General features: G+C 71.3%; 53 protein-coding genes, 1 tRNA gene and 1 pseudogene (1 of these 55 cut by a window edge). 19 read left to right on the forward strand and 36 right to left on the reverse strand.

Annotation, left to right across the window (positions count from 1 at the left end; genetic code table 11):
- Positions 1-869, forward strand: partial view of a penicillin acylase family protein gene (locus tag ACERZO_RS24515; RefSeq protein WP_372667074.1) — the final stretch only. 1,495 nt of this gene lie to the left of the window's left edge; 869 of the gene's 2,364 nt are visible here — the last part of the coding sequence; its start codon lies off the left edge, out of view; it ends in the stop codon at positions 867-869.
- Positions 870-938: 69 nt separating this feature from the next.
- Here ACERZO_RS24515 and ACERZO_RS24520 read toward each other — a convergent pair whose 3' ends face one another.
- Genes ACERZO_RS24520 through ACERZO_RS24530 form a run of 3 tightly spaced genes read right to left on the reverse strand, consistent with a single transcriptional unit; the run spans position 939 to position 3,067 of the window.
- The gene (locus ACERZO_RS24520) at positions 939-1,877 is read right to left on the reverse strand and encodes a hypothetical protein (protein ID WP_372667075.1); all 939 of its coding nucleotides are present in this window, start codon (positions 1,875-1,877) and stop codon (positions 939-941) included.
- Between the two features lie 31 nt (positions 1,878-1,908).
- Positions 1,909-2,430, reverse strand: a complete 522-nt coding sequence (locus ACERZO_RS24525; RefSeq protein ID WP_372667077.1) for a hypothetical protein — start codon at positions 2,428-2,430, stop codon at positions 1,909-1,911.
- Between the two features lie 34 nt (positions 2,431-2,464).
- Entirely contained in the window at positions 2,465-3,067 is a 603-nt protein-coding gene (locus ACERZO_RS24530) for an ANTAR domain-containing response regulator (RefSeq protein WP_372667078.1), read from the reverse strand.
- 173 nt (positions 3,068-3,240) lie between these two features.
- Between ACERZO_RS24530 and ACERZO_RS24535 the strand changes: the two genes are divergently transcribed.
- A tRNA-Leu gene (locus ACERZO_RS24535) sits at positions 3,241-3,314 on the forward strand.
- A gap of 128 nt (positions 3,315-3,442) precedes the next feature.
- Here the strand turns inward: ACERZO_RS24535 and ACERZO_RS24540 are convergent.
- The 5 genes from ACERZO_RS24540 to ACERZO_RS24560 all read right to left on the reverse strand — a co-directional run bounded on the left by ACERZO_RS24540 (position 3,443) and on the right by ACERZO_RS24560 (position 8,271).
- Complete coding sequence (locus ACERZO_RS24540; RefSeq protein WP_372667079.1) at positions 3,443-4,156, reverse strand: ABC transporter ATP-binding protein; 714 nt, start codon at positions 4,154-4,156, stop codon at positions 3,443-3,445.
- Positions 4,146-4,919, reverse strand: coding sequence for an ABC transporter ATP-binding protein (locus tag ACERZO_RS24545; protein WP_372667080.1), 774 nt, complete (start codon positions 4,917-4,919; stop codon positions 4,146-4,148). The genes ACERZO_RS24540 and ACERZO_RS24545 overlap by 11 nt, the downstream gene beginning before the upstream one ends.
- Positions 4,916-6,043: a branched-chain amino acid ABC transporter permease gene (locus ACERZO_RS24550; RefSeq protein ID WP_372667081.1), complete on the reverse strand. Its 1,128-nt coding sequence runs from the start codon at positions 6,041-6,043 to the stop codon at positions 4,916-4,918. The genes ACERZO_RS24545 and ACERZO_RS24550 overlap by 4 nt, the downstream gene beginning before the upstream one ends.
- Complete coding sequence (locus ACERZO_RS24555; RefSeq protein WP_372667082.1) at positions 6,040-7,002, reverse strand: branched-chain amino acid ABC transporter permease; 963 nt, start codon at positions 7,000-7,002, stop codon at positions 6,040-6,042. The genes ACERZO_RS24550 and ACERZO_RS24555 overlap by 4 nt, the downstream gene beginning before the upstream one ends.
- Positions 7,003-7,113: 111 nt before the next feature.
- Positions 7,114-8,271 (reverse strand): branched-chain amino acid ABC transporter substrate-binding protein, encoded by a 1,158-nt coding sequence (locus ACERZO_RS24560; protein WP_372667083.1) that lies wholly within the window; start codon positions 8,269-8,271, stop codon positions 7,114-7,116.
- 529 nt (positions 8,272-8,800) lie between these two features.
- Between ACERZO_RS24560 and ACERZO_RS24565 the strand changes: the two genes are divergently transcribed.
- Positions 8,801-9,571, forward strand: a complete 771-nt coding sequence (locus tag ACERZO_RS24565; protein WP_372667084.1) for an alpha/beta hydrolase family protein — start codon at positions 8,801-8,803, stop codon at positions 9,569-9,571.
- On the opposite strand, the gene ACERZO_RS24570 is transcribed toward ACERZO_RS24565, so the two are convergent.
- Together ACERZO_RS24570 and ACERZO_RS24575 are read right to left on the reverse strand one after the other, a co-directional pair.
- A complete protein-coding gene (locus ACERZO_RS24570) occupies positions 9,537-10,508 on the reverse strand; it encodes a LysR family transcriptional regulator (RefSeq protein WP_372667085.1) in 972 nt (323 codons plus the stop codon). The two genes, ACERZO_RS24565 and ACERZO_RS24570, sit on opposite strands and share 35 nt — an antisense overlap.
- Positions 10,509-10,512: 4 nt before the next feature.
- On the reverse strand, positions 10,513-10,953 hold the full coding sequence (locus ACERZO_RS24575) for a PaaI family thioesterase (RefSeq protein WP_013227928.1): 441 nt from the start codon (positions 10,951-10,953) through the stop codon (positions 10,513-10,515).
- A 62-nt stretch (positions 10,954-11,015) separates the two neighbouring features.
- Between ACERZO_RS24575 and polA the strand changes: the two genes are divergently transcribed.
- The 3 genes from polA (at position 11,016) to ACERZO_RS24590 (ending at position 16,158) form a co-directional block, all read left to right on the forward strand.
- Complete coding sequence (gene polA / locus ACERZO_RS24580; RefSeq protein WP_372667086.1) at positions 11,016-13,757, forward strand: DNA polymerase I; 2,742 nt, start codon at positions 11,016-11,018, stop codon at positions 13,755-13,757.
- Between the two features lie 97 nt (positions 13,758-13,854).
- On the forward strand, positions 13,855-14,388 hold the full coding sequence (locus ACERZO_RS24585) for an EF-hand domain-containing protein (protein WP_372667088.1): 534 nt from the start codon (positions 13,855-13,857) through the stop codon (positions 14,386-14,388).
- A gap of 159 nt (positions 14,389-14,547) precedes the next feature.
- Positions 14,548-16,158, forward strand: a complete 1,611-nt coding sequence (locus ACERZO_RS24590) for a trypsin-like peptidase domain-containing protein (protein WP_372667089.1) — start codon at positions 14,548-14,550, stop codon at positions 16,156-16,158.
- Between the two features lie 382 nt (positions 16,159-16,540).
- Here ACERZO_RS24590 and ACERZO_RS24595 read toward each other — a convergent pair whose 3' ends face one another.
- From ACERZO_RS24595 to ACERZO_RS24620, 6 genes are all read right to left on the reverse strand, one after another.
- Positions 16,541-17,113, reverse strand: a complete 573-nt coding sequence (locus ACERZO_RS24595; RefSeq protein WP_372667091.1) for a TetR/AcrR family transcriptional regulator — start codon at positions 17,111-17,113, stop codon at positions 16,541-16,543.
- Positions 17,110-19,005 carry a YhgE/Pip family protein gene (locus tag ACERZO_RS24600; protein ID WP_372667092.1) on the reverse strand — a complete coding sequence of 632 codons (1,896 nt, stop codon included), beginning with the start codon at positions 19,003-19,005 and terminating at the stop codon, positions 17,110-17,112. Before ACERZO_RS24600 ends, ACERZO_RS24595 begins: the two co-directional genes overlap by 4 nt.
- Entirely contained in the window at positions 19,002-19,691 is a 690-nt protein-coding gene (locus ACERZO_RS24605) for an ABC transporter ATP-binding protein (protein ID WP_372667093.1), read from the reverse strand. Before ACERZO_RS24605 ends, ACERZO_RS24600 begins: the two co-directional genes overlap by 4 nt.
- 262 nt (positions 19,692-19,953) lie before the next feature.
- The gene (locus ACERZO_RS24610) at positions 19,954-20,874 is read right to left on the reverse strand and encodes a GNAT family N-acetyltransferase (RefSeq protein WP_372667094.1); all 921 of its coding nucleotides are present in this window, start codon (positions 20,872-20,874) and stop codon (positions 19,954-19,956) included.
- A 20-nt stretch (positions 20,875-20,894) separates the two neighbouring features.
- Complete coding sequence (locus ACERZO_RS24615) at positions 20,895-21,806, reverse strand: GNAT family N-acetyltransferase (RefSeq protein ID WP_372667095.1); 912 nt, start codon at positions 21,804-21,806, stop codon at positions 20,895-20,897.
- Positions 21,803-22,654: a class I SAM-dependent methyltransferase gene (locus tag ACERZO_RS24620; RefSeq protein WP_372667096.1), complete on the reverse strand. Its 852-nt coding sequence runs from the start codon at positions 22,652-22,654 to the stop codon at positions 21,803-21,805. Before ACERZO_RS24620 ends, ACERZO_RS24615 begins: the two co-directional genes overlap by 4 nt.
- A 290-nt stretch (positions 22,655-22,944) precedes the next feature.
- On the opposite strand from ACERZO_RS24620, the gene rpsA reads away from it, so the two are divergent.
- Positions 22,945-24,444, forward strand: coding sequence for a 30S ribosomal protein S1 (gene rpsA, locus ACERZO_RS24625; protein WP_364451091.1), 1,500 nt, complete (start codon positions 22,945-22,947; stop codon positions 24,442-24,444).
- Positions 24,445-24,562: 118 nt separating this feature from the next.
- Here rpsA and ACERZO_RS24630 read toward each other — a convergent pair whose 3' ends face one another.
- Positions 24,563-25,177 carry a TetR/AcrR family transcriptional regulator gene (locus ACERZO_RS24630; protein WP_372667225.1) on the reverse strand — a complete coding sequence of 205 codons (615 nt, stop codon included), beginning with the start codon at positions 25,175-25,177 and terminating at the stop codon, positions 24,563-24,565.
- A gap of 181 nt (positions 25,178-25,358) precedes the next feature.
- On the opposite strand from ACERZO_RS24630, the gene ACERZO_RS24635 reads away from it, so the two are divergent.
- Both ACERZO_RS24635 and ACERZO_RS24640 read left to right on the forward strand, forming a co-directional pair.
- Positions 25,359-25,979 (forward strand): HD domain-containing protein, encoded by a 621-nt coding sequence (locus tag ACERZO_RS24635; protein WP_372667097.1) that lies wholly within the window; start codon positions 25,359-25,361, stop codon positions 25,977-25,979.
- A 4-nt stretch (positions 25,980-25,983) separates the two neighbouring features.
- Positions 25,984-26,430 (forward strand): OsmC family protein, encoded by a 447-nt coding sequence (locus ACERZO_RS24640; protein WP_372667098.1) that lies wholly within the window; start codon positions 25,984-25,986, stop codon positions 26,428-26,430.
- A 43-nt stretch (positions 26,431-26,473) separates the two neighbouring features.
- On the opposite strand, the gene ACERZO_RS24645 is transcribed toward ACERZO_RS24640, so the two are convergent.
- Positions 26,474-26,722, reverse strand: coding sequence for a hypothetical protein (locus ACERZO_RS24645; RefSeq protein ID WP_372667099.1), 249 nt, complete (start codon positions 26,720-26,722; stop codon positions 26,474-26,476).
- Positions 26,723-26,859: 137 nt separating this feature from the next.
- On the reverse strand, positions 26,860-27,096 hold the full coding sequence (locus ACERZO_RS24650; RefSeq protein ID WP_372667100.1) for a hypothetical protein: 237 nt from the start codon (positions 27,094-27,096) through the stop codon (positions 26,860-26,862).
- A 142-nt stretch (positions 27,097-27,238) separates the two neighbouring features.
- On the opposite strand from ACERZO_RS24650, the gene coaE reads away from it, so the two are divergent.
- Positions 27,239-28,423 carry a dephospho-CoA kinase gene (gene coaE, locus ACERZO_RS24655; RefSeq protein WP_372667101.1) on the forward strand — a complete coding sequence of 395 codons (1,185 nt, stop codon included), beginning with the start codon at positions 27,239-27,241 and terminating at the stop codon, positions 28,421-28,423.
- Here the strand turns inward: coaE and ACERZO_RS24660 are convergent.
- The 7 genes from ACERZO_RS24660 to ACERZO_RS24690 form a co-directional block, all read right to left on the reverse strand.
- On the reverse strand, positions 28,420-29,043 hold the full coding sequence (locus ACERZO_RS24660; RefSeq protein WP_372667102.1) for a response regulator: 624 nt from the start codon (positions 29,041-29,043) through the stop codon (positions 28,420-28,422). The two genes, coaE and ACERZO_RS24660, sit on opposite strands and share 4 nt — an antisense overlap.
- Positions 29,040-30,311 carry a sensor histidine kinase gene (locus tag ACERZO_RS24665; RefSeq protein WP_372667103.1) on the reverse strand — a complete coding sequence of 424 codons (1,272 nt, stop codon included), beginning with the start codon at positions 30,309-30,311 and terminating at the stop codon, positions 29,040-29,042. The genes ACERZO_RS24660 and ACERZO_RS24665 overlap by 4 nt, the downstream gene beginning before the upstream one ends.
- Positions 30,308-31,816: an ArnT family glycosyltransferase gene (locus ACERZO_RS24670; protein WP_372667104.1), complete on the reverse strand. Its 1,509-nt coding sequence runs from the start codon at positions 31,814-31,816 to the stop codon at positions 30,308-30,310. Before ACERZO_RS24670 ends, ACERZO_RS24665 begins: the two co-directional genes overlap by 4 nt.
- A gap of 87 nt (positions 31,817-31,903) precedes the next feature.
- Positions 31,904-33,400: a glycosyltransferase family 39 protein gene (locus ACERZO_RS24675; protein ID WP_372667105.1), complete on the reverse strand. Its 1,497-nt coding sequence runs from the start codon at positions 33,398-33,400 to the stop codon at positions 31,904-31,906.
- On the reverse strand, positions 33,391-34,134 hold the full coding sequence (locus ACERZO_RS24680) for an ABC transporter permease (protein ID WP_372667106.1): 744 nt from the start codon (positions 34,132-34,134) through the stop codon (positions 33,391-33,393). Before ACERZO_RS24680 ends, ACERZO_RS24675 begins: the two co-directional genes overlap by 10 nt.
- Before the next feature lie 11 nt (positions 34,135-34,145).
- Positions 34,146-35,051 carry an ABC transporter ATP-binding protein gene (locus ACERZO_RS24685; RefSeq protein ID WP_372667107.1) on the reverse strand — a complete coding sequence of 302 codons (906 nt, stop codon included), beginning with the start codon at positions 35,049-35,051 and terminating at the stop codon, positions 34,146-34,148.
- Positions 35,052-35,168: 117 nt separating this feature from the next.
- Positions 35,169-35,687 (reverse strand): DUF402 domain-containing protein, encoded by a 519-nt coding sequence (locus ACERZO_RS24690; protein ID WP_372667108.1) that lies wholly within the window; start codon positions 35,685-35,687, stop codon positions 35,169-35,171.
- 100 nt (positions 35,688-35,787) lie between these two features.
- Between ACERZO_RS24690 and ACERZO_RS24695 the strand changes: the two genes are divergently transcribed.
- The 4 genes from ACERZO_RS24695 (at position 35,788) to ACERZO_RS24710 (ending at position 40,697) form a co-directional block, all read left to right on the forward strand.
- Entirely contained in the window at positions 35,788-37,272 is a 1,485-nt protein-coding gene (locus ACERZO_RS24695) for a DUF5685 family protein (protein ID WP_372667109.1), read from the forward strand.
- Between the two features lie 12 nt (positions 37,273-37,284).
- Entirely contained in the window at positions 37,285-37,890 is a 606-nt protein-coding gene (locus ACERZO_RS24700; RefSeq protein ID WP_372667110.1) for a carboxymuconolactone decarboxylase family protein, read from the forward strand.
- Between the two features lie 46 nt (positions 37,891-37,936).
- A complete protein-coding gene (uvrB, locus tag ACERZO_RS24705; protein ID WP_372667111.1) occupies positions 37,937-40,093 on the forward strand; it encodes an excinuclease ABC subunit UvrB in 2,157 nt (718 codons plus the stop codon).
- A 256-nt stretch (positions 40,094-40,349) separates the two neighbouring features.
- Entirely contained in the window at positions 40,350-40,697 is a 348-nt protein-coding gene (locus ACERZO_RS24710; RefSeq protein WP_372667112.1) for an MmcQ/YjbR family DNA-binding protein, read from the forward strand.
- On the opposite strand, the gene ACERZO_RS24715 is transcribed toward ACERZO_RS24710, so the two are convergent.
- The gene (locus tag ACERZO_RS24715) at positions 40,694-41,080 is read right to left on the reverse strand and encodes a VOC family protein (protein ID WP_372667113.1); all 387 of its coding nucleotides are present in this window, start codon (positions 41,078-41,080) and stop codon (positions 40,694-40,696) included. The genes ACERZO_RS24710 and ACERZO_RS24715 overlap by 4 nt on opposite strands.
- 61 nt (positions 41,081-41,141) lie before the next feature.
- On the reverse strand, positions 41,142-42,533 hold the full coding sequence (locus ACERZO_RS24720) for a S28 family serine protease (protein ID WP_372667115.1): 1,392 nt from the start codon (positions 42,531-42,533) through the stop codon (positions 41,142-41,144).
- 222 nt (positions 42,534-42,755) lie between these two features.
- Here ACERZO_RS24720 and ACERZO_RS24725 point away from each other — a divergent pair, with 222 nt between their 5' ends.
- Positions 42,756-43,259, forward strand: coding sequence for an SRPBCC family protein (locus ACERZO_RS24725; protein WP_372667116.1), 504 nt, complete (start codon positions 42,756-42,758; stop codon positions 43,257-43,259).
- On the opposite strand, the gene ACERZO_RS24730 is transcribed toward ACERZO_RS24725, so the two are convergent.
- From ACERZO_RS24730 to ACERZO_RS24740, 3 genes are read right to left on the reverse strand one after another with little or no spacing between them, the layout of a single operon-like run.
- The gene (locus tag ACERZO_RS24730) at positions 43,256-43,990 is read right to left on the reverse strand and encodes an enoyl-CoA hydratase/isomerase family protein (RefSeq protein WP_372667117.1); all 735 of its coding nucleotides are present in this window, start codon (positions 43,988-43,990) and stop codon (positions 43,256-43,258) included. The genes ACERZO_RS24725 and ACERZO_RS24730 overlap by 4 nt on opposite strands.
- Positions 43,991-44,009: 19 nt before the next feature.
- Positions 44,010-44,933, reverse strand: coding sequence for an ABC transporter permease (locus ACERZO_RS24735; RefSeq protein WP_372667118.1), 924 nt, complete (start codon positions 44,931-44,933; stop codon positions 44,010-44,012).
- On the reverse strand, positions 44,930-47,797 hold the full coding sequence (locus ACERZO_RS24740) for an alpha/beta fold hydrolase (RefSeq protein WP_372667119.1): 2,868 nt from the start codon (positions 47,795-47,797) through the stop codon (positions 44,930-44,932). The genes ACERZO_RS24735 and ACERZO_RS24740 overlap by 4 nt, the downstream gene beginning before the upstream one ends.
- Before the next feature lie 304 nt (positions 47,798-48,101).
- On the opposite strand from ACERZO_RS24740, the gene ACERZO_RS24745 reads away from it, so the two are divergent.
- From ACERZO_RS24745 to ACERZO_RS24755, 3 genes are read left to right on the forward strand one after another with little or no spacing between them, the layout of a single operon-like run.
- The gene (locus tag ACERZO_RS24745; protein ID WP_372667120.1) at positions 48,102-49,064 is read left to right on the forward strand and encodes a TerC family protein; all 963 of its coding nucleotides are present in this window, start codon (positions 48,102-48,104) and stop codon (positions 49,062-49,064) included.
- A gap of 53 nt (positions 49,065-49,117) precedes the next feature.
- Entirely contained in the window at positions 49,118-51,061 is a 1,944-nt protein-coding gene (locus tag ACERZO_RS24750; RefSeq protein WP_372667122.1) for a S9 family peptidase, read from the forward strand.
- A 35-nt stretch (positions 51,062-51,096) separates the two neighbouring features.
- Positions 51,097-51,486, forward strand: coding sequence for a hypothetical protein (locus ACERZO_RS24755; protein WP_372667124.1), 390 nt, complete (start codon positions 51,097-51,099; stop codon positions 51,484-51,486).
- Here ACERZO_RS24755 and ACERZO_RS24760 read toward each other — a convergent pair.
- Positions 51,470-51,826 carry a VOC family protein gene (locus tag ACERZO_RS24760; RefSeq protein WP_372667125.1) on the reverse strand — a complete coding sequence of 119 codons (357 nt, stop codon included), beginning with the start codon at positions 51,824-51,826 and terminating at the stop codon, positions 51,470-51,472. The two genes, ACERZO_RS24755 and ACERZO_RS24760, sit on opposite strands and share 17 nt — an antisense overlap.
- Positions 51,827-51,998: 172 nt before the next feature.
- On the opposite strand from ACERZO_RS24760, the gene ACERZO_RS24765 reads away from it, so the two are divergent.
- A complete protein-coding gene (locus ACERZO_RS24765) occupies positions 51,999-52,331 on the forward strand; it encodes a YciI family protein (RefSeq protein ID WP_372667126.1) in 333 nt (110 codons plus the stop codon).
- A gap of 253 nt (positions 52,332-52,584) precedes the next feature.
- On the opposite strand, the pseudogene rnhA reads toward ACERZO_RS24765, so the two are convergent.
- The 4 genes and pseudogenes from rnhA to ACERZO_RS24785 form a co-directional block, all read right to left on the reverse strand.
- Positions 52,585-53,028, reverse strand: a pseudogene (rnhA, locus tag ACERZO_RS24770) (ribonuclease HI); the annotation flags it as partial.
- A gap of 37 nt (positions 53,029-53,065) precedes the next feature.
- The gene (locus tag ACERZO_RS24775; protein ID WP_086680664.1) at positions 53,066-53,722 is read right to left on the reverse strand and encodes an RES family NAD+ phosphorylase; all 657 of its coding nucleotides are present in this window, start codon (positions 53,720-53,722) and stop codon (positions 53,066-53,068) included.
- Between the two features lie 52 nt (positions 53,723-53,774).
- Complete coding sequence (locus ACERZO_RS24780) at positions 53,775-54,356, reverse strand: DNA-binding protein (protein ID WP_372667127.1); 582 nt, start codon at positions 54,354-54,356, stop codon at positions 53,775-53,777.
- A 349-nt stretch (positions 54,357-54,705) separates the two neighbouring features.
- On the reverse strand, positions 54,706-55,683 hold the full coding sequence (locus tag ACERZO_RS24785) for a LacI family DNA-binding transcriptional regulator (RefSeq protein WP_372667128.1): 978 nt from the start codon (positions 55,681-55,683) through the stop codon (positions 54,706-54,708).
- Positions 55,684-55,763: the final 80 nt, after the last annotated feature.

Below are 55,763 nucleotides of genomic sequence, written 5' to 3' on the forward strand. Positions count from 1 at the left end.
ACGACTTCAACATCCCGCCGGGCTGGCCGGTGGTGTCCAACTACGAATGGCAGCTGCCGTACCGCAAGCAGCGCATCGACGAGCTGATCAAGTCCACCCCGCGCGCGACGGTCGCCGACTCGCTCGCGCTGCAGAAGGACGAGAAGTCGCTGGTGGCCACCCAGATCCTCGACTTCGTGCGCGGTCTGTCCTCATCGGACCCGGACACGGCGCAAGCGCTTTCGCTGCTCCGGGGTTACGACGGCGTGGCGTCGGTGGATTCCCCGGGGGCGGCGCTGTTCGAGACGTGGATCATGAAGTACCTGCACTGGGCGTGGGCGCACGCGGTGCTCCCGAAGGCCGCGGCGGACGCGCTGGTGCAAACCATCAACCCCGACTTCAGCCTGGTGATCGCCTCGTTCAAGGACCCGGCCGGCTGGCTCGGTCCGGACGGCGCGGCGGTCCGCGACAAGCTGATCCTGGACACGCTGCCCCTGGCGTTCCGCGACGTGGCGGCCAAGCTCGGTACGGACACGTCGACGTGGCACTGGGGTTCGCTGCACTACCAGGAGTTCGTCCACCCCGCGGGCGGCCCGAACGTGGGCCCCACTCCGGTCGGCGGTTCGTACCACACGATCCACCCGTCGTTCTTCCACCCGCTGACGTACCAGCAGATCATCGGCGCGACGTTCAAGATGGCGCTGGACGTGGGCAACTGGAACGGCTCGGCGGCGATCAACGCCCCGGGGCAGTCGGGTGATCCGCGGAGTCCGCACTACAGCGATTTGAACGGTCTCTGGGCTTCGGGTGGCTCGTTCCCGTTGCTGTACAGCCGCAGCGAGGTCGAGCGGAACCTCGACGTCCGGATCCGGTTGGAACCGGCCGCGTAGCCGCCGGACGAGAACGGCCCCTGACAGCCTTGGTCAGGGGCCGTTCTCACGCGCGGAAAGCGGCGCGATCTAGGCCTTCGAGAGCAGTTCGACAATCGTGGCGGTTCGGCGCGCCAGCGATTTGAAGTTCTCGATGTGGGTTTCCATGTCGGGAAGTGGATATATCCGGCTTTCCAGCTTCGAGGAGGTTTCTCTGGTGAGCGGCTTGTCCATCAGCTCTCGGATGGTGTCGACGGTCTGGCTCACGTCGTACGGCTGGTAGATCCGGTCGAGCCGGACGGTGTTCAGCAGGCTTTCCAAGCCGGATTCGAGTTCCGCCGGGATCCACTCGGCGCCGATCATCAACGACTCGCTCCGCAGGCCGGACGCCATCGTTTCCCATTGGGTTTCCAGGCGCGTCCGCCAGTTCTCGATGGGTGGTTCCAGGACTTTCCCGGCAGCGTTGGACGCGGTTTGCAACGCCGCCGCGTACTGCTTCATCAGCTCTTTGGCGGACCGTGCGAGATCGCTGTCGTCATAGGGCTGGTTCGAAGCCATCCTGCCGTTCGACGCGTCCATGTTCACCTTGTACAGCTCACCGAGGACACCGTCCAGTGCCGCCCAGGAGTCCGTGACTTCTTTGCACGGCTCCTTCAGCACTTCGAGGTCGTCGACCATTCCGGTCTTCACCGGCGACAGGACCGTTGCCTGGAACTTCGCCGCGAAGCCGGCCCTCAGGCGAACGATCGAACGCTCTCGTAGCGCCCTGCTCTGCAGGCTGGTGAGCCACTGCAGGAAAACCAGGACCAGCGGAAACCCGAACAGTGCGATCGTCGCACTGGACAGGATGCCTGCCGAGAACGGAGTGGGTGAAAACCACCCCTGCGCGTCTCCGATGACCCCCAGGGTCAGGAAGATCGCGCCGACGGCAGCCATCGTCGCCGCTGCTCGACGCAGCGGCTTCGGCGTCGAACTCCAGATTTCCTTCAGCAGCGGGAATTCGGGAAGCTTGCCGGGTCTCGTCCCCATGGGTCCCCCTCGTTTGCCGGGTGGCCGGCGTTCACAGCTTGATGTCGGTGCCGGTGAGGTTCTTCATGTCGGTGATCGTGGGCCCGCCGAAGGCTCGGATCGCGACCGGCTTCCGGTCCTTGGGGATGTCCCAGTAGAGGTCGAACTCGACGCGCACGCCGTGCCCGAGGTCGAACTGGCCGGGCTGGCGCTTGATCAGCATCGCCTGCTCTTCCGGCGGGTGGGTGGTGCCCTGGTCGTCGACGAGCAGCTGCCGTTTCGTGTCGAACAGGACGCTCGAGGTACCGGTGTTGGTGACGACCAGCCGCAGCCGTACGAACTGCCCCTTGGCGGGGAACTCGGTGTGGCTCCCGGTGATGCTGGGCAGCCCGGCGGCGAGGCCGATGAGGTCGAACTCGGTGTCGCCGTTCTTGGCGGGCGCCTGCTTGAGGGCGGTCTCGTCGGGCCGGACCTGCCGCGGCGGCAGCTCGTAGGTGGTCGGCGCGGGCGTGCTCGGGGCGGCTTCGCATCCGGACAGCAGCATGAGGGCGACGACGGCCGGCAGCAGTTTCACGTTCGTGATTCTGCCCGCCGGCCGTCGGTCAGGGCTAGCTTCCGATGCTCTCGACGACGGCCTCGGCGACGGCCTTCATGGTGGTCCGGCGGTCCATGGCGGTGCGCTGGATCCAGCGGAAGGCGTCGGGCTCGGTGAGGCCCTGCCGGCTCATGAGCAGGCCCTTGGCGCGGTCGATGACCTTCCGCGTCTCGAGCCGGTCGGTGAGCCCGGCGACCTCGGCCTCGAGGGCCTGCAGCTCGGAGAACCGGCTGACGGCGAGCTCGATCGCCGGCACGAGGTCCCGCTTGGCGAAGGGCTTGACGAGGTAGGCCATCGTCCCGGCATCCCGGGCGCGTTCGACGAGGTCACGCTGGCTGAAGGCCGTGAGGATGACCACGGGGGCGATCCGGTCCCCGGTGATCTTGGCGGCGGCCTCGATGCCGTCGAGCTTGGGCATCTTGACGTCGAGGATCACGAGGTCGGGCTTCAGGTCGGTGGCCAGCGAGATGGCCTGCTCGCCATCCCCGGCCTCCCCGACCACTTCATAGCCCTCTTCACGCAGCATTTCGACGAGGTCCAGCCGGATGAGTGCCTCGTCCTCCGCGACGAGCACCCGACGCTGCGGCACGATGGCCTCGGTAGCCTGATCGGTCACCGGGGTCCTCCTGAAGACTCGGCGGGACGGGGGGTCTCGCGGCTTCCCGCGAACCTGAAGCCTACCGGGAACGATCCAGAAGAAGAGATGGCGTTCACCACGAAGTGGCGGGCGCGACACCCCGGGGCCGGTCACTGGCCGGGTTCGGTGATCCCGTAGGGTTACGACGGCACGCCCCCGTAGCCCAACTGGCAGAGGCAACGGATTCAAAACCCGTCCAGTGTGAGTTCGAATCTCACCGGGGGCACCCCATTTGACCAGCCGAATCCGGCCCTTCGTTCCGTCTTGCTGCGCGTCGCCGAGCCGGTCGAGCTTCGGCTCGATCCGCATGAGAAAGGGCCCGGCCGAACAGCCGGGCCCCTCCCACCACACAACTCAGACCCCGAGGTCGCCACCCAGGTAGGCGGCTCGCACCTTCGGGTCGTTGAGCAGGTCGGCCCCGCGGGCGCTCTGGACCACGCGGCCCGTCTCGAGCACGTACGCCCGGTCCGACAGCTTCAACGCCTGCTGGGCGTTCTGCTCCACCAGCAGCACCGTCGTGCCGCGCTTGTTGATCTCGCGGATGATGTCGAAGATCTGCGCGATCAGCATCGGCGCCAGGCCCATCGACGGCTCGTCGAGCAGCAGCACCTTCGGCTTCGTCATCAGTGCGCGGCCGATGGCGATCATCTGCTGCTCGCCGCCCGACATCGTGCCGCCGAACTGCGTCTTGCGCTCGGCGAGCCGGGGGAACAGCTCGTAGACCTCGGCGAGGTCGGCCTGGAGGTCGTCCTTGCGGGTGTAGGCACCCATCAGGAGGTTCTCCTGCACCGTCATGCCGGGGAACACGCCCCGGCCTTCCGGTGACTGGCCGATCCCCAGCAGCACGCGCTTGTGCCCCGGGGTCTTCGAGATGTCCTGGCCGTTGAACAGGATCCGGCCGCTGGTGAGCGGCCGCAGCCCCGAGATCGTCTTGAGCGTCGTGGTCTTGCCGGCGCCGTTGGCGCCGATGAGGGAGACGATCTCACCCTCGTCGACCTGGATGCTCATGCCCTTGAGGGCCGCGATCTTGCCGTAGTGGACGTTGATGTCCTCGACCTCAAGAAGCATCTTCGGACACCCCCAGGTACGCCTCGATCACCTTCTGGTTGTTCTGCACCTCGTGCGGCAGCCCTTCTGCGATCTTCTGGCCGAAGTCGAGCACCGCCAGCCGGTCGCTGATGTGCATGACCAGGCCCATGTCGTGCTCGATCAGCAGCACCGTGCGGCCGTCGTCCCGGATCTTGCGGATCAGCGCCTGCAGGGCGTTCTTCTCCGCCGGGTTCATGCCCGCGGCCGGCTCGTCGAGCAGCAGCAGCTTCGGATCCGTGGCCAGCGCCCGCGCGATCTCCAGCCGGCGCTGGTCGCCGTAGGAGAGGTTCTTCGCGACGTTGTGCTCGACCCGGCCGATGCCGACGAAGTCGAGCAGCTCACGCGCCCGCTCCCGGCCCTGCTTCTCTTCCCGGCGGTGCCCGGGCAGGCCGAGCACCGCGCTGATCGCACCGGTCTTGTGGTGCGCGTCCGCGCCCACCATGACGTTCTCCAGCGCCGTCATGTTGTGGAACAGCCGGATGTTCTGGAACGTCCGGGCGATGCCGCGCTTGGTGACGCGGAACCGCTTCATGCCGTCGATCCGGTCGCCGTCGAAGCTGACCGCGCCTTCGGTCGGCCGGTAGACGCCGGTGACCACGTTGAACACCGTGGTCTTGCCGGCGCCGTTCGGGCCGATGAGGGCGAAGATCTCGCCTTCGTTGATGCTGAGGTTGACCTCGCGCAACGCTGTGACGCCGCCGAAGCGCATGGTCACGTTGTCGAATTCGAGCAGTGCGCTCACTTCGCCACCTCCGCCGAAGCCTCGGAGTCCGGGCCGGCGACTTCCGCGCCCATCGCGCCCATGCCGCCGGTTCCTTCTCTCAGTTCGGCCTTGCGCTGCCGGGACGGCAGGATGCCTTCCGGCCGCAGCGCCATCATCAGCACCAGCACGAAACCGAAGATGAGGATGCGGTACTCGGACAGGAACCGGAACCGCTCGGGCAGCCACGCGATGACGAACGCGCCGATGATGACACCGGGCAGGTTGCCGGAGCCACCCAGCACGACCGCGGCCAGGATGGTCGCGGACAGGATGAACGGGAAGTTGTTCGGCTCGATGAACACGGCCTTGCTGGCGTAGATCGTGCCGGCGAAGCCACCGATCATCGCGCCGATCGCGAAGGCGAGCAGCTTGAACTTGAACGTCGGCACGCCCATCAGCTCGGCCGCGTCCTCGTCCTCGCGGATCGCCGCCCACGCCCGTCCGACGCGGCTCTTGTTCAGCCGCACCGAGAAGACGATGACGAGCACGATCGCGAACAGCATCAGGTAGTAGTACGGCGCCGGGTCGAGGAAGAACTCGACCCCGAAGATCGGCTCCGGGTGCGGGACGTTCGTGATGCCGCGCGCGCCGCCGATGGCGTCGGTGTTGTTCGCGGTGATCCGGACGATCTCCCCGAAGCCCAGGGTCACGATCGCGAGGTAGTCACCCCGTAGCCGCAGCGTCGGGGCGCCGAGGATGACGCCGGATATCGACGCCAGGAAGATGCCGAGCACCACCGTCGGCCAGTACGACCACCCGTACGACGTGCCGATCGACGCCCAGGTGTAGGCGCCGATCGCGAAGAACGCGACGAAGCCCAGGTCCAGCAGGCCGGCGTGGCCGACGACGATGTTGAGGCCGACGGCGAGCAGGATGTACGTGCCGACCGGGAAGATCAGCACCGTCGTCCAGTCCGAGTCCGGCGACATGAACGACCCGACCCACGGTGCGGGCAGGATCAGCGCGAACACGATCAGGGCGATGTAGAGGGCATAACGCTGCCAATGCGGAGCGTCCGCCCACCAGTCCCGCATCCCGTCGATGGGGTGGAACCCGCCGCGTGCGGGCTTTCCGTTGCTGGTAGCCACTTCTTCGCCCTTCATGCGCGCGCCCGCTGCAGCGATTCACCGAGGATGCCGGTGGGCCGGAACATCAGGACCAGCACCAGGACGACGAACGCGGTGACGTCCTTCCAGGCCGAGCCGAGGAAGATGGAGCTCCAGTTCTCGACGAGGCCCAGCACGATCCCGCCGAGCAGGGCACCGCGCAGGTTGCCGATACCGCCGAGCACCGCGGCGGTGAACGCCTTGATGCCGAGCAGGAAGCCGATGCGGTAGTCGGTGTTTTCGTACTCCATGACGAACAGGGCGGCGGCGACGCCGGCCATCGCCCCGCCCAGCAGGAACGTGATCCGCACGATGCGGTCGATGCTCACACCCATCAGGACGGCGGCCTCGGGGTCCTGCGCCGTGGCGCGGATGCCGCGGCCGATCCGGGTGCGGCTGACGAGCTGGTCCAGGACCACCATGACGACGACCGCGCCGATGATCACGAAGACGTGGTCGGTGCGCACGACGCCGTTGCCGATGCGGAAGAGCTCCTCGTGCGGGACGAACCGCGGCGCGGGCTGCTGCACGCGGCCCGGCTTGTCGAAGAGCCAGGGGATGATCTTGAGGCCGAAGGCCTCCTGCAGGAACAGCGACGCGCCGATCGCCGAGATCAGGGCGGCGAGCCGGGTCGCGCCCTTCTTCCGCAGCGGGCGGTAGGCGAGCTGTTCGAGCACGATCGCCGAGCCACCGGAGACCAGCGCCGAGGCGACGATCAGCAGGAGCAGGATGCCGATCATCGAGAAGATGGTGAACGGCGCCGTGGGGGCGATGGTGACGAGGATGAACAGGGACGTCATCGTCCCGATCATGAAGATTTCGGAGTGCGCGAAGTTGATGAGCCTCAGCACGCCGTAGACCATCGTGTAGCCGAGGGCGATGAGGGCGTAGATGGAGCCGGCTACCAGGCCGCCGATGGTGCTGCCCAGAAACTGGCTCTGCAGATCTTGGAACATGACGTAGTTGCCTTACCTGACGGGGCGAGGATGGTCGCCACATTGGCGGGGAGCGGGGGTGCTGTGGTCGTCCACAGCGCCCCCGCTCCCGTTAGGTGTTAACTAGCTCCGTCAGCCGTTGATCTTGGCTTCGGTCGAGGCGCCGAGGTTCTTGATGACCCCGCCGACGACCTGGTAGACGTAGATCGCGTTCGTCTGCGGCTCGCCGTTCTCCTTGAACTTGATCTGCTTCGACGCGCCCTTGAAGTCTTCCGTCTTCAGGAAGTCGTTGATCTTCTCACCGGTGGTGTTGCCGGCCTTGACCGCGTTGATGATGGCGGTCGCGGCGTCGTAGCCCTCGGTGGCGTAGATCGCCGGGTCGACGTTGAACTTCGCCTTGTACTTGGTGGCGAACTCGTTGCTGGCACCGGCGTCCGGGATGTTGCACGGGCAGCCGATGACCGCCTTCTCGGCAGCCGCGGCACCCGCACCCGAGACCAGCTGCGGGTCGAGCGAGCCGTCACCGGTGGCGAAGACGGCCGTCACGCCACCGTCGCGGAGCTGCTTGAGCAGCCGGCCGCCCTGGGCGTAGTAGCCACCGAAGGTGATGACGTCCGGGTTGGCGGCCTTGACCTTCTGGACCGTCGAGGAGTAGTCCGACGCGTCCTTGGCGAACTTGTCGCGCTCGGTCGTGATGCCCTTGTCCTTGAAGGTCTTCTCGAAGGCGTCCGCCAGGCCGACGCTGTACTCCTGGTCGTCCGAGATGACGTACGCGTTCTTCGGCGACTTCGCCGTGATGAGGAAGTTCGCGATGGCCGGGCCCTGGTCGTTGTCGTTCGCGACGACGCGGTGCCAGTACTTCCAGCCGTTCGAGGCGAGACCCGGGTTGGTCGCCGACGGCGACACGCTCGGGATCTTGCCCTGCTCGAGGACACCGCCGACGGCCTTGGACTCACCCGAGAACGCGGGGCCGATCAGGGCCGTGATCTTGTCCGTCCCGATCGCGGTCTGGACCAGCGAGGTGGCCTGCTCCGGCTTGCCCTGGCTGTCGTAGTTCTTCAGCTCGAGCTTCACCTTGGGGTTCGTGGCGTTGTACTCGTCGATGGCGAGCTTGGCGCCGTTGTTGGGCGGGATCACGATCCCGGAGTTCTCCCCGGTCAGGTCGCCCATGAACCCGATCTTCAGCGTGCTGCTGTCACCACTGTTGCTCGACGAGCCGCCGCCACCGGCGCAGCCCGCCAGCGCGAGCGACGTCGCCGCTGCGAGGGCGAGAACCCGTCCAAAACGCACTCCTGACACCGACTACCTCCCATGACCAACCAGCCGCCGGTAGGCGTTGCCCCCGACACAGGGGCTAGGTTAGGGCAGGAAGATATCCCTCTCGCCCGTCATGTGCACAGGCGGCCTCACTACTCTGTGTCCACATCGTGACGATCGCAACCGACACGAATTGCACGAAAAGGCGAACGATGTTTCGCCACGGCCCGCCGCTGGTCACGCAGCGCTGCTAAGTATCGGCGCGTGTTATGCGAATGGGTGACAGCCGTGTTTCCGTGGTATGTCATCGGCCATTTCGGCGGGTGGTGCGTGGCCGGTTTCCCGCCGATCCGCTGTTCACCCTGGCGGGGGTCGCCGAGGGCGGGCACCGCCGTAGGGATGCACCTTACGTCCGGTTCGGGCGGCCGATCGGACCAGCCCCCGGTGAAGTCTGCCCGAACGGTCACAACCATCGGTTGTCGTGGGCACCGGAACGGCTGTTGGACCCGCACCCCGCCCCGGCTGTTCGCTGGCAGCAGCCGAGAGAACAGGGAGAGACAAGATGCGGGAAGCAGTCGAGGGTGTGGCGGCGGGCGTGCCGTTCGTGGCGCTGGGACCGGCGGACCCGGCCGCGCCGGCGGCGCTGCTGGCGGGCTGGCACCTGATGGAAGAGCCCTCGGACGAGCGGGCCTTCGCCGAAGCGGTGCCGATGAGCGGGTTGCAGGCGTGGCGGGTGTACTTCGGCCTGCCGATGACCGGGGCGCGGCTGCCCGGAGGCGGTCCGGCGGAGCTGTTCCGGCTGGCGAGCGAGGACGCGGTGCTCAACGTCTTCGAGCCGGTCACCGAGCAGGCGGTCGCGGAGTTCCCCGCGGCGCTGGCCGAGCTGCGGGACCGGCTGCCGGGCGCGGGCGGCCCGCTCGGCGTCTTCGGCGGCTCGGCGGGCTCGCTGGTCGCGCTGGAGGTGCTGGCGCGCGGCGATGTGGCGGTCGAGGTCGCCGCGGTGGTCAGCCCGGTCGCCCGGCTGGCACCGGTGATCGGCCGCAACGAGCGGCTCTTCGACGTCACCTACTCCTGGACGCCGCGGTCGCGCGCCGCCGCCGACCGCTACGACTACGTGCGCCGGGCCGGGGAGCTGACCGTGCCGCTGCTGCTGGTCGCCGGCGCGGACGACGACGTCGCCGTGCGCGAGCCGGCCGAAGCGCTGCGCGAAAAGCTGGGGACCGAGCTGGTGACGGTCGACGGGATGGCGCACGAGTTCCCGCCGGGAACCCCGGCAGCCAAGGCCGTCGACGAGGCCTTCACCGGGTGGTTCGCGCGGCGGCTGCGAGCTTGACGTCGTCCTCCGGCAGCCAGGCGTGCTCGGGGTCGTAGGCACACCAGCCCTCTTCACGGCTGGTGCGCCCGGCCAGCGCCAGCAGCCGCCGCAGCGCCGGGCTCGCCTTCCCGCGCCGCCAGACCAGCGACCACGGGAACAGCGGAGACGGCTCGAACGGCAGCACCTTGAGGTTGAGGTCGGCCGCGAGCTCCATGTCCGCCCCGGCGAGGGTGACGCGCCGCTTTCCGTAGCGCGTCTGCTCCAGGGTGTGCCGCAGGTCGAAGCTGACGCCGGAGTCGTCGATCGGCACGCCGAACCGGTCGCACAGCTCCCGCAGGTAGGACAGCCATTCGGCGGGGCCGCGCAGACCCGGCAGCCAGATCCCGTCGGCGCGCAGGTCGTCGAGCCGCAGCACGTCCTGCACGGCCAGCGGGTGCTCCGGCGCGAGCAGCGCGACCAGCGGTTCGAGCCGGACGACCCGGTGCTCCAGGCCGTCGGGCAGCGGCCGGCCGGAGCCGCTGACCCGGCCGACGGCGACGTCGAGCTCGCCGGACAGCAGCGGCTCGACGGCGCCCGCGAACCCGCCGCCGGCGACCCGGTCGATCCGCAGGCCCGGGTCCCGCGCGGCGAGCCGGCGGAGCAGGAAGATGGGGGAGAGCCGGTAGTCGACGACGTCGAGGCGCAGCGGCCGGTCGTCGGCGCCCATCGCGGCCACCGCGGCGTCGGCCACCCGCACCAGCTCACGCGCGTGCGGGAGGAACCGCTCGCCCTCGGCGGTGAGCTCGACCGAGCGGTTGGTGCGCAGGAACAACGGCGTGCCGAGCGAGTCTTCGAGCTTCCGGATCCGCTTCGACAGCGCTTGCTGGGTGAGGAACAGCGCCTGGGCGGCCCGCCCGAAGTGGCGCTGCTCCGCGGTCACGACGAACGCCCGCACCTGGGCGAGGTCGAGGTCCACGCGCTCAGGCGCCCGGCGGGCGGTCCCGGACGACGCAGGTGAGCCGCGCGGTGCAGGTTCGCCGGCCCTCGTCGTCGGTCAGCACGATCTCCGCGGTGATGGTGCCCCGGCCGACGTGCAGCGGCGTCGCGACGCCGGTGACGGTGCCCGAGCGGACGGCCCGGTGGTGCGTGCAGGACAGCTCCAGCCCCATCGCGGCGCGGTCCGGGCCCGCGTTCAGCGCGGCGACCGTCGAACCCAGCGCTTCGGCGAGCACGGCGTTGGCGCCGCCGTGCAGCAGGCCGTACGGCTGGAGGTTGCCCTCGACCGGGATGGTGCCGACCACGCGTTCGGCGGTGGCCTCCAGGAGCTTCATGCCGACCTTGTCGTTCAGCTGCTGGTCCGCGGCGGCCGGATCGATCCCGGCGTAGTTCTCGACCGCGACGTCTGCGGCGCGTTCGGTCACGCAGTGCTCCTCTTCCTATGCGACACGTAAGAGTGTCGGACCCTCAGCCTAGACTCGGCCCCGTGAGCCCGAGTGAGAAGACGACCGTTGCCAACGCCACAGGAACCACCGCTGTCGCCGAGCGGCCGAAGCTGCTGCTGATCGACGGCCATTCGATGGCCTACCGCGCGTTCTTCGCGCTGCCCGCGGAGAACTTCAAGACGAAGACCGGGCAGGTCACGAACGCGGTCTTCGGGTTCACGTCGATGCTCATCAACCTGTTGCGCGACGAAGCGCCGAGCCACCTCGCGGTGGCGTTCGACCTCTCGCGCAAGACGTTCCGCTCGGAGACCTACGCCGACTACAAGGCGAACCGCAGCACGACGCCGGACGAGTTCCGCGGTCAGGTGGACCTGGTCAAGGAGGTCCTCGACGTGCTCGGGATCCCGTCGCTGGTCAAGGAGAACTTCGAGGCCGACGACATCATCGCCACGCTCACGACGCAGGCGACGGCCGACGGCTTCGACGTCCTCATCTGTACCGGCGACCGCGACGCGCTGCAGCTGGTCACCGAGCACGTCACCGTGCTGTACCCGAAGCGCGGCGTCTCCGAGATGACCCGGTTCACCCCGGACGCCGTCGAGGAGAAGTACGGGCTCACCCCGCGGCAGTACCCGGACTTCGCCGCGCTGCGCGGCGACCCCTCGGACAACCTGCCGAGCATCCCCGGCGTCGGCGAGAAGACCGCGGCCAAGTGGATCAAGCAGTTCGGCTCGCTCGACGACCTCATCGACCGGGTCGACGAGGTCAAGGGCAAGGTCGGCGACGCGCTGCGGGCGCACCTGTCGTCGGTCCAGCTCAACCGCCAGCTGACCGAGCTGATCCGCGACGTCGAGCTGGAGATCGGGCCCTCGGGGCTGGAGCTGCGCCCGTGGGACCGCGAGGCGGTGCACGCGCTGTTCGACGAGCTGGAGTTCCGCGTGCTGCGGGACCGGTTGTTCGCGACGCTGCAGAGCGCCGAACCGGAGGCCGACGAAGGCTTCGAGGTCTCGGGATCCGCGCTCGCGCCCGGCGCGCTCGGCGCGTGGCTCGCGGCGCACGCGAAGGCGGGCGAGCCGGTCGCGCTGGCGTTCCGCACGGTGGGCACGTCGGTCCGGTCCGACCTGCGCGCGGTCGCGTTCGCCTCGGCCGACGGCGAAGGCGCGTACGTCGACGTGACGGCGATGGACCAGGCCGACGACGCCGCGCTCGCCGCGTGGTTCGCCGACCCCAAGATCCGCAAGACCGGCCACGACCTCAAGGTCCCGCTGCACGCGATCCGCGCCCGCGGCTGGGCGCTCGCCGGGCTCGCCATGGACACCGCGCTGGCCGCGTACCTCGTACGGCCCGGGCAGCGCACGTTCGAGCTCGACGACCTGGCGCTGCGCTACCTGCACCGCGAGCTGCGCTCGGAGACCGACGGCGGCGACGGGCAGCTGTCCCTGCTCGACGGCGGTGCGGAAGGCCTGGAGCAGAAGGAGATCGACGAGGAGCTGGTCAAGGCCCGCGCGATCTTCGAGCTGGCCGGCGCGCTCGACAAGGAGCTCGAGCAGATCGGCGGCGCGCGGCTGCTCGCCGAGCTGGAGCTGCCGCTGCTGGAGGTCATCACCGAGCTGGAGATCGCCGGCGTCGCCGTCGACCTCGAGCAGCTGACGTCGCTCGAAGCGCACTACCTCTCGCGCGTCACGCAGGCCGCCGAAGCGGCGTACGAGGTGATCGGCAAGCAGATCAACCTCGGTTCGCCGAAGCAGCTGCAGGTCGTGCTGTTCGACGAGCTCGGCATGCCGAAGACCAAGCGCACGAAGACCGGCTACACCACCGACGCCGAGGCGCTGCAGGGCCTGTTCGAGAAGACCGAGCACCCGTTCCTGCAGCACATGCTGGAGCACCGGGACGCGACGAAGCTGCGCACCACGGTCGAGGGCCTGATCAAGTCCGTCGCCGACGACGGGCGGATCCACACCACGCTGCTGCAGACGATCGCGGCCACCGGGCGGCTCTCGTCGACCGAGCCGAACCTGCAGAACATCCCGGTCCGCACCGAAGAAGGCCGCCGCATCCGCGACGCGTTCGTCGTCGGCGAGGGCTTCACCGAGCTGATGACCGCGGACTACAGCCAGATCGAAATGCGGATCATGGCGCACCTGTCGAAGGACGAGGGCCTCATCGAGGCGTTCCACTCCGGCGAGGACCTGCACACGTTCGTCGCGTCGCGGGCGTTCTCGCTGCCGCCGGAGGAGATCACGCCGGAGCTGCGCTACCGCGTCAAGGCGATGTCGTACGGGCTGGCGTACGGCCTGTCGGCGTATGGGCTTTCGCAGCAGCTGCGGATTTCCACCGAGGACGCCAAGGCCCAGATGGAGGCGTACTTCGCGCGCTTCGGCGGCATCAGCGACTACCTGCACTCGGTGGTCGGCGAAGCGGCGAAGTCCGGCTACACGGAGACGATCTTCGGCCGCCGCCGCTACCTGCCGGACCTCAACAGCGACAACCGCCAGCGCCGCGAGATGGCCGAGCGGATGGCGCTGAACGCCCCGATCCAGGGCAGCGCGGCCGACATCATCAAGGTCGCGATGCTGAACGTCCACCGCGCGCTCGTCGAGGCGAAGCTGAAGAGCCGGATCCTGCTGCAGGTGCACGACGAACTCGTGCTCGAGGTCGCCGAGGGCGAGCGGGAACAGCTGGAGAAGCTGGTGCGCGAGGGAATGGGGTCGGCCTACGACCTCGCCGTGCCGCTGGAGGTCTCGATCGGCTACGGGCGGTCCTGGAACGAAGCCGCGCACTGAGGTCACGCTGCGCCACGATCCGGATCACCGGGTCGTGGCGCGGGTGTACTCGGGCGGCCGTCGTCGGGTGCCGGTCGCCGCGACGAAGCTGGCGTGCATGGCCAGTGACTTCCAGCGACGCAAGATCTCCGGGGTGTTCGGCGCGATGGACGCCGACGCCGACGGCTACCTGACCGAGTCCGACTTCCGCGCGCTCACGGCGAGATGGCTCGACGTGCGCGGCACCGACGCCGGCACGCCCGAGGGCGAAAAGCTCGCCACGATCATGATGGGCTGGTGGGCGACGCTGCTCGACGCGTCCGACCGCGACCGCGACGGCAAGGTCACCCTCGACGAGGTGCTCTCGGTCGTCGACGAGCTCCCGAAGATGCCGGGCGCGGTCACCGGCACGGCGGCGGCGATGTTCGAAGCGGTCGACGAAAACGGCGACGGCACCATCTCCGCGGCCGAGTACCGGCGCATGATCGAGGCGTGGAGCGGCGTCGGCGTCCCGACGGACGAGGTGTTCGCGCTGCTGGACACCGACGGCGACGGCCGGCTGTCCCACGACGAGTTCACCGGCCACTGGTACGAGTTCTGGGCCGGCGACGACCCCGCGGCGGCCGGGAGCTGGGTCTTCGGCCGCGTCTGAACGCGAGCGGTTTTTCCGACGTCTCTGACGGAAATACTCACCGGCACACAACACCGTTCGGCGTTCCTACCAACGGAGGACTCCGTTCGGGTGAGCCATTACCGCTGGGTAGGGAGGTCGGCGCCCACCCGGGAGCGATCACGGCGTAGGGTCCGCCGAATGGGGTTCGAGCGTGAGCGACGACGCTGGCGGGTCCGGCTGCACGACGAACTCGGCCGGGTGTGCGGTGCGGGCACGGTGCTGGACGAGTACCACGTCCTCACGAGCGCGCACGTCGTCGAAACCGCCGGGGGACCGCGGTCCGCGTTGAGCGTCGACTTCGTCGGCCTGGCCGAGGCGCTGCCCGGCTCGGCGACCGTCGTCGAAGGCTGCTGGGTGCCCTCCGACGGCGGCGGCCGCGGCGATCTCGCCGTGCTGCGCCTCGACCGCCCCGAATCCCGCGTCTTCCGCGCGCCGCTGCACCGCATGCCGCTCGGCGAGCACCAGCTCGTCCGCGCCTTCGGGTTCCCGCCGGGTTCCGTCGGCCGCTGGACCCACGCCCGCCTCGGCGGTCCCGAGCACCCGGGCGGTCCCGGCGGCGAGTGGGTCCGGCTGTTCCGCACGGCCGAAGCCGAGCCGCTCGGCCCCGGCTTCGGCGGCACGGCGGTGATCGACGAAGCGACCGGGCACGTAGTCGGCGTCGTCGTCGGCAAGGACACCGGCACGTGGATGATCCCGGTCGAGACCATGCTCGGGCACCTCCCGCAGCTGAGCATCTGGACGTCGGGCAGCCCCGCCGTCGACGCGAGCTTTTCGCGGCCAGTGGGCGAAGCCGTCGACGTCTCCTTCGTGCAGAGCGTCGCGGACTGGTTCGCCAAGGCCGAGCCCGGCACGGTCTGGGTGGTCGACACCGGCGAGGCCGGGTCGCCGGTCGCCGCCGCGCTGCGGTTCGGGATCGTCCTCGCCGACCGCGAACGCTCCCTCGGCGTGCCCGGCCTGCCGCCGGCGCTCGGGCAGATGCCGCCGGCGGGCAGCGTCGACCTCGCCGTGGACGCGACCGGCCGCACCGCCGACGCCGTCCGCCACCGCATCGCCGACCGGCTGACGACCGGGGTCGCGGGCCGCACCCTGGTCGTCGACGCGATCGACGACTCCGCCGAACCCGACCGGCTCGTCGGCGAGGTGCTGGCGCCGCTCGCCGGTCGCGCGGCCGAGCTCGGCATCCGCCTGCTGCTCGGCTTCCGGGAGGAGTCTTCGCCCGGGGTGGCGGCGATCCGCGCGGGCACGCTCGGCGCCCGCCCGGAGCCGGACGACCTCGCGGGCCGGCTCGACGTGCTGACGCAGGCGGTGGAGGAGCTCGCCGAGATCGAGGCCTACCAGCTGAGGGTGGCGACGCGGTTCACCGGCGTCGCGATGCTCCCGGCCCGAGCCCAGCGGCTACGCGCAACGTTGAAGCAGCTGCGTTCGGCCGAAGTCGACGGCGACGCGGAGTGGGTCGAGAAGCACATCGACGGCCACGAGCACGCGGTGGCCCCGGCGGTCGAGGACGGCCGCCGCCAGCGAGCGGTGCTCGACGGCCTGGTGGCCCGCCGCGAGGAGCTGCGGGCCCGGCTGGCCGCGGACAACGAGCTGGCGCGCGACCGCGGGTTGCACGGCGACCCGGAGCTGGAGCAGGCGTACGTCCCGGCGAAGAGGTTGCTGATCGACGGCCCGTGTGAGTTGACGGCGGCGGCCACGGCGGTCGACACGTACGCGGCGGCGGTCCGGGCGCGGCTGGAAGACCGCGCCTGAGCAAGCTTCGGGCGCCGAAACTGTCGGTGCCGGCCGGTAGAGTAGAGAACGGGGGGCGCCCCGGCGGGCTGGCCCCCGATCCACGCGGCCCCGCCTCGGCCGAGAGCCCCGGCCACCGCGTTCGGCGCCGAAACTGTCGGTGCCGACCGGTAAAGTGGAAAACGGGGGGCGCCCCCGGCGGGCGCCGCGCTTGACTTGCCCGGCGGTCTGCCGGCTGTGAAGTACCCACCACCCCGACGCCCGATTGTGACTACGGCCGGCGGTACCGCGTCAAGGCGGGAAAGCGTGCCTTGACCCGGCACCGCCGGCCGTGTTCTGGCTTCGGATCGGGGTTGCGGGGAGGGGTCTGGGCGGGGTGCCGGGGTGCCGCTCCAAGCTTCGGCTACTTGCGGCCCAAGCCGCGGATCAGCACCATCACCGCTTCCCGCACCTCGGCCCGTGTCCGCTGCGGCCCGAACACCTGCCAGTCCAGCGCCACCACCAGCATCGTCCCGAACAGCCCCGCCGCCGCCGTCGGGATCTCGACCCCCTCCGGCAGGCGGCCCGCCGCGTCCAATCGGGACAACTGCTCCTTCACGATCGAGATGATCTCCTCGCGCAGCAGGGAAAGCGTCCCGTGCCACTGGCCCGGCGTCCGCCACAGCTCGCTCACCAGGATCTGCGAAAACCCCGGGTACGCCGCGATGAACTCCAGCGTCGTGTCGACCTGCGCCTCGATCACGTCCAGGGGGTCCGCCTCGGACACCGCGGAGCGCAGCCGCCCGGCGAGCATGTCCACCCCGTACCGCAGGAGGCCGTCGACCAGGCCGTCCTTCGAGCCGAAGTTGTAGTAGACCGTGCCCTTCGCGACGCCCGCCTCGGCGGCGATGTCGTCGACCGTCAGCCCCACCAGGCCCCGGCTCTTCGAGAGCCGCAACGTGGCCTCGAAGAGCTTCTGCTTCGTCCCGCCGCTCACAGGCTCAGCTCGGGCTTGAGCGCGGACACCGTCCAAACGCGACGTTTGCGCGCGGCCAGCGTCGACACCAGGATCCCGCCCACCAGGTACGCGAGCAGCACCCCGATGTCACCCAGGATCTGCACCGTCGCGCCGCTGTAGAAGAGGTGGCGGAAGCCGTCGATCGCGTAGCCCATCGGCAGCACCACGTGCAGCGGGTACAACGCGTCCGGGATCGTCTGCCACGGGAACGTGCCGCCCGCGCTGACCAGCTGCAGCACCAGCAGCACCAGGCCGAGGAACTTGCCGACCGCGCCGAAGAACGCGTTGAGCGCGTGCACCACCGACGTGAACGTCAGCGACACCAGCACCGCGAACCCGATCGCGCCCAGCGGGTGTGCGATGTGGATGCCGACCAGCCACGTCACCGCGCCGAACAGGACGACCACCTGCGCGATGCCCAGCAGCGCCGAGGACAGCCAGCCGCCGACGGCGACCCGGAACGGCGCCGCGCCCGCGGTCAGCGCCCGCGTCGAGAGCGGCCGCAGGATCAGGAACAGCACGAACGCGCCGATCCACGTGGCCAGCGAGATGAAGAACGGCGCGAGACCGGCGCCGTACGTGCCCGCCGACGCCTCGCCGTTGGCGTTCACCGCCACCGGGTCGGCGATCGTGTTGGCCGTCGCGTTGCGGGTCGGGTCGTCCGGGTTCGGGATCTGCTGGAGGCCGGCCGCGAGCCCGTCGCGCAGCTTGACCGAGCCGTCCGCGAGCTGGTTCGTCCCGTTCACCGCGGTCTTCTCACCGTCGCTGAGCTTCGAAGCGCCGTCCCGCAGCTGGTTCGCGCCGTCGGACGCCTGCGCGATGCCGCTGGTCAGCTGCGGCGACGCGGCGGCGAGCTTGGCCGCGCCGTCGGACACCTGCCGGGCGCCGTCGGCCAGCTTCGCGAGGTCGCCGTTGGCCTGCTGGATCTTGCCGTTCGCCTGGTCGACGGGGGAGCGCAGCTGGTCCGCCCGCGCGACGATCGCCTGGACCTGCGTCTCCGGCACGCCGGCGTCGCGCAGGTCCGTCACGAGCTGGGTGCGGTAGGAGTCGAGCTTGCCCTGGATGTCCGACGACGCCGTGGCGGCCAGCGACGCCGCGTCGGCGACCTTCTGGTCCCCGGCGGCCACCTGCGACGCGCCGTCGGCCAGCTGCTGCGTCTGGGACGGCAGGGAAGCGGTGCTGCTCTTCAACGTGCCCAAGCCGGTCGCCAGCGTCGACGACCCGTCCGCCAGCTTCGCGGCACCGTCGGCCAGCTGCTGCTGCCCGGACTTGAGCTGGTTCGCGCCGTCGGCGAGCTGCGCCGCGCCGGTCGACGCCTCCTGGATCTTGGCGTAGATCGTGGAGAACCCGACCAGGAACCGGTCCGCGGCCTCGCTGCCGACCTTCTCCGCGATCGTCTTGCGCACCTGCTCGGCGACCTGCTTGGCGATCGTGCCCGACAGGTAGTTGTTGGCGTCGTTGGTGGTCAGCGTGATCGTCGCCTGCTGCGGCTGGAAGTTGCCGACCGACAGCAGCGCCGCGGAGAAGCCGCTCGGGATGCCGATGGCGAACGAGTACTTGTCGTCGCGGACGCCGTCGCGCGCCTCCTGCTCGGACACCTCGTGCCACTGGAAGGTGCCGGACTTGACCAGCTCGTCGGTCACCTCGCGGCCGACGTTGCGCTGCTGGCCGCTCGAGTCCTTCGCGCCGGTGTCGCTGGTGAAGACGGCGGCGGGCAGCTTGTCGAGACGGCCGTAGGGGTCGTAGTTCGCGTAGAGGTAGAAGGACGCGTAGAGCAGCGGCACCAGCACGAGCGCGACCAGCGCGAGCTTCGGCATCGTGCCGGTGGAGAGGCGGCGCAGCTCGTTGCGCGCGATCCGGAAGGCGTTCATTCGGTGACCTCGTCGACGCTCTCGGGGAGCTCTTCGGTGGGGGTGGGTTCGGGGGCGTGGTGCTGCGGCTCGGGCTGCTCGACGGCGCCCAGGAGCGCGGGCGGGAACGGCAGCGCGGACAGCGGCGTGGTCGCGGTCAGGACGACGACGGCGAGCCCGCGTCCGGCCTGCTCGCGGGCGAGGCCGGCCCAGCTGCCGACGTCGCTGGTGTGCCGGTCGGGCGTGTCGAGGACGAGCAGCCGGACGCCCTTGCGCTCGGCGGCCAGCTCGGTGAGCAGCCGGGTGCGCAGGGCCGGGGCGAGGTTCTCGAACCGCGTGCCGGCGAAGGGCGCGGCATCGTGCGCGGCGAGCCAGGCGGCGACGTCCTCCTTGCCGGCCGGGCGGTGGGCCAGCGCGAGCTCCTCGCCGACGACCACGCGCAGGGCCAGCGCGTCGTCGGGCTCGCTGACGCCGGGGGCGTCGACGACCGCGACGAGCTCGGTCAGGCCGGCGTCGGCGCCTTCGGCGTGCACGGTGCCGGTGCTCGGCTTCAGCCGCCCGGCCAGCGCGAGGCCGAACGCGGTGACGCCGACGCCGGGCTCGCCGTGCACGATCGCCAGGTCGCCCTCGCCGACGGTCAGCGAGGTGGGCGGTAACAAGGTGCCGTGGTGCCCTTCGAGGGACACGCGATCGGCTCGGACCTGCACGGGGGACTCCAGCGTTTTTGAACTGACCGGTCAGTTCAAAAACTAGTCCTCGCCGGGGTGGGCGGCAAGATCACCGGACGCACGTCACACCCGTGGGTGACTCACGGAGGCTCGCACGTGGTGGGCGGCGGCGCCGCGCGGCGGGCTCGGGTGGGTGAAGGAGCCGGTTGGGCGGGATGGGCTGGCAGGGGTGCTGAGGTGGCCCGGCGGGCGGTGGTGCGGCCCGCCTGGCTGGGCTCGACCTACCCCGCCCGGTCACCGCTCACCGGAGCGCCGACGCCGGGCGGATCTCCCAGCTCGTCCACAGTGGACGATAGCCCTGCCGGTGCCAGAACACCGAGGACAGCGGGTTGGTCGGGTTGTAGTAGAGGTACGTCCGGGTCGCGCCGCCCCGGTGCAGTTCGCGGTGCACGTGGGCCATCAGCGCCCGCCCGAACCCGCCGCCGCGTTCGCCGGGCGCGGTCACGACGTTGTTCACGTAACCCCAGCGGCCCGGCGGGAGCAACTCGGCCGCTTCGCTCCCCTGGGTCGAATCCACCCACGCGCAGTGCGCGAGCGCGCGGGCTTCGCCGTCCTGTTCGGCCAGCCAGACGGGCGGTTCGGCCTCGGCGAGGGCCGCGCGCAGGCCGGGGCCGAGCAGCTCGGCGGTGTTGGGACGGCGGGGCGAGGCGACGAGGCCGGTGTAGTCGAAGGTCGCTTCGGCGAGCGCCACCGCGGCGGCGTAGTCGGACGGCCCGGCGCGGCGGACGGTGACCGCCGGGTCCGCCTCGGGTGGGGGAGCGGTCCGCACGCCGACCGCCGACAGGGGGACCAGGCCGTGGTCGAGGAAGGCGCGGATCGCCTCGGCGTCCCGGCTGGGCCAGAGCACGACGCACGCCGAGTCGTCGCCGGCCGGCTCCGCTTCCAGCCGGCCCTTGAGCGCGCGCAGCAGGAGGTCGGCGCCTTCGGTGCCGGTGTCGCCGAAGTACGGGAACAGCTGCCAGGTGTCGGCGGCCGACCACAGCATCGGGACGTCGCCGGGGCCGAACCGGTGCCGCTGCAGGACTCCGGTGACCTGTGTGCCCGCCGCGGTGGCAGCGTCCAGCCGTTCGCCCTGGGCGGGCGGCGCGGCGGGCGGCAGCAGCGCGTCGACGGCCGCGAAGCGCGCGCGGTGGGCGGCGAGCAGCGGCTCGGCGATGTCCATGGGGCCCCCTGGTGCGTCGGTCAGGACCAGGCGGGTCGCCGGATCCACATCGTCCACAGTGGACGATAGCCCTGCCGGTGCCAGAACACCGGTGAGAGCGGGTTTGCCGGGTGGTAGAAGAGGAAAGTACCGCGCACGTCCGGCCGCAGCAGCTCGCGGTGGGCCACCGCCATCAGCGCCCGCCCCACGCCGCCGCCGCGCGCCGCGGGCGCGACCGACAGCGTGTCGACGTACCCCCAGCGCCCGGGTTGCAGCCGCCCGTGAATGCTGTCGCCCGGCGTGGGCGAGGCCAGCGCGCACGCGGCCATGCCGACCGGTACGCCGTCGTCCTCGGCGAGCCAGACCAGCCCGCTGAAGCGCAGCGAGCGGACGACCTCGGCCCGCAGCAGCGCCCGCGCGTCCGGCCGCTCCCGGGCGGTGCCGACCAGCGACGTGTAGCGCCACTCCGCCAGGCGCAGGTCGGTCAGGGCCTCGACGTCGCCGTCGCCCGCGCGGCGGACGGTCACCCGCGCGGGTCCTGCCTCCTCGGGCGGGCCGGGCTTCCGCACCGCCAGCTGCGTCATCGGCGCGAAACCGTGGGCCAGCAGGACCGCGGACGCCTCGGCGTCGCGGCTCGGCCAGGCCACCGAGCAGCCCGAATCCGGCTCCGGGCGCGTCCCGCGCAGCCGCTCACGCCAGGCGCCGAGCAGCGCGGCCAGGCCCGCGGCGCCGCTGTCGCCCGGCACCGCCGTCAGGTCCCAGACCTCCAGGGGACCCCACAACGCGGGCCATGACCCGGGCGCGTGCACGACGTGCGTCAGCAGCGCGCCCGCGCGGAGCCCGCCGGTCGCCACCACCAGCGGCTCGTTCGCCGCGGGCGGCGGCGCGATCGGCGGCAGGAGCGGGTCGAGGGCGGCGAACCGCGCGTTCTGCTGGGCTTCGAGGGGGTTCACGAGCGGCGCGTGCGGAAGATCGCGGTGCCCGGGAAGAGCCGGCCGCGCAGCGGGCTCCACTGGCCCCAGACCCGCGTGTGCCCGGCCGGCCACTCGGGTTCGACCAGGTCGGTCAGGGTGAACCCGGCGGCGGCCAGCGCGCGCACGTAGTCGCCGAGGGTGTGGTGGTACTCGACGTAGGTGGCGGTGCCTCCGTCGTCGACCTCGACGTACGGCGTGCGGTCGAAGTACGGCTGGGTGACGGTGAGTCCCTGCGGGCCCGGGTCGTCCGGGAAGATCCACCGCATCGGGTGAGTCACCGAGAACACCCACGGCGCGCCCGGCCGCAGCACGCGGTGCACCTCGGCGAAGACGGCGTCCACCGAGGCCACGAAGGGGATCGCGCCGAACGCCGAGCAGGCGGCGTCGAAGCTGCCGGACGCCAGCGGCAGGTACTCGGCGTTGGCCTGCACCAGCGGGACGTCGAGCCCGGTGCGGGCGTTGCCGTCGCGGGCGTGGCGCAGCATGCCGGCGGACAGGTCGGTCGCCACGGCCAGCGCGCCTTCCGCCGTCAGCCAGCGTGCGCATGCGGCCTGCCCGCACCCGACCTCCAGCACGCGCTTGCCGCGGACGTCGCCGAGCAGCCGCGCGTCCGCCTCCCGCACGCCCTCCGGGCACCAGACGAAGTCGGCGTCGCCGAGGAACCCGCCGTGTTCGGCCTGGTAGTCGTCGGCGTCGGCGTCCCACCAGGCGAGGTTCGCGGCGGCGGCTTCGGCGCCCCCGACCTCGCGGTAGGCGACGGCCGCGGTGCCCAGCCGGTGCTCGGCCGCGTCGTGGCGCCCCGGCGCGGGCGGCTCCTCCGGTGGCATGATGGTGGTCTCCGGTCCGCTGCGTGTTTGCTTCCGCGAGGACCTTAGCGATCGAGGGGGACCCTGATTGTGCCCCCTAGCGGCCGCCGCGTACGATAAGTGTTAGCGCAGTGGGTTCGCGCTGCCTTCCGCTCAGCTTCTTGGTCGGGCTCGGGTCGCGCACCGTTATGCGGGTCATGCCGCGGTCGTTCACTGGTGGACGTTTGCTCGCAGGGTCATCGCATGTCGTCACAGCCCATCGCGCCGACAACTGCCAACCCTCGATCCCATCCACCGGAGCAACCCGCCTAATGACCACCGACACCGCCACCGCCCCGACCGCCCCCACCGGGCCCCAGCAGGTCGCCATCAACGACATCGGGTCGGAGGAAGACTTCCTCGCGGCGATCGACAAGACGATCAAGTACTTCAACGATGGCGACATCGTCGAAGGCACGATCGTCAAGGTCGACCGCGACGAGGTCCTGCTCGACATCGGCTACAAGACCGAGGGTGTCATCCCCTCGCGTGAGCTCTCCATCAAGCACGATGTCGACCCGGCTGAGGTTGTCACCGTCGGCGATGAGGTCGAAGCCCTCGTTCTCCAGAAGGAGGACAAGGAAGGCCGTCTGATCCTGTCCAAGAAGCGCGCGCAGTACGAGCGCGCCTGGGGCACGATCGAGGAGCTCAAGGAGAAGGACGAGCCCGTCAAGGGCACCGTCATCGAGGTCGTCAAGGGCGGCCTCATCCTGGACATCGGCCTGCGCGGCTTCCTCCCCGCGTCCCTGGTCGAGATGCGCCGCGTGCGCGACCTGCAGCCGTACGTCGGCCGCGAGCTCGAGGCGAAGATCATCGAGCTGGACAAGAACCGCAACAACGTGGTCCTGTCCCGCCGCGCCTACCTGGAGCAGACCCAGTCCGAGGTGCGCAGCGAGTTCCTCAACGCGCTCGCCAAGGGCCAGGTCCGCAAGGGCGTCGTGTCGTCCATCGTCAACTTCGGTGCCTTCGTGGACCTGGGTGGCGTCGACGGCCTGGTGCACGTCTCCGAGCTGTCCTGGAAGCACATCGACCACCCGTCCGAGGTCGTCGAGGTCGGCCAGGAGGTCACGGTCGAGGTCCTGGACGTCGACATGGACCGCGAGCGCGTCTCGCTGTCGCTGAAGGCGACCCAGGAAGACCCGTGGCGCCAGTTCGCCCGCACCCACGCGATCGGCCAGATCGTGCCGGGCAAGGTCACCAAGCTGGTTCCGTTCGGTGCGTTCGTGCGCGTCGAAGAGGGCATCGAGGGCCTGGTCCACATCTCCGAGCTGGCCGAGCGCCACGTGGAGATCCCGGAGCAGGTCGTCCAGGTCAACGGCGACGTCATGGTCAAGGTCATCGACATCGACCTCGAGCGCCGTCGCATCTCGCTGTCGCTGAAGCAGGCGAACGAGGGCGTCACGCCGGACACCGAGTTCGACCCGACCCAGTACGGCATGGCCGCCGAGTACGACGCCGAGGGCAACTACATCTACCCCGAAGGCTTCGACCCGGACACCCAGGAGTGGCAGGAAGGCTTCGACAAGCAGCGTGAGGAGTGGGAGCGCCAGTACGCCGAGGCGCACACTCGTTACGAGGCCCACATGAAGCAGGTCCAGAAGGCCGTCGAGGCCGACGCGGAGGCCGCGGCCGACGCGGCGACGGGCGTCGAGGGTGGCTCGGAGAGCTACACCTCGGGTTCGACCTCGACCGACACGAAGAGCAGCGGCGGCACCCTCGCCTCCGACGAGCAGCTCGCGGCGCTCCGCGAGAAGCTCTCCGGCGGTGCGTGAGCAGTAGCGCTCTGATCTGACGGCGAACCCCCGGTCCACTTCGGACCGGGGGTTCTTCCGTGTTTCGGGGGATCAGCGGCCGGCCACGAGCGCCTTGGGGCGGGGGAGCCGGGCGAGGTCAGCGGTTGCGCAGGTCCAAGCCGGTCAGCATCGCGGTCACGCCGCGGCGGTACATCTCCTCGTTCGCCTCGTCCGTCGGCGGGATGAACCAGTCCGGCAGCGGGGTCCGCGACGCCAGCATCAGCTCCGCCCCGACCAGGCCGTGCATCGCCGTCCACAGCTGGTACGCCGCCGCGCGGGGGTCCGCTCCCGGTGGGCACACCCGCTCGACCCGGGCGATGAACAACGTGAACGTCGTCCGCAGGACCGCCGACCGCAGCGCCGGGTCCGGGTCGAACCCCGGCACCGGGCGCTCGAACATCAGCGCGTAGCGGACGGGGCTCTCCAGCGCGAACCGCCGGTACTCGAGCGCCAGGTGCAGCAGGTCCGCGACGCCGTCCGGGCTCGACGGCGGCAGCCCCTCCAGCAACTCCCGCAGCGAGTCGAACGTGCGCTCGTACAGCGCGTCGAGCAGACCCGCGCGGCCGCCGAAACGGGCGTACACCGAGAGCGTCGACGCGCCGGCCGCTTCGGCCACCCCGCGCACCGACAGCCCCGAGACGCCGCGGTCGAACAGCACCGACAGCGCCGCGTCGAGGAAGCGTTCGCGGCTGCCCTGCTCGGCGGGGCGCATCGACAGGTGCCTGGTGGCCACGGCGCACCCCCTTCGCGCACAACGACGTCCGGGTGACCCACCCGCAGCAGAAGATACGATATCCGGCGCGTCTTGGGAACAAGCTCCATGTCCGGATGTGCGGGGTTCCCGTCCTGCGGACGCATGTCCGAGCATCGGCCATGCGGGCATCGTCGGCGTCATGACCATCGAAGTTCCCGACACCGAACTGGCCCGCGAAGCCGCCGAGTACGTCCGCGACACCGCCGGCCCGCTCCTGTACGACCACTCGTCCCGCGTCTACCTCTTCGGCGCCCTCCAAGGCCGGCGCCGAGGCCTCGCCTTCGACGCCGAACTGCTCTACGTCGCGGCGCTGTTCCACGATCTCGGGCTCGTCGAAGGCCACCGCACCGACCGGCGCTTCGAGCTCGACGGCGCGGACGAGGCCCGGAAGTTCCTGCTGGACCACGACGTCGACGCCGAACGCGCCCGGATCGCGTGGACGGCCATCGCGCTGCACACCACCCCGGGCATCCCCGCGCACATGGAACCCGAGGTCGCGCTGGTGACGGCGGGCGTCGAGTACGACGTCCTGGGCATCGGCTACGACGACCTGCCCGCGCGTGACCGGGCGGCGGTCGTGGCCGCGCACCCGCGGCCGGACTTCAAGCGGCGCATCCTCGCGGCGTTCACCGACGGCATCCGTGACCGGCCCGACACGACGTTCGGGAACGTCAAAGCCGACGTCCTGGCCCGGTTCGTGCCAGGCTTCACGCGCACGGACTTCGTGACCACGATCGAGGAATCACCCTGGGAGGAGTGACCGCATGGAGCACCCCGAGCCCGGCACGGTGGTCGTCACCGCGAGCGGCGACGGCACCTACACGCAGCAGGTGACGACGGCGACGCACGAGCTGCTCGTCGACGAGCCGGTCTCGGTCGGGGGCGCGGACGCCGGGCCGAACCCGTACGAGCTGCTGCTGGCCTCGCTGGGTTCGTGCACGGCGATCACGTTGCGGATGTACGCGAACCGCAAGGGCATCCCACTGACCCGCGCGACGATCCGCCTCCGCCACGACCGCATCCACGCGGAGGACTGCGCGAAGTGCGAGACCGAGCGCGGCATGCTGAGCCGGATCACGCGCGAGATCACGCTCGAGGGCGACCTGGACGACGAGCAGCGCGCGAAGCTGATGGCGATCGCGGACAAGTGCCCGGTGCACCGGACGTTGTCCGCGGAGATCGCGATCGAGACCCACGAGGCCGGGAGCTGAGCGGAGGCCGGCGCGGTGACGCCGACGGGGCCGCCGCGTCCGGCTACGCGGCGCGGACGGTGACCGCGGCGGGGGCCCGGGTGACGACGGCCGGGACCCAGATGCGCTCGAGGGCCGCTGCGCGGGCCTTGCGGCGCAACCCCGCGAAGCTGTGCTTCGCCGGGACCAGCAGGGTGCTCAGCCACGTCCGGCGGTAGTCCGCCAGCGCCTCGGCCACAGGGCGATGAAGAACGCAGTGCACCAGCCCCGGCGTGCCGAGCCGGTGCTTCCCGACGTGCTTGCTGTCCGCCATCGTTCCTCCGTGTGGGCGACCCTGTCGCGCGGACGGTACGCAATCGCGCCGGAGGACGTGGGTAAGCAACGCGGCGTGTCCGGATATCGGTTGAGTCACGCGTCACGTTCGCCTTGCGGCTCACCCGTCCGTGTGCCTCACGCTGGGCCGGCTACGCCGCCGCAGGTCACGGTGCCGAACGGGATCCACCTCCGCTCCACCGCGTACAGCTTCGCGGAGGGCGTGTACCGGAACCACGCCTGCACCCGGTACACCCCGGACACGCACGCGGCCGGCGGCGCGGGCGAAGCCGTCACCACGCCGGGCACCGCCACCGCCAACCCGGCCGCGCACAGCACGGCGGCCGCCGACCTGCCGAACCTCGTCATCCTCATGGCTCCCCCTCCATGTGCGGGCCAGGCGAACCCGCTGACACCGGCATCGGAAATCGATTACTCGCGTTACGGGTCCGTTCGCGCTGTCACACGAATGGGCGCACGAACAGCCCGTCCGACGGGGCTGACTAGGGTGATCGGCATGTTGCGTGTGGGGTTGACGGGTGGGATCGGGGCAGGCAAGTCGACCGTGGCGAACCGGCTCGCCGAGCACGGCGCCGTGCTGATCGACTCCGACCGGATCGCCCGCGAGGTGGTCGCGGCCGGCACCGAGGGGCTCGCCCGGCTCGTCGAGGAGTTCGGCGAGGAGATCCTGGCCGCCGACGGCTCGCTCGACCGGCCCGCCCTCGCCGCCAAGGCGTTCGCCGACGACGAGTCGCGCCGCCGGCTGAACGCGATCGTGCACCCGCTGGTCGGCGCCCGCACCGGCGAGCTGATGGCCGCCGCGGCGCCGGACGCCGTCATCGTCCACGACATCCCGCTGCTCGTCGAAAACGGCCTCGCGACCGCGTACCACCTGGTCGTGGTCGTCGACGCGCCGGTCGAGGTGCGGGTCCGCCGGCTGGTGACGGCGCGCGGCATGGCCGAGGACGACGCGCGGGCCCGGATCCGGGCGCAGGCGAGCGACGAGCAGCGCCGCGCCGTCGCCGACGTTTGGCTGGACAACGGCGGTCCCGAGGACGCCGTGCTCCTCGACGTCGACGCGCTGTGGGCCGACCGGCTCGTGCCGTTCGAGGCGAACGTCCGGCTGCGCAAGCCGCGTCCACCGGTCTCCCCGAAGATCGCCGAATACGACCTGACCTGGCCCGCGCAGGCCGAGCGGGTGCTCGCCCGGGTCCGCGCCGTCGCCGGGGAGCTCGCCCGCCGCGCCGACCACATCGGCTCGACCGCCGTGCCCGGCCTGCCCGCCAAGGACGTCCTCGACCTGCAGCTCACCGTGTCCACTTTGGACGACGCCGACACGCTGGCGGAACTGCTGTCCGACGCGGGGTTCCCGCGGCTGGACGGCGACTGGTGCGACGACGCCCAGGACGGCACCGGGACCTGGCCGAAGCGGCTGCACGTCGGCGCCGACCCGAAGCGCGCGGTGAACCTGCACGTCCGGGCCGAGGAGACGCCCGCGTGGCGGCTCGCGCTGCTCTTCCGCGACTACCTGCGCGCGACCCCGGACGAGCGCGACGACTACCGCGACGTCAAGCTGCGGCTGGCCGACGCGCACGCCGAGGACGGCAACGTCGCCGCCTACGCCGACGAGAAGCAGGAGTTCGTCAACGGCGTGTTCGCCCGAGCGGAGAAGTGGGCCGCGACCACCGGCTGGACGCCCTAGGAACCCAGCAGGCCGCGTTCGAAGGCGACCGCCACCGCGGCCGCGCGGTCGTTGACGCCGAGCTTCGCGTAGACGTGGATCAGGTGCGTCTTGACCGTCGCCTCGCTGATGAACAGCTTCTTCGCCGCTTCCTTGTTCGTCGACCCGCGGGCCACCAGGGTGAGCACTTCGAGCTCGCGCTGGGACAGCGGTTCCCGCGCCGGCTCGCGCATCCGGCCCAGCAGCCGGCTCGCGACGGCGGGGGAGAGCACCGCCTCGCCGCGGGCGGCGGCCTCGACCGCGCGGAACAGGTCTTCGCGCGGGGCGTCCTTGAGCAGGTAGCCCGTAGCGCCGGCCTCGACCGCGGGCAGGACGTCGGAGTCCGTGTCGTACGTCGTCAGCACCAGGACCCGCGCCGGGTTGCCCAGCCGGGCCAGCTCGGTGATCGCCGCGACGCCGTCGGTGCCCGGCATCCGCAGGTCCATCAGCACGACGTCGGGGCGCAGCCGTTCGGCCAGCACGACGGCTTCGGCGCCGTTCGCGGCCTCCCCGACGACCTCGAAGCCGCGGCCGGTGAAGATGCCGCGCAGGCCGTCGCGGACGACCGGGTGGTCGTCGGCGATGAGCACGGTGATCGTCATGCGGAAGCCTCCGGCGGGGCGGGAACGGCGGGCAGGACGGCCGAGATCGCGGTGCCGCCGCCGGGTTCGGACTCGACGTGCAGCGTACCGGCGAGCCGCTGGACGCGGCGGCGCATCCCGGGCAGCCCGAACCCGGGGCCGGGCCCGGGGACGAACCCGGCGCCGTCGTCGCGGACGTCCAGGGTCACCTCGTCGTCCATGTAGGACAGCGTGAGGCCGGCCCGGCCCGCCGCCGCGTGTTTGTCCACATTGGACAAGGCTTCCTGGGTGACGCGCAGGACGGTCGACTCGATCTCCGGGTGCAGCGGCCGCGGGACGCCGGTGGTGGTGACCGCGGCGGGCACGCCGGTCCGCGCGCTCCACCGCGCCGCGACCCCGGCGAGCGCCTCGGGCAGCGTCGCGGTGTCGAGGTGCTCGGGGTGCAGCGCGTGTACCGAACGCCGTGCGGCGGTGAGGTTTTCCCGCGCCAGCGCGGTCGCGGAGTCCAGGTGCCGCTGCCACTCGGCCGGCTCGTCCTTGGCCAGCGCGGCGGCTTCGAGCTGCGTGATGATGCCGGTGAAGCCCTGGGCCAGGGTGTCGTGGATCTCCTGCGCCAGCCGCTGCCGCTCGTCGAGCACGCCGGCTTCGCGGGCCTGGCTGAGCAGCTGCCGTTGCAGGCCTTCGTTTTCCGCGTGCGCCGCCGCAAGGTCGTCGAGCATGCGCCGGCGTTCCTCGTTCTGGCGGGCGACCGCCGCCGACAGCAGCCCGCCGCCCCCGATGGCCGCGGTCTGCACGACGATGATCGTGATCCAGATGCCCGGCCGTTCCCGCAGGGCGTGCACGGGACCGCCGTTGCCGAGGGTGTTGATCAGCAGCGACGTCGCCGCCAGCGCGGTGAAGGCGAGCCACGTCGGCCGCAGCCGCATCGCGGCCAGGAACGCGTAGATCATGAAGATGACGAAGGAGATGTCGCGGACTTCGAGGGCGCTGCCCAGCCCGAGGATGCCGAGGAAGGTGAGCAGGGCGAAGGCGGGCCGTTCGCGCCACCGCGCCGGCGGGAACACCACCGTGCCGAGCACCCAGAGGGCGGTCCCGGCGATCAGGGCACCGGTGACCGTCCACCACCGGCCGTCGTGCCCGCCGACGCCGACGCTGACGCCGGACGCGACGGCCAGCAGCACACCGGGCAGGAAGCGTTCGACGCGGTACAGCCACGGCTGCCAGCCGGCCGCAGTGCGCGCCGACTCCGGCGGCCACATCGGCCGATCCCACTCGACCCCGAGGCTCACGCTCTCATGTCCTTGAGCGCCGGCCAGATCTCGGCCCACTCCGCGGTCCGGCCGGTGAGCTGCCAGACGGGCATGTGCGCACTCGCGTTGCGGACGCCGAGCCGGTTGCCGACCTGGCCGACGATGCGCGCGTCCCCGAAGTACTTCGCGAGCTTCGACGGGTCGTAGCCGACGAAGAGCACGGTACCGGCGTTGTCGGCCGGACGGCCGAAGTACCAGAAGCCGCGGCTCGGGCTGTACGCCTCGGGCAGGCCGCGCTCGGGCCCGTACCGGCCGAGCGCGCCCGCCTGCCAGTAGCCACCGGTGACGATCGCCGTGTCCGGCGGCGCGATCCGGTACAACTTCGCGACGTCGTCGGCGAGGTCCGGCCAGCCGATCTCTTCGGCCGCGTACGCGGGCCGCGGCGCGGCCGGGTGCTCGACCAGCCAGTGCGCCGGCCAGACCGGCAGCGTGAACGGCAGGCTGAACAGAGCCGACAGCACGAACACCGGCCAGGTCGGCACCCACCGCCACCAGCGGGCGGGTTCGAGAGCTTCGAAGTGCACGGCGGCCGCGGCCCACAGCACGCCGAACATCCCGGCCGCGTAGTAGTACCGCCCGTTGGCGACCAGGAAGACCGCGACGACGCCCAGCGCCGTCCAGCCGAGGAACCGGTACGGCCGCAGCTGCCTGCTCCCGATCAGCACCGCGACGCCGTAGAGGACACCGAGCGCGCCGATCACCCAGCCGGCCCCGGCGAGCAGCTGCGGGACGAAGCTCCCGCGCCCGCCCGCCGCGTCGACCTCGGCGCCGACCGCGTCGCCCATCCCGAGCTGCGGCCAGCCGTTCGCGCGTTGCCACAGCAATGTCGGCACCAGCGAGGCGGCGGCGATCAGCGCGCCCAGCCAGAGTTTCGGCCGCCGCAGCAGCTCCCGCGGACCGAACGCGAGCACCGCGAGCCCGGCCACCACCCAGAACGCGCCGATGAGCAGTTTGTCGTTGAGCGCCACCGCCGTCACGACGCCGAGCCACACCAGCAAGGTGTCGTCGCGGGTGCGGACCCAGCGCACCAGCAGCCACAGCACGAGTGTCCACAGCAGCGGGTCGATCGTCGACGTCGCCAGGTAGTGGCCGCTGCCGACGAACTGCCCGCAGATCGCGTACGCCGCCGCGGCCCGCGCCTGCGCCTTGCGCCGCCCGCCCAGCTCGCGGGCGATCAGCGCGGTGACGACGACCCCGGCCGCCGTCGCCGCGATCGCCGGCAGCCGGAAGACGACCAGCGAGCCGGGCGCCAGGCTGTCCATCGCCCACGCGAGGAACGGAACGAGCGGCGGCTGGTCGGCATAGCCCCAGGCCAGGTGCTTCCCGGCGGCGAGGAAGTACAGCTCGTCGCCGAAGTAGCCGTAGCGGCCCGCCGTCAGCAGCAACGCGGTGGCCGTGCCCAGCGCGAGCAGCGCGACCGGCAGCCGGGCGAAGGGGGCGAGATCGGCTTTCGCCTGGTCGGGTGCCGTGGCTACGGCGTCCATCGTGCTCCTTGTCCGTGGTCGGCGCCGGTCCTTCCCGCACCCTACGTGGAGGCCCTTGAAGCCACCGTGCGGATGGTGACGCCGGGCTCACGTGTGCGTGTTCACCAGCTTCGGCCACAGTCCGGACCACGGTTCGACCCGGCCGGTCGCCAGCCAGAGCGGCACGCCGTCGAAGTAGCTCGGCTTCGCCGCACCGGTGTCCACCTTCCCGATCGGCCGCAGGTCGGCGAAGTGCCCGAGCAGCGGCCGCGGATCGGCGCCGACGAACAGCACGTCGGTCGTGCTTTCCGGCGGGACGACCAGGGTCGCGTAGCCGCGGTTTCCGCTGGCCGGCTCGGGGAGGCCGAGGTCGCGGCCGTAGCGGTCGAGCGCGCTCGCTTCCCAGTACGTCTCGGTGACCACCGCGGTCCGGTCCCGGGCGGGCAGGTGGGCGAACGCGCCGGCCACCGAGCGGGCGCCCTCCGGCCAGCCGATCTCGGCGAAGGCGAACAGCGGCGTCGGCAGCGACGGGTGTTCGGTCAGCCATGCCCGGGGCCAGACCGGCAGCGCGACGGGCACGACGACCAGCGCGGCCAGCGCGTAGCACGGCCAGGTCGCGACCCACCGCCACCAGCGCGCCGGCTCACGGCGTTCGAGCGCGACGGCGGCCATCGCCCAGCACACCGGGTACATCCCGGCGACGTAGTAGAACCGGCCGTTCACCGCCAGGAACACGACGGTCAGCAGCACGGTCGTCCAGCCGAGGAAGCGGAGTTCGCGGCTGCGCAGGAGCCGCCACAGGCCGTAGCCCAGCAGGACCGCGCCGACCGGGAGCCCGGCCACGAGCACCGCGGTCGGCAGGAACGTCAGCCGGCCACCCCAGGTGCCGCCGACTTCCGCCGAGATCGCCGCGCCCATGCCCAGCTGCGGCCAGCCGTGCGTGGCCTGCCAGAGCAGCGTCGGCACCAGCGCCACCCCGGCGATCGCCGCGCCGAGCCACAACGCGGGACGCCGCAGCAGGTCCCGTGGCCCGCAGACGAGGACCGCGACCCCCGCGGCGAGCCAGAAGCCGCCGATGAGGAACTTCGTGTACAGCGCGACCGCCGTCACCACGCCGGCCCAGACGAGCAGGCCGTCGGCGCGGGTGCGCAGCCAGCGGACCAGCAGCCACAGCACCAGCACCCAGAGGACCGGGTCCACTGTGGACGTCGCCAGGTAGTGCCCGCCCGCCAGGAACTCCGTCGAGACGGCGAAAGTGGCGGCGGCGAGCGTCTGGGCCTTCGCGCCGCCGCCCAGCTCGCGGGCGATCAGGGCGGTGAGCGCGACCCCGGCGAGCACGGCCAGCATCGCCGGGATCCGCAGCACGAACGGCGACTGCCCGAGCGCGTCCATCGCCTTGGCCAGCAACGGAAGCAGCGGGGGCTGGTCGACATATCCCCACGCGAGGTGGCGCCCGGCGGCCAGGAAGTACAGCTCGTCGCCGAAGTAGCCGTAGCGGTTCGCCGTCAGCAGCGACGGGATCGCCATCAGCGCCGTCACGATCGCCACCGGCTTCACGGCGAGCGGCCGGACGACGGCCGGGGCGGGCGCGGTCGTCACTCCCATCGGAACACCCGCGCCGCGATCGTCGTGCCGCCGACGGCGAAGACCGCCATCGCGCCGAGCTGCAGCAGCTCGGGGGCGTCGCCGGCCCAGGTGGCGCGCAGCGCGTTGAGCGTGGCTCCCAGCGGCAGGACGTCGGCGACGTGCTGCAGGAAGACCGGCAGCTGCTCCTTCGGCACCCAGACCCCGCCCAGCGCCAGCATCGGGAAGAACAGCGCGCTGCCGATGCCGCTCGCCGCCCGTCCGGTCGGTGCCAGGGCGGCCACCAGGAGGCCGACGGAGAACAGCGAGAGCGCCCCGAGGACGATCGACACCAGGAAGCCGGCCGGGTTGCCCGGCAAGGGGATGCCGAGCACGAGCCCGCCGACGCCCGCGATGAGCAGGACCACGACGACCGCGGCCGCCAGGTTCACCAGCAGCTGCGCGGCGAGCAGCCGGCTCGGCGGCACCGGGCTCGCGGAAAGCCGTTTCAGGAGACCCTTTTCGCGGTAGGTGGCCATCGCGTTCGGGAACAGCGTGAGGGCCAGCATGGCCAGCAGGATCGTGACGGCCATCGGCGCGATCACCGTGGCCAGCGCGCTGTGCCCGCCGTACTTGGGGTCCGGCTCGTTCGCACCGGGCATCAGCCCGAACACCAGCAGCAGCGCGAGCGGGATGCCGACGACGACGGCCGGGGCGCCCGGGTCGCGCAGGAACACCTTGGCTTCGGCGGCGGTCAGCTTGGTCAGGACGGTCATGGTTTCCCCCTTCAGTCCGGCCGGTGGCCGGTGAGCGCGACGAAGGCGTCGTCGAGGCCGGCCTGCTCGACGCGCAGGTCGCCGGCGAGCACGCCGAGCCGGGCGAGCAGCGACGTCACCGCGTGGAGCACGTTCCCGTCGCCGCGGACGACGAGGCGCTCGCCGCGCCGCTCGACCGCGCGGACCTCGGGCAGTGCCTCGAGCGCGCCGGGGTCCAGCGGCGCCGACGGCCGGAACCGCACGACCTGCTCGTCGGTGACCCGGGCGACCAGGCCGGCGGGCGAGTCGACGGCGACGACGCGGCCGGCGTCGATCACCGCGATCCGGTCGCAGAGCCGTTCGGCTTCTTCCATGAAGTGCGTGACCAGCAGGATCGTCACGCCCTGGGCGCGGACGGTCTCGATGAGGTCCCACGTGTCGCGGCGGGCCTGCGGGTCGAGGCCGGTGGTGAGCTCGTCGAGCACCGCCAGCTCCGGCGTCCCGATCAGCGCGAGCGCGATGGACAGCCGTTGCTGCTGGCCGCCGGAGAGCTTCTTGTACGCGGTGTTCCGGTGCTCGGTCAGACCGAGCGTGGCCAGCAACTCGTCCGGGTCGGCGGGAGTCCGGTAGAAGGCGGCGTAGAGGTCGAGCAGCTCGCCGACCCGCAGCTTGTCCTGCAGCCGGCCCTCCTGGAGCTGGACGCCGACGCGCTGGCGCAGCTCGGCGCGGTCGCGGCGCGGGTCGAGGCCCAGCACCGAAAGCTCGCCGCCGTCAGGCTTGCGCAGGCCCTCCAGGCACTCGACGGTCGTGGTCTTGCCCGCGCCGTTCGGGCCCAGGATCCCGAAGATCTCGCCGCGTTCGACGGTGAACGAGACGTCGTCGACCGCGACTTTGTCCCCGTACCGCTTGTGGAGGTGCTCGACTTCGATGACCGGCATGCCGCCGTCCCCCTTCTCGATCCGTTTCCGACAGATCGAGAATCCCGCGGCGGACGGGTGCGGCGCGTCATCAGAACGATCCACCCCGCATCCATCGTTCGGAGGATGCGGCGGCCCCTAGGGGTGGCGGCGCCAGGTGAGCGCGATGTCCTTCGTGGACAGCCAGGCGGCGAGGTCGTACCCGTGCGCGGCCAGCCCTTCGACCGCCGCGTAGGTGGTTTCCAAGGCGTACTGCGCGTCTTCGGCGGTGACCAGGCCGGCGGCGTGGGCCTCGAGGAGCTCGTCGGTGTCGATCACCCGCAGGGACAGCTTGTCCTTGAGCACGATGTCGACGTAGAGGTCGGTGGCGACCCAGCGCGGGCCGTCGCGGCGGACGCGGACGACGTCGAGGTAGAAGTCCTGGTCGCGTTCGTGGCCGGGGGAGAACCAGAAGTCGGTCAGCCGCAGGCCGAGCCGGGGCACCAGCCACGACTCGAGGTAGTGGAACTGGGCGCGGCCCGGCGTCGGGCGGGCCAGGTACAGGCCGAACGGTTCTTCGCGGTACTCCTCGACCTCCCGCAGGATGCCCTTCGGGTCGATGTTCGCGCGCGCGGCGGGGTCGAAGACCTCGACCTTCGGGGGGTGCAGTGCGGCCATGGCGCTCATCCTGCCGGGCGGGTCACGAATCGCGTACACCCGCCACGCGGGCCACACGTTCGGGCTAAGGTGCGCCGACTGTGAGTGAGGGGAACCGGGGATGTTCGGGATCATCAGGCCGTGCCGGCACCGGCTGTCCGAGGGACTGCACGCGGATTGGCTGGCGCACCTGTGCGGGCTGTGCCTGACGCTGCGTGACGAGCACGGGCAGTTCGCCCGCGTCGTCACGAACTACGACGGGCTGATCATCTCGGTGCTGGTCGAGGCACAGACCCCGCGCGGCGACCTGCGCCGCGACGCAGGCCCGTGCCCGCTGCGCGGCATGCGGCCGGCGTCGGTGGCGAAGGGCGAGGGAGCCCAGCTCGCGGCGGCGGTGTCGTTGGTGCTGGCGGCGGCGAAGGTGGGCGACCACGTCGAGGACGGCGACGGCGCGTACGGCCGGCGTCCGGTGGCGCTCGCCGCGCGCCGGGTCGCGGCTCGGTGGGCATCGCAGGGGAGCAGTACCGGTGGCCGGGTGGGGTTCGACACCTCCGTGCTCACCGAGGCCGTTTCGCGGCAGGGGTCGTTGGAGCGGTCCGTCGGGTTGGGGGACTCGGCGTTGCTGGCGACCGAGCCCGCGGAGCTGGCGACGTCGGCGGCGTTCGCGCGGACGGCGGAGCTCGCTGGGCGCCCGGGGAACGTGGCGCCGCTGGCGGAGGCCGGGCGGTTGTTCGGGCGGGTGGCCCACCTGCTGGACGCGGTCGAGGACTATGCCGTGGACGCGTCTGCTGGGGCGTGGAACCCGTTGCGGGTGACGGGAACTTCATGGGCTGAGGCGCGGCGGTTGTGTGATGACGCGGTGCTGGGGGTGGAGCTCGCGCTGCGGGAGGCCGAGTTCGCGGAGCCGGGGTTGGTGCACGCGCTGCTGGTGCACGAGCTGCGCCAGGCGGTGCGGCGGGCTTTCGGCCACGGGGCGGCGCATGGGCATGGCTTGGGCTCCGGCCACCGAACGATCCCCGGCGCCGATCCGGCGACCGCGAGCGATCCGGTCTTTGAGGCAGACCGGCTGCGGGGCGGCCTCGCCGGGCAGCAGCCGCCGCCCGGGTGGATCGGGCCTGGGCCGACCCCGCAGCAGCATCCGCACCAGCAGCCGCCGCCGGGGTGGATCGGGCCGGGCCCGGCTCCGCAGCAGGTCCCGCCGGGATGGGGTGCTCAGCGGCCACAAGGGTTTCCGCCGCCGGGGCCGGTTCCGCTGCCGGGCGCTCCTGGTCCGGGCGGCCCGGGTGGCCGTGGCCCAGGTGGGCCGGGAGGGCCTGGCGGACCCGGCGGTCCGGGAGGCCCCGGCGATTCCTCCGGCCCCGAGTCCCTCGACGGCAAGGGCGGCGGCCTCTGGTACCCGAAGTTCGCCGTCCCGCCGAAGAAGCGCAACTTCTTCGTCGGCTGCGCCCTCACGCCGTACATGTGCTGCACGTGCCAGTTCTGCTGCCGCGATCCCTATCCTGGGCCGTGGAGCGGGAAACCGCACACGACCGGCGGCTGGGACTGCGGCTGCGCCGGCTGTGACGGGTGTTGCGACTGCTGCTCCTGTTGCGACTGCAGCTGCTGAAGGGGGAGCGGGATGACGATGGACGACCTGCACGACCGGGGCCGCCAGAACTTCGCCGAGCTGGTCGAAGACGGCGCGAAACGGCTCGACGCGCTGTTCGCCACCGTCCCCGCGCTGGGTGAGCTGGCCGTCGGGACCGTCTACGGCCACCTGCACGAACGTCCCGCGCTCGACAGCCGGACCCGCGAAGCCGCCACGCTGGCCGCGATCGTCGCGGCGGGGATGGTGGGGCCGCCGCTGAGCGTCCACCTGCGCACCGGCCTCGCCTCGGGGCTGTCGCCGGCCGAGGTCTGCGAAGTCGTCGTCCAGACGGCCGCGTTCGCCGGCTTCCCGCGTGCCGTTTCGGCCGCTGACCAGCTGAACCGCCTCTTCGAAGGCCACGGTCTGCCGATCCCGCCGCCGCCCGCGCCGCGCGAACTGGTGCTGGCCTACCTCAGCGAGCCCGCAGCGGAGGTGGCCGAGGTGCTGGCGGAGTTCCCGCGCACCGAGGTCCAGGCGACCGGGCCGGACCGGGTGCTGGTCTCGTGCTTCGGGGACGACGCCGGGCCCGGCGCCGTCCTGCACTGCGCCGTGACCGGCGGCGAAGTCACGTCCGTGACGGTGTTCCGACCCTCCTGACCAGGGCCGACGGAAATTGTCGGTGGTGGGTCGTACTCTGGTCGACGTGGCTTTCGCAACCGAACACCCCGTGCTCGCCCAGTCCGACTTCCGGCCCGTCTCGGAGATCCCGCGGACCGGCGGCCGCTTCGAGGTGGTCAGTGACTACCAGCCCGCCGGTGACCAGCCGGCGGCCATCGACGAGCTCGAACGCCGGGTCAAGGCGGGCGAAAAGGACATCGTGCTGCTGGGCGCCACCGGTACCGGCAAGTCGGCGACCACGGCGTGGCTGATCGAGCGCGTCCAGCGGCCGACGCTGGTGATGGCGCCGAACAAGACCCTGGCCGCGCAGCTGGCCAACGAGCTGCGCGAGCTGTTCCCGAACAACGCGGTCGAGTACTTCGTCAGCTACTACGACTACTACCAGCCCGAGGCGTACATCGCGCAGACGGACACCTACATCGAGAAGGACTCGTCGATCAACGACGACGTCGAGCGGCTGCGGCACTCGGCGACGATGAACCTGCTGTCGCGGCGGGACGTCATCGTGGTCGCCAGTGTCTCGTGCATCTACGGCCTGGGCACGCCGCAGTCGTACCTCGACCGCTCGTCCAAGCTCGCGGTCGGCATGCAGCTCGATCGGGACGTCTTCCTGCGGGCGCTGGTGGACGTGCAGTACACGCGCAACGACATCGCGTTCGCGCGCGGCACGTTCCGCGCGCGCGGCGACACGGTGGAGATCATCCCGGCGTACGAGGAGCTGGCGATCCGCGTCGAGTTCTTCGGCGACGAGGTCGAGAAGCTCTACTACCTGCACCCGCTGACCGGGGACATCGTCAAGGAGGTCGACGAGGTCCGGATCTTCCCGGCGACGCACTACGTCGCCGGTCCGGAGCGGATGGAAAAGGCGATCCAGGGCATCGAAAAGGAGCTCGAGGAACGCCTGGCGGAGCTGGAGAAGCAGGGCAAGCTGCTGGAGGCGCAGCGGCTGCGGATGCGCACGGCCTACGACATCGAGATGATGCGCCAGGTCGGGTTCTGCTCCGGCATCGAGAACTACTCGCGGCACATCGACGGCCGCGGGGCGGGTTCCGCGCCGGCGACGCTGATCGACTACTTCCCCGAAGACTTCCTGCTGGTGATCGACGAGTCGCACCAGACGGTCCCGCAGATCGGCGGCATGTACGAGGGTGACATGTCCCGGAAGCGGAACCTGGTGGAGTACGGCTTCCGGCTGCCGAGCGCGGTCGACAACCGGCCGCTGACCTGGGAGGAGTTCTCCGACCGGATCGGGCAGACGGTGTACCTGTCGGCGACGCCGGGGCCGTACGAGATGGGCCAGGCGGGCGGCGAGTTCGTCGAGCAGGTCATCCGGCCGACCGGCCTGGTCGACCCGAAGGTGGTCGTCAAGCCGACCGAGGGCCAGATCGACGACCTGGTCCACGAGATCCGCGAGCGCGCCGAAAAGGACGAGCGTGTCCTGGTCACCACGCTGACGAAGAAGATGGCCGAGGACCTGACCGACTACCTGCTGGAGCTGGGCATCCGGGTGCGCTACCTGCACTCGGAGGTCGACACGCTGCGGCGGGTGGAGCTGCTGCGGCAGCTGCGGGCGGGCGACTTCGACGTCCTGGTCGGCATCAACCTGCTGCGCGAGGGCCTCGACCTGCCGGAGGTGTCGCTGGTGGCGATCCTCGACGCGGACAAGGAGGGCTTCCTCCGCAGCGGGACGTCGCTGATCCAGACGATCGGCCGCGCGGCGCGAAACGTGTCGGGCGAGGTCCACATGTACGCGGACAAGATCACCGACTCGATGCAGCACGCGATCGACGAGACGGACCGCCGCCGCGAGAAGCAGGTCGCCTACAACGTGGAGCGGGGGGTCGACCCGCAGCCGCTGCGGAAGAAGATCGCCGACATCCTCGACCGGGTGTACAGCGAGGCGGAGGACACGGAGCAGGTCTCGGTGGGCGGCTCGGGCCGCAACTCCTCCCGCGGCAAGAAGCCCGAGCAGGGCGACCGGGTGCGCAGCTCGGGGATGCTGGTGGACAAGGACGTCTCGGCGATGCCGCGAGCCCAGCTGGCGGACCTGATCCAGCAGATGACCGACCAGATGATGCAGGCGGCCCGCGACCTCCAGTTCGAACTGGCCGCGCGACTGCGCGACGAGATCTCGGACCTGAAGAAGGAGCTGAGGGGCATGGACGCGGCCGGCATCAAGTAACGGCGGGTCGAGCTGGAGGAGGGTTGGCTCCGCCAGGCCAGGCCAGGCCAGGCCAGGCCAGGCCAGGCCAGGCCAGGGCCGGGATGGGATGGGAGCCGAGGTCGGGAACCCGGCAGCATGCGAGGTCGGGAACCCGGCCGCGGGCGGTCCGTTGGCCGGACCACGGCGAGGGAGTCGAGGGCCGGAGCGGGTGGCGGAGGCCTCTGCCCGCCCGGGTGGGTGGCAGAGGGCCGTGCCGGAGTGGGGAAGGGGAGCGGTGAACATCGAAGCCGTCGTCGCCTACTGTCTCGGCAAGCCTGGGGCCGAGGAGACCTATCCCTTCGGCGATCACGTCCTCGTCGCCAAAGTCGGCGGCAAGGGCTTCGCCTTCATCGGGCAGGACGAACCCGGCAGCGTCGCCGTCAAATGCGGGGCCACCCGCGAAGAAGCCGCCGAGGTCCGGGAACGGTACCCGGATGCCGTCACCGTCATGGACTACCTCGGCCGCTACGGCTGGAACCGTGTCGCACTCCGCGCCGGCGTTCCGGACGCCGAGCTCGAAGAACTCATCGACGCCTCCTACGACGACGTCGTGCGGCGGCTGCCGAAAGCCAAACGTCCCTAAGGCGCCGGTGCGTCGGAATCCGGTTGCAGCATCCCGAAGATGTTGCCTTCGGTGTCCTTGCAGTACGCCAGCCACCCCACGCCCGGGACCGGGTTCTTCGGCAGCGCCAGCGATCCGCCCGCGTCGTTCACCGACGCCAGCGCCGCGTCGAGGTCGGTTACCGCGATCGTGTTCACGTACCCGTGCACCGGGGCCGACTCCGCCGGCGGTGGGCCGACGCGCGGGACCAGGCCGCCGTCGATGCCGTTGCCTTCTCCGGTGGAAATCACCCAGTAGGGCGCCTCGCCCCAGCGTTCGAACTTCCAGCCGAACACCGCCGAATAGAACTCCACCGCGCGTTCGGGTTCGCCCGCGTGGATCTCGAAGTGGACGGGACGAGGCATGTGCGCCTCCTCGGGCCGGGCCGGCAACGGTGCCGTGAGACTACGCCCGGCCCGGGGAAACTCACAGTGGTGGCCGCGCCGACAGGGTGAGGTCCGCGTCGAAGTCGGGGAACCCGGCCGGGGCGCTGCGGGCCGTCAACGGCGCCGCAGCAGGCAGGCCGGCCCAGCGCCGGACCGTCGCGGTCGCCGCCGCCGCGTCCGCCGGGGGCAGCTGGGCGATCTTCGACCCGTGGTTGCCGCCCGGCACGTAGTAGCGGTACGAATCCCGGCTGCCGAAGCCCAGCTCGAACGGCTCCGCGCCCCACGGGTCGTTCGAGCCGTACACGAACAGCAGCCGCGTGCCGCGGGACTTCACCCAGAAGTCGACGTCCGGCATCGCCAGGTAGTCGAACCGCGGCAGCCGGATCGACGCCGGCACGAACGTCTTCGGCTGGTCCGCGCCCGGGTAGCGCAGCAGGTCGCGCAGGTAACCGTCGTACGCCTCGGGCGACCCCAGCTGGACCGCCGCCTGGTAGTAGTACGGGATGTACGGCGCCAGGTCCTGGTCGGAGTACGTGTTGAGGCTCTCGACCTTCTCGTACCAGGCGTAGACGTCGGCCGCGGGCGCGCCCGGCGCCGGCACCGTCGCGCAGTCCGCCTGCTTCTGGTACTGCCAGAACGCGAAGTACGAGTCGATCACCGAGATCTCGAGGGACTTGTCGGCCGAGCCGACGATCGAGAACGTCAACCCCCGGCGAGCCGCGTCCGCCGCGGCGATCACGCCCAGCTCGTCACGCCGCTTCAGCGCGTCCCGCTGGATCGCTTTCAGGGCGTCTCGGCACGCGGGGTCGTTGCCGACGCGGGAGAGGAACCGGTTGTAGACGTCGACCGGGTCGATGACGTCGTTCGGCGCGACGTACGGGATCGTCGCGTCGACGTCGTCGGGGAAGAAGCGCCGGAAGTACGTCGCCGTCATACCGCCCTTGCTGCCGCCGGTGGCCAGCCACTTGCCCGGGTAGATCGCCTTGAACGCCTGCACCGCGCGGTGCTCGTCCGCGGCGGCCTGCCAGATCGTCAGCTGCTTCGCCCAGTTCTCCGGCTGGGGCCGCGACGGCGTGAAGTACCGGTACTCCATCGAAAGCTGGTTGCCGTCGACGATCTGCGTCGGCTCCGACCGGTTCGGCGCGGTGCTGACGTTGTAGCCGCTGGTGAAGGCGACCGTCGGGGCGGCGAAGTCGCGGTGCAGCAGGGTGAACCGCTGCTCGAACGTGCCCGCGCCGGGGTGGCGGTGGTCGGCGGGCTGGGTGAACGTCAGCTCGAAGAACCGGTACCCGGCCGGGGCCGGGTCCTCCTTGACGACCGTCAGCCCCGGGATCCGCGCCAGCGCGGTCTCGATGTCGGTGGCCGCGCTCGCGGCGGGCGCCAGGCCCACCGCCATCAGCACGGCCGCCACGGCGGTGAAAAGTCTGCGCATGGAGCACCCTCCCCGGCTCGATCCCACGTGGGACCCTCACAGAACCGGGCGCGGTCGGCAATCGGCTGTCCGGGCGCAGAATCGGTCAGGTTCCGACTTTCGTCGGGTGGCGCGCGCGTCCTCATCCGTGCGCAGCCGCGGGCACCGTGCGAGTTGTCCGGGTGATCAGGGCCACGTTACGGTCCGAAGCCGTAGGCACCGGCATCGAGCGAGGGGTCCGCCATGAAGGTTTCCGACTGCCCTACGACGCAGGTCGAAGTCCGCATCGCCGCGCGGCCGGCCGAGGTCTGGTCCTGGCTCCTGGACGTCGACCTGCCGGCCCGGTTCTCGAGCGAGTTCCAGGGCGGCGGCTGGGTCGAGGGCTCCGAACCCGGCCTGGGCGCGCAGTTCCGCGGCCGCAACTCCCACCCGGTCGCCGGGGAGTGGGAGACGGTCTCGACCGTCACCGGCTACGAGCCCGGGCGGCTGTTCGCGTGGGCGGTGATGGACGTGACGAACCCGGCCGCGTCGTGGAAGTTCGAGCTCGTCCCCGACGGCGACGGTACGATCCTGCGCCAGTGGGCCCAGATCGGCCCCGGCCCGTCCAACCTGACGACGATCATCGGCTCGATGCCCGAGCACGAAGAGGAGATCGTCGCGATGCGCCTCGGCGAGCTGCAGGGCAACATGCAGAAGACGGTGGAGGGCATCAAGTCCCTCGCGGAGAGCGGCGTCCGCGCCGCCTAGCCGAGCACTCGGTCCACATAGGACTTGACGGCGGCGAGCGCCGCGGGGGCCCGCCACAGCCGTTCCACCTCCGGGTCGTCGCTGTGGCGGTACTCGGCGATCCGCTCGTGGAAGGGCTGGCGGATCTGGGCCTTGGTGTGCGCGAACGCCTCGGCGGGCAGCTCGCCCAGCCGGGTCGCGACGGCCAGCGCCCGCTCGAGGACGTCGTCCGCCAGCTCGTCGACCAGACCGCGGGCGAGCGCGTCCTCGCCGCCGTACGTCGAACCCGAGTAGGTGAGCGACGGCAGCGGCGCGGTGCCGTACGCGCAGCGCAGGATCTCCAGTGCGGCCAACGGGAACGGCACCCCGACGAGCAGCTCGGTCACGCCGATGGTGCCCGCGCCGAGCACGCGGTGGTCGCACGCCGCGGCGAGCACCGCGCCGCCGGCGACGGCGGGCCCGTTCAGCGCGGCGACCACCGGCCGCGGGCAGCCGAACACGGCCAGCAGCGCGTCGGACAGCAGCGGCAGGAACTCCGACACGTAGGTCGCGCCGCCGTCGTGGATCCGCCTGAGGTCGACGCCCGCGGAGAAGATCCGGCCGGTGCCGGTGAGCACCACCGCGCGGGCGTCGGCGACCTCCTCCAGCCGGAGCACGAGTTCGCGGCAGGAGTCCGTGTCGAGGGTGTTGCCGCCGCCGTGGTCGATCCGCACCACGGCGACGTCCTGGTGGTTCTCCAGCGTTATCGGCACGAGCCCGACCGTACCGGGTTCAGCTGGTGATGTCCTTGCGGGCGAACCGCCGCCCGGCGTAGAGGAAGAACACCGTCCCGTAGATCACCGCCGAGAGCATGCCGCTGGCCAGGTTGGTCCAGTCGACGTCGGTGGAGATCAGATCCATCCACGAGAACGCGTAGTGCGTCGGCAGGTAGTTGCGGAGTCCCTCCAGCGCCGTGATCTGGTCGAGGATCTGCGACAGGATCGCCACCAGCACCGCGCCGCCGACCGCGCCGAGCGGGGCGTCGGTCGACACGCTCAGCGCCAGCGCCAGCCCGGCCACCCACGCCAGCTGCAGGATGATGTACACAGTGGACAGTGCGATGGCCAGCAGGCTGTCGCCGAAGGACACCGCGTCACCCGTCGGGCTGATCGCGTCGCCCGCGCCGTACCAGAGCACGCCGACGCCGAGCGAAACCAACGGCAGCAGCACGAGCGCGAACGCCGACAGCAGCCCCGACACGATCGCCTTCTGCCGCAGCACCCGCTGCCTCGGCACCGGCACGGCCAGCAGGTACTTCAGGCTCGACCACGACGCCTCGCTCGCGATCGTGTCGCCGAAGAACAGCGCCACGATCATCGGCAGCAGGAACGTCCCGGACACGAACAGCGCCAGCACGACGAAGTTCGGCGCCGACGCCGTGGCCAGGTCGACGAACCCGCCGCTGCGCCGGTTCGGGTTCGACTGCCCCAGCTCGAACGCGATCACCAGGATGAACGGCAGGATCGCGACGAACCCGAGCAGGAACTGCGTGCGCCGCCGCTTGAGCTGGCGCCGCAGCTCGACGCCGAGCCGCAGCGTCCGCCGGGCCGAGTAGCCCTCGACGGCGCCGTCGGCTCCGACGCCGGCGTGTTCGGCCGAAGCGACGTCGCTCAGCTCGTCGAGCGCGTGCGGATCGGTGTGCACACCCTCGCTCATGACTCTTCTCCGACCAGTTGCAGGAACGCGTCTTCCAGCCGGCGCCGCGGCCCGGCCTGCTCCACCGCCACGCCGGCGCGCACCAGCGCGGCGACACCCTCGGCCCGCGGCAGCTCGCCGAGGTTCGCGTGCACCAGCTCGCCCTCGACGTCGACGTCGGTGACGCCGCTGAGGGCCTTGAGCGCCGCGGCGGCCGCGGCCGGGTCGTCGACCCGGAACGTCGCCTCGCCGCCCGCCGCGGCCAGCTCGCCGACCTCGCCCGAGGCCACCAGCGAGCCGCGGTGCATCACCACGACGTGCGTGCAGGTCTGCTCGACCTCGGCCAGCAGGTGGCTGGACACCACCACCGTGCGGCCGGTCGCGGCGTACCGCTTCAGCACCTCGCGCATCTGGTGGATCTGGGGCGGGTCGAGCCCGTTGGTCGGTTCGTCGAGCACCATCAGCTCCGGCAGCCCGAGCATCGCCTGCGCGATCGCCAGCCGCTGCCGCATGCCCTGGCTGTACGTCCGCACGCGCCGGTCGACGGCCGTGCCGAGCCCGGCGATCTCCAGCGCCTCCGCGAAGTGCGCCTTCTCGGCCGGCCGCCCGGTCGCCGCCCAGTACAGCTCGAGGTTCGCCCGGCCGGACAGGTGCGGCAGGAACCCGGACCCCTCGACGAACGAGCCGATCCGCGACAGCACCGGCGCACCGGCGGTGATCTTGTGCCCGAACACGCGGATGCTGCCCTCGGTCGGCGTGATCAGGCCCATCAGCATCCGCAGGGTGGTCGTCTTGCCCGCGCCGTTCGGCCCGAGCAGGCCCAGCACCTGGCCCGGCTCGACGCGGAAGGAGAGGTCCTTCACCGCGACGAACCCGCCCGCGTACTGCTTGCGCAACCCCTCGATGACCAACGGCGTCGTCGCCAGCTCCGGGTCGACGTCGGTGGCCCGGCGGCGGCGAAGCGCGGCGAAGAGCACCGCGGCCAAACCGATCGCCAGCGTCACGGCGATGCCGACCAGCTGCCCGACCGGCGCCGGTGAGCCGACGGACGTCCCGGGGACGACCGGCACGGCCAACGCGGTGCCGCCGGCCAGCGCGACCCGGAACACCGCGGGCGCGGCCGGGGCGGCGAAGGCCTGGTCGGTCGTGCCGACGACCAGCCGCAGCGAGTGCCCGCCCTCGATCGGCCGGACGATGCCCGGCAGCGTCACGGTGACCTCGACCGGCGTGCCGTCGGCGGGCAGCCCGCTCACCCGGAACGGCGCGATCGCGTTGGCCGGCAGCACGCGGGAGCCGTCCTGGCCGACGTCGTAGAGCTTCGCGAACAGCACCGCGTCCGGCTGCGGGTGCGCCGGGTCCGCGGCGACCTGCAGCCGCACGGTCGACGAGCCGCTGACGACGACCTGCCCGTCGACCGGCGCCGTGGTGAACTGCGCGGCCTGGCCCGGCGGGTCGTTGCTGAACAGCGCGCCCAGCCTCGACGTGCTGCTCGCGACGCCGTTGAGGCCGGGGATCCCGCTCACCGCCGAGGGGTTCGCCCCGGCCGGGCGCACGATCGGCTGCGCGGGCCCGGACATGGCCAGCAGCCGCCGCTCGGTGGCCGGGCCGGTGAGCCCGGGGTAGGCGGCCGCGTTGACCGTGCGGACCGACGGCGTCCCGTTGGCGCGCAACGTGCCCTGGACGTCGTAGCTGAACCCGGTGCCGGGATCGCCGCCGTTGACCGCGCTCCACAGGAAGTCGCCGATCTTGGCGCGCAGCTGCGGTCCGGGCTTGCCGCCGTCGTGGCCGCCGGTGTACCAGATCGTCTTGACCTTGCCGCCCGCCGCGGTGATCTGCCGCGCGGTGGCGTCGGACTGGTCGAGGCCGAACAACGTGTCGCTCTCGCCCTGCACCAGCAGCGTCGGCACGGTGATCTTGCTCGTCACGGACGCGGGGGAGACCCGGCGCAGCAGGTCGACGCTCGCCTGGCTCGCCTGCCCGGTGGTGCCGAGCTCGGTGTAGGCGCGGCAGACGGCGGCGGTGAACCGGCCGCACGGGTCGGCCGGTCCGCTTTGGCGCCCGCCGCCGGCACCCGGGGGCACGGCGGGGACGGCGGCCGCGGCGGCGGTCCCGGCGGAGCCGGTGGACCCGGTATCGGTCTCCTGCCCGGCTTCGGGGGCTTCGGCCGACGGCGAACCGCTCGCCGCCGCACCCGAGCCCGCCGAGAAGAAGATGCCGGCCCAGCTCTTCTTGAACACGCCGTCGGTGGCGAACGCGCCGGCCGCCGGGGTGCCCGACGCCGTCAGGGCGGGCGTGGCAGCGTTCGGGACCAGGCCCTGGGCGAGGTCGTTGTAGGTGATCACCGGGGCGACCGCGTCGACGCGCTTGTCCGTGCCGGCCAGCAGGAGCGACAGCGCGCCGCCGTAGGACGCGCCGGTGACCGCCACCTTCGGGTCGCCGTTCGCGTCGAGCGTGACCTGGCGCTGCGCGACGAGCCGGTCGATCAGGCGGCTCGCGTCGGCGACCTCGCCGTCCGGGTCGTTGAGCCCGATCTTGCCGGTGCTCTTGCCGAACCCGCGCGCGGACCACGTCATGACGACGAAGCCCTTCCGCGCGAGTTCGCGGGCGTCGTCGGCGACGCTGGTCTTGTCCCCGCCGAAGCCGTGCGCGAGCAGCACCGCGGGCGCGGGCACGGTGGCGGGCAGGTAGGTGGTCGTGTCGATCTTGACCTGCTCCGCCGAGCCGGGCGAGGCGGGCAGGTCGATCAGCGCGTCCTGCGTGGGCACCGCGGCCGGCGCGGCGGGCCGCGTGATCCAGAAGACCGCGCCGGCGGCCAGGACCACGACGACCGCGGCGAGCGCGGTGAGGCGGGCTCCGCGGGTGCGCGGGAGCGGGAGTCGGGGCACGGGAGAAACCTATTTGAGCTTTGCTGAGAGTGTCGCCCGGACCTCACGTCGATCACACGTCCGGGACCGCCTGGTGGACCGAGGTGACCGAAATTACAGGACCAACCTGGTGACGTGCGCGATCCCGGCTGGCGCTCGGGCGGGGGGAACCGGCAAACTGGACGCGCTGTGAGGGGAGTATTCCTTCGCGGCGGTGTCGTCAGCACGGTGGCCCTGCGCCCCCGGCACCGTCGGCCGGTGTTTTCACCGGCGGGAGAGACCTCCGGTTAGTTGCTGCTGCGCACTATCCGGAGGTTCTGGTTCCATGACTGTCCCCCTGTGGCTGTGGATCGCCACGATCGGTGGCCTGCTCGCGCTGATCGCGCTGGACCTGGTCATCGTCGATCGCAAGCCGCACGAAGTGACCACGGGGGAAGCCGCTCGCTGGGTGATCTTCTACATCTCCTGCGCGGTCCTCTTCGGCGCCGGCGTGTGGATCTTCGCCGGGCACGACCCGGGCGTCGAGTTCTTCACCGGGTACATCACCGAGTACTCGCTGAGCGTCGACAACCTGTTCATCTTCATGATCATCATGGCGTCGTTCAAGGTGCCCGCCATCCACCAGCACCGCGTGCTGCTGGTCGGCATCCTGCTCGCGCTGGGCTTCCGCAGCGTCTTCATCGCCATCGGCGCCGCGCTCATCGAGCAGTTCGTCTGGGTGTTCTTCCTCTTCGGCGCGGTGCTCGTCTGGACGGCGGTCAGCATGCTGCGCGGCAAGGGCGAAGAAGAGGAGTACCACGAGAACGCCGTCACCCGGCAGGTCCGCAAGATCGCGCCGGTGACCGACGACTACCACGGCCACCACTACACGGTGAAGATCAACGGCAAGCGGATGATCACGCCGATGCTGCTGGTGATCGTGGCGATCGGCTCGGCCGACCTGCTCTTCGCGGTCGACTCGATCCCGGCGATCTTCGGCATCACGCAGGAGGCGTTCCTCGTCTTCACCGCCAACGCGTTCGCGCTGATGGGCCTGCGGCAGCTGTACTTCCTGCTCGGCGGCCTGGTGACGAAGCTGGTCTACCTCACCTACGGCCTCGCGGTGATCCTCGCGTTCATCGGCGCGAAGCTGTTCCTGCACGCCCTGCACGAGTACCACGTCGTGCCGGACTGGCTGGACATCAACAACTGGATCTCCCTCGGCGTGATCGTCGTCGTGCTGACCGTGACCACGGTGGCCAGCCTGGCGAAGGCCCGGCGCGACGAGCGCAAGCAGGTCGCCGCGTAACTCCCGACTTAAGGTCGTTCGCAGCGCTAAGGATTTCCGGTACGGTCGGGGACGTGCGTCCTGCCGACATCGAAGCCCTCATCGCTCCCGGCCGTCCCGCGCTGCGCGGGAACCTGCTGCTCACCGCGCTGAAGAAGCCCGACCTCGAGACGAACGCCGCGCACGGCTCGCTGCGGCGCGTCTCGCTCGACGGCGGGGAGTCCGCGTGGACGCACGGTCCGCGCGACTCGGCGCCCGCCATCTCCCCGGACGGGCGCTGGGTGGCGTTCCTCCGCGCGGGAGAGGGCAAGGGGGCCGAGGGCAGCCCGCAGCTGCACGTCATGCCGGCCGACGGCGGTGACGCGCGCCGCGTGACGTCGCTGCACCTCGGCGCCGGCGAGCTGGTGTGGGCGCCGGACTCGCGGCGGATCGCGTTCACCGCGCGCGTGCCCGAACCCGGTCGCTACGGGACCGAGGACGCCGACGGCGAGACCCCGGAGCCGGCCGCCGAGGCCCCGCGCCGGATCACGCGCATGGACTACCGCATCGACGACATCGGCTTCCTGCGCGACCGCATGCAGCGGCTGTTCGTCGTCGACGCGCTCGACGAGGATGCCCCGGACCCGGAGCCACTGACCGGTGACGGCTTCGACGTGACCGGCCCGGTCTGGACGCCGGACGGCACCCGCGTGGTCTTCACCGCGCCGCCGGACTGGGGCGCGGCCGAGAGCGACCACCGTGACGTCTGCGCGATCCCGGCGGCGGGCGGCGAGCCCGAGGTCGTCGTGCGGGGCACGGGTTTCTCCGAGCGTCCGGCCTTCGGCGCCGACGGCACGCTGTTCTACTTCGGACAGTCCTTCGACGAGCACCGCGAAGCCGCGATGACCGGGTTGTACGCGGCGACGCCGGAGTTCGGCGCGGGTCCGGTGAAGGCGCGCCGGCTCACCGACATCGAGACGGTCGACTGCGAGGCGTCGGCGGGACCGCCGGCCCCGCGCGAGAGCGACGTGCTGGTGGCCGTCCGCAACCGCGGCGCGGTGGAGCTGCGCGCGGTGCCCTTCGCCGCCGCGGACGCCCCGCTGGCCGACCTGCCGGTGGTCTACGCGGACCGCACGGCCCTGCGGTCGTTCACGCTCGACGGCGCGGTGCTGGCGGCGGTGATCGCGACGCCGTCGACGTCGGGTGAGGTCGTGCTGCTCGGCGACGGCGAGCCGCGGGTGCTCACCGACTACTCGAAGCCGTTGCGCGACAAGGGTATCCGGCCGATGATCGAGCTGGAGACCACGGCGCCGGACGGCTACCCGGTGCACGGCTGGCTGGTGCTGCCGGAGGGCGACGGCCCGCACCCGGTACTGCGCGTGGTGCACGGCGGCCCGTTCACCCAGCAGGACTGGGCGGTGTTCGACGAGGCCCAGGTGTACGCGGCGGCGGGCTACGCGGTGGTGCTCGGCAACCCGCGCGGATCGGCGGGCTACGGCCAGACCCACGGCCACTCGATCACGGAGGCCTTTGGCACGGTCGACGTCGACGATGTCCTGGCGCTGCTGGACAAGGCCCTCGAACGGCCGGACCTGGACGCCTCCCGCGTCGGCATCATGGGCGGTTCGTACGGCGGGTTCATGACGAGCTGGCTGGCGGCCCACCACGGCGAGCGCTTCAAGGCGGCGTGGAGCGAGCGCGCGGTCAACGCGTGGGACTCGATGGTCGGCAGCTCCGACATCGGCTACTTCTTCGTCGACGCCTACATCGGTACGTCGCCGGAAGTGCAGCGCGAGAAGTCGCCGCTTTCGTACGCGGACCAGATCAAGATCCCGTTCGCGGTCGTGCATTCGGAGCAGGACTGGCGCTGCCCGCTGGAGCAGGCGCAGCGGATGTTCGTCGCGCTGCGGCGGGCGGGCGCGCCGGCGGAGCTGCTGCTGTTCCCGGGCGAGGGCCACGAGCTGTCCCGCTCCGGCCGCCCCCGGCACCGCGTCCAGCGCTTCGAAGCGATCCTCGAGTGGTGGGGCCGGCACCTGTAACCTGACTTGGCTCAAGATCGCTGATCTTGGGTAGGGTGCTGGCTGTCGAGCTGCGGTTTCGTCGTGTGAACGGCGAAAATCTGCGCACTGAGCGGCCGGTTCCAGGGGTCTGCCCAGCATCGCCCGATCCGGCCACGTTGGACGACCTCACCGATGCCGAGCGGGCGGCGCTCGCGACACTGCGGGAGGCGGACGAATGGGGCTCCGGATGCTCGGCCTCATCCGCCCGGCTGTACTGGGAAAGCCTTCGGCAGGTCAACGAATGGATCTCCGGGTCGGCCGGCGCGCCGGTTCCCGAACATCCGGTACTGGAACGAGCCCGGCAAGGGCGGCCACTTCGCGGCGTTCGAGCAGCCTGCGTTGTTCGTCGACGAGGTCCGGTCATTCTTCCGGCTGGTCCGCTGATGGTCACCCGTTCTCGGTAAGCGGCTGGCTGAAGATCAACAAGTGCCCATCGGGTGTCCGTACGTTGAAGTCGCGCATCCCGTAGGGCCGGTCAGCCAGTGGCTCGACGATGTCGGCGCCGCGGGCGCGCAGCTCGTCGTGGCAGGAATCGACGTCGTCGACGACAACCGTCACCCTGGCCGGGCCGACGCTGCTTTCGGCGTACAGGTGGAACTCGGCGGTGTCGCGGATAACGGCCGCGTAGCTAGGTGGGGTCTCCCAGGTGAATATGGTGTCGAATCCGAGCGCGTCCGTGAAGTACGACCGCGCTGCCTGCACATCTCGGCACGGCAGCACGGGAATCGCCACCCGCATGACCATTCGGTCACCCTACCTGACTTTGGCTCAAGATCGCTGATCTTGGGTAGGGTGCTGGCTGTTGAGATGCGGTGCAGATCGTGCACTCCTCGCGTCGCGGGTCGCGGGACATCGAGCAAGTCAGGGCTTCGAAGCGATCCTCGAATGGTGGGGCCGGCACCTGTAACTTCAGGCCATGACGGTGCCCGAGGTGGACTTCGAGCTCGAGACGTGGCGGATGGTGCTGTTCCGGGCGGGCCCGCGCGCCGGCGAGATCTCCGAGGAGATGGCGCGGGAGCTGCGGGCCCGGCACCTGTCGTCCGCGCGGCAGCAGCAGGCGGCGGGAACGCTGCTGTTCGCCGGCGCGGTCCCGGAGCCGTCGTCGGCGCTGCCGGTGACGGGGGTGGCGTTCTTCCGGACGTCGGAGGCGGAGACGCGGGCGATCCTGGACGCCGATCCGGCCGAGCAGGCGGGGTTGATCGCGTCGGAGATCGTCGGGTTCGTCTGCCCGCGAGGCACGCTGGGCTGAGCCGTCGCTACGAGAACAGTTCCAGGGAGTCCTGGTGGTATTCGCAGTGGCCACCGCCGGTCGCGATGGTGCAGAGCGCGCCTTTCTTGGTGCGCGCGCCGCACTGCAACGCCGGGTCGTGCACGTGGCACAGCCCGTTCGCGCCGGCCGTGATCGGGCAGGGCGTGCCCTTCTTCGTGGGCGCGCCGCACGGTTCGCCGCTAAGCGCACGCGGTGGTTTCGCGGCCTTCTTCGGCTTCGCCTGGGGCTGCTGCACTTCGCGGCCCGTCACCTCTTCGACGCCGCGGACGGCCAGGCGGTCGGCGCGCTCGTTCTCCGGGTGGCCCGCGTGGCCCTTGACCCAGTGCCACTCCACCTCGTGCCGGTCGGCGGCCGCTTCCAGGCGGCGCCAGAGGTCGGAGTTCTTGACGGGCTCGCGGGCCTTCGTCAGCCAGCCGTTCGCCTTCCAGCCGTGCACCCACGAGGTGATGCCGTTGCGGACGTAGGTGCTGTCCGTGTAGAGCTTCACGACGGACGGGCGTGTGAGGCTTTCCAGGGCCACGATGGGCGCCATCAGCTCCATGCGGTTGTTCGTCGTCGGGCCGATGTCCCCGCCGTACAGGTCCTTCTCGTGCTCGCCGTAGCGCAGCACGGCGCCCCAGCCACCTGGTCCCGGATTGGGGCTGCACGCGCCGTCGGTGTAGATCTCGACCTCCATGCGGCCCGAGACTACCGACCGCCCCGCCGCGGGAGGCTCAGTTCAGCAACGTGTAGTTCAGCTCTTCGCAGACCCGGCCGAGCGGGACGTCCAGACCGGGGTGGTCCAGCGGCAGCAGCACGTCCGGCGCGATCGGCAGCGCGGCGCCCGCCGGCGGGTCCCACAGGCAGATCGCCGGGTCGCCCGAGTCCATCGACGAGCGGTACCAAAGGCCGTCCAGGTCGCTGAACGCGCCGCGGATCGCGCGCGCCCAGGCCTGCGTCAGCTTCTTCGGCCCGCTCGAGATCTCCTGCGACGCGCCCACGCGCGTCGGCCACAGGCCGGTCAGGTCGAGCAGGCGCAGCGTGCGCGTCGGGCGGACGACGACCAGGCGGGGCCCGCGCGTGCGGCGGTCGACCGTCGAGCTGGTCTGGAAGACCTCGGCGACCGACGTGCGGACCGTGAGGCCGAAGTAGAGGACCCCGTTCGCGGGGTCGGTGACCGGCGCGCCGCCGCGGCCGGGCGACTGCTGGTCGAACCGGCCGTGCGGGAGCGGGCCGGTGTAGCGGAACGAATTCCACTGCTGGGGGTGGTTGCCGTGCGCCGTGAAGATGCGGACCAGCCTGGTCGCGGGCTGGACCGTGACCACGTCACTCGCACGGTTCAGCTGCCGGACCAGGACGGATCGGGCGGGCGGCAGCGGTAGCCGGGCCATGGGTCGGGGGTGGTCCGTCCTTGTCGGTGATCTTGCTCGGGGACGCTCCAGCCTAGAACGGCGAGCCGAGCGTGGCGATGAGGCGGGCGATGTGGTCCGGGTCACCCCCGGAGAGGAGCCACTGCCGCGGGGTCGCGGGGTGCTCGTTGATGACGAGGTCCGGCTGCGGCGTGCTCATGAACGCGGCGACGACCAGCGCGGGCTGGTCGTCGGGGAGGGCCTTGAGCACGACTTCGAGGCCGGGGAGCACGCCCGAGCCGGCGAACTGCCACGCGGGGAGCCGCCAGCCGCCGTCCTTCCAGCCGGTCAGCCTGCCTTCCTTGAGGCGGTGCCGGATGCGGCTGTCGTCGACGCCGAGGACCTTGGCCGCCTCGTTGACGCTGAGCGCGCCTTCGGCGAGGACGGCGTGCGCGGCCACGGTGCGCGCGCGGAAGTCCGGTTCGCCTTCCCGGCGCGGCGAGAGGTCCAGGCCGACGTCGGTGAGCGCGGCGCGCTGGTCGGCGGAGAAGTAGTGCGACGGATCGGGGTTCGGCGGGGACAGTCTGCGCGCCGCGTCTTCGACGAGCGTCAGGAACTCGTTCGCGTCGACCTTCAGGCCCGCCTTGGCGAGGATGTTCTCCAGCGCTACAGACATGGGATCCAGACTAACCCGAAACAGCGCGAGTGTGCGGGTTCGTGCGGTTTCTTGCCCTGTCTGTGCGTGAATTCACCAGAGATCGACACTTAACGCACATCACTCAACACGTTGAGTAGGCAACTTCCGGTCAGTTTGACGGCATCGGGCGACGATGTCCAGGCTTGACAGTGTGCTTGCGTGGCCTTACGTTCCGTGTGAGTAAACGATTTCCGCTCCGTGCTCACTGGATCCGGCGCGTTCGCGCCGGTCATGGGGGACACAGGGGGTGGGGCGTGCCTGGGGGGCCCGGCACGAGCCGGCCCCCCGGGCACGTCGCTCCACTCTTCGCGCACGGCAGCCGGAATCTTCAGCGGCGTGAACTCTTCCGTTCGATCAGCGACGCTTCGAGCGTCGTCGTCGTGGCTTCGCGGCTGCTGTCCGAAATCCGCGCCAGCAGGAGCTGCGCCGCCACGCGGCCGACCTCGTACGCGGGCTGGGCGACCACCGTCAGCGGCGGATCGATGAGCGTCGTCCACGGGGCGTCGTCGAACGAGACGATCCCGACGTCACGCCCGGAACGCAGCCCGCGCGACGAAAGGGCCTCCAGCACGCCGATCGCCATCGTGCTGTTCGCGACCAGCAGCGCGTCCGGCGGGGACGGCTCGTCGAGCAGCTCCAGCGCCGCCAGCCGGGCGCCCTCGGCGCGGTATTCCGCCCGCCGGGCCACGACGTTCGCTTCACCGACGACGTCGGCGTACCCGGCCAGGCGGTCGTCGGCCGTGCGGACGCCGGCCGGTCCGGTCAGGCAGCCGACGCGGCGGTAGCCGCCCGCCAGCAGGTGCCGCGTCGCTTCGGCGGCGGCGTGGCGCGTGTCGACCAGGACCTGGTCGCCCGTCTCGGCCGGCAGCGGGCGGTCGACCGCGACCAGCGGCGTGCCCTGGCGGCGCAGGCCCTCGACGTTCGTCGACCGGCCGGTCGGCGACAGCACCACCCCGGCGACCCGCTCCTGCAGCGCGACCTCGATGTACCGGCGCTCCTTGTCCTCGTTCTCGTCGGAGTTGCAGAGCACCACCGAGTAGCCCGACCGCTGCGCGAGGTCCTCGACGCCGCGCGCGATGGCCGTGAAGAACGGGTTTTCGACGTCGGAGATGATGAGCGCGAGGACCGCGGTCTCCTGGCGGCGCAGGTTCCGGGCCAGCCCGTTCGGGTGATACCCGAGCTCGGCGGCCGCTTCCTGCACGCGCGCGGCGAGGGTCGGGTCCACAGTGGACTTGCCGTTGAGCGCGCGCGACACGGTCGCCGTGGAGACGCCGGCCCTCGCCGCGACGTCGCTGATGGTGGCCACACGCCCTCCCTGATCACCGGTCGAGGGGGAGGATAGCGCTCTTGGTGGGTGTTTACCGTCCGCTTACCTTGCCGGGTGCC

This window comes from Amycolatopsis kentuckyensis (assembly GCF_041679295.1).
In the GTDB taxonomy this organism is placed as follows: Bacteria; Actinomycetota; Actinomycetes; order Mycobacteriales; family Pseudonocardiaceae; genus Amycolatopsis; species Amycolatopsis kentuckyensis_A.

What these genes read in the sequence shown, in the direction of transcription:
- ACERZO_RS24520 (WP_372667075.1), bottom strand. Translation starts at nt 1,877, where the DNA reads ATGGGGACGAGACCCGGCAAGCTTCCCGAATTCCCGCTGCTGAAGGAA.
- ACERZO_RS24540 (WP_372667079.1), bottom strand. Translation starts at nt 4,156, where the DNA reads ATGCTTCTTGAGGTCGAGGACATCAACGTCCACTACGGCAAGATCGCG.
- ACERZO_RS24550 (WP_372667081.1), bottom strand. Translation starts at nt 6,043, where the DNA reads ATGAAGGGCGAAGAAGTGGCTACCAGCAACGGAAAGCCCGCACGCGGC.
- ACERZO_RS24555 (WP_372667082.1), bottom strand. Translation starts at nt 7,002, where the DNA reads ATGTTCCAAGATCTGCAGAGCCAGTTTCTGGGCAGCACCATCGGCGGC.
- ACERZO_RS24565 (WP_372667084.1), top strand. Translation starts at nt 8,801, where the DNA reads ATGCGGGAAGCAGTCGAGGGTGTGGCGGCGGGCGTGCCGTTCGTGGCG.
- ACERZO_RS24585 (WP_372667088.1), top strand. Translation starts at nt 13,855, where the DNA reads ATGGCCAGTGACTTCCAGCGACGCAAGATCTCCGGGGTGTTCGGCGCG.
- ACERZO_RS24590 (WP_372667089.1), top strand. Translation starts at nt 14,548, where the DNA reads ATGGGGTTCGAGCGTGAGCGACGACGCTGGCGGGTCCGGCTGCACGAC.
- ACERZO_RS24600 (WP_372667092.1), bottom strand. Translation starts at nt 19,005, where the DNA reads ATGAACGCCTTCCGGATCGCGCGCAACGAGCTGCGCCGCCTCTCCACC.
- ACERZO_RS24610 (WP_372667094.1), bottom strand. Translation starts at nt 20,874, where the DNA reads ATGGACATCGCCGAGCCGCTGCTCGCCGCCCACCGCGCGCGCTTCGCG.
- ACERZO_RS24620 (WP_372667096.1), bottom strand. Translation starts at nt 22,654, where the DNA reads ATGCCACCGGAGGAGCCGCCCGCGCCGGGGCGCCACGACGCGGCCGAG.
- rpsA (WP_364451091.1), top strand. Translation starts at nt 22,945, where the DNA reads ATGACCACCGACACCGCCACCGCCCCGACCGCCCCCACCGGGCCCCAG.
- ACERZO_RS24630 (WP_372667225.1), bottom strand. Translation starts at nt 25,177, where the DNA reads ATGCGCCCCGCCGAGCAGGGCAGCCGCGAACGCTTCCTCGACGCGGCG.
- ACERZO_RS24635 (WP_372667097.1), top strand. Translation starts at nt 25,359, where the DNA reads ATGACCATCGAAGTTCCCGACACCGAACTGGCCCGCGAAGCCGCCGAG.
- ACERZO_RS24640 (WP_372667098.1), top strand. Translation starts at nt 25,984, where the DNA reads ATGGAGCACCCCGAGCCCGGCACGGTGGTCGTCACCGCGAGCGGCGAC.
- ACERZO_RS24645 (WP_372667099.1), bottom strand. Translation starts at nt 26,722, where the DNA reads ATGGCGGACAGCAAGCACGTCGGGAAGCACCGGCTCGGCACGCCGGGG.
- ACERZO_RS24650 (WP_372667100.1), bottom strand. Translation starts at nt 27,096, where the DNA reads ATGAGGATGACGAGGTTCGGCAGGTCGGCGGCCGCCGTGCTGTGCGCG.
- coaE (WP_372667101.1), top strand. Translation starts at nt 27,239, where the DNA reads ATGTTGCGTGTGGGGTTGACGGGTGGGATCGGGGCAGGCAAGTCGACC.
- ACERZO_RS24660 (WP_372667102.1), bottom strand. Translation starts at nt 29,043, where the DNA reads ATGACGATCACCGTGCTCATCGCCGACGACCACCCGGTCGTCCGCGAC.
- ACERZO_RS24670 (WP_372667104.1), bottom strand. Translation starts at nt 31,816, where the DNA reads ATGGACGCCGTAGCCACGGCACCCGACCAGGCGAAAGCCGATCTCGCC.
- ACERZO_RS24675 (WP_372667105.1), bottom strand. Translation starts at nt 33,400, where the DNA reads ATGGGAGTGACGACCGCGCCCGCCCCGGCCGTCGTCCGGCCGCTCGCC.
- ACERZO_RS24680 (WP_372667106.1), bottom strand. Translation starts at nt 34,134, where the DNA reads ATGACCGTCCTGACCAAGCTGACCGCCGCCGAAGCCAAGGTGTTCCTG.
- ACERZO_RS24685 (WP_372667107.1), bottom strand. Translation starts at nt 35,051, where the DNA reads ATGCCGGTCATCGAAGTCGAGCACCTCCACAAGCGGTACGGGGACAAA.
- ACERZO_RS24690 (WP_372667108.1), bottom strand. Translation starts at nt 35,687, where the DNA reads ATGGCCGCACTGCACCCCCCGAAGGTCGAGGTCTTCGACCCCGCCGCG.
- ACERZO_RS24695 (WP_372667109.1), top strand. Translation starts at nt 35,788, where the DNA reads ATGTTCGGGATCATCAGGCCGTGCCGGCACCGGCTGTCCGAGGGACTG.
- ACERZO_RS24700 (WP_372667110.1), top strand. Translation starts at nt 37,285, where the DNA reads ATGACGATGGACGACCTGCACGACCGGGGCCGCCAGAACTTCGCCGAG.
- ACERZO_RS24715 (WP_372667113.1), bottom strand. Translation starts at nt 41,080, where the DNA reads ATGCCTCGTCCCGTCCACTTCGAGATCCACGCGGGCGAACCCGAACGC.
- ACERZO_RS24720 (WP_372667115.1), bottom strand. Translation starts at nt 42,533, where the DNA reads ATGCGCAGACTTTTCACCGCCGTGGCGGCCGTGCTGATGGCGGTGGGC.
- ACERZO_RS24725 (WP_372667116.1), top strand. Translation starts at nt 42,756, where the DNA reads ATGAAGGTTTCCGACTGCCCTACGACGCAGGTCGAAGTCCGCATCGCC.
- ACERZO_RS24735 (WP_372667118.1), bottom strand. Translation starts at nt 44,933, where the DNA reads ATGAGCGAGGGTGTGCACACCGATCCGCACGCGCTCGACGAGCTGAGC.
- ACERZO_RS24745 (WP_372667120.1), top strand. Translation starts at nt 48,102, where the DNA reads ATGACTGTCCCCCTGTGGCTGTGGATCGCCACGATCGGTGGCCTGCTC.
- ACERZO_RS24760 (WP_372667125.1), bottom strand. Translation starts at nt 51,826, where the DNA reads ATGGTCATGCGGGTGGCGATTCCCGTGCTGCCGTGCCGAGATGTGCAG.
- ACERZO_RS24765 (WP_372667126.1), top strand. Translation starts at nt 51,999, where the DNA reads ATGACGGTGCCCGAGGTGGACTTCGAGCTCGAGACGTGGCGGATGGTG.
- ACERZO_RS24775 (WP_086680664.1), bottom strand. Translation starts at nt 53,722, where the DNA reads ATGGCCCGGCTACCGCTGCCGCCCGCCCGATCCGTCCTGGTCCGGCAG.
- ACERZO_RS24780 (WP_372667127.1), bottom strand. Translation starts at nt 54,356, where the DNA reads ATGTCTGTAGCGCTGGAGAACATCCTCGCCAAGGCGGGCCTGAAGGTC.